Origin of the sequence: Litoribacterium kuwaitense, assembly GCF_011058155.1 — a bacterium.
GTDB classification, from domain to species: Bacteria; Bacillota; Bacilli; order Bacillales; family DSM-28697; genus Litoribacterium; species Litoribacterium kuwaitense.
Genome location: NZ_JAALFC010000010.1, coordinates 1 through 57,671 on the forward strand (window position 1 = coordinate 1; position 57,671 = coordinate 57,671).

49 protein-coding genes and 4 pseudogenes are annotated in these 57,671 nt (G+C 44.1%); 9 read left to right on the forward strand and 44 right to left on the reverse strand.

The genetic code is table 11. From position 1 onward, the window contains the following. Positions 1–210 (forward strand): ATP-binding protein (locus G4V62_RS07690; RefSeq protein WP_165200904.1); only part of this gene is annotated, 210 nt, incomplete at its 5' end. A 237-nt stretch (positions 211–447) separates the two neighbouring features. Here the strand turns inward: G4V62_RS07690 and G4V62_RS07695 are convergent. Continuing rightward, positions 448–1,085: pseudogene (locus G4V62_RS07695) on the reverse strand (zinc dependent phospholipase C family protein). 946 nt (positions 1,086–2,031) lie between these two features. Between G4V62_RS07695 and G4V62_RS07700 the strand changes: the two are divergent. Next, on the forward strand, positions 2,032–2,193 hold the full coding sequence (locus G4V62_RS07700) for a hypothetical protein (RefSeq protein WP_165200906.1): 162 nt from the start codon (positions 2,032–2,034) through the stop codon (positions 2,191–2,193). A 25-nt stretch (positions 2,194–2,218) separates the two neighbouring features. Here the strand turns inward: G4V62_RS07700 and G4V62_RS07705 are convergent, their stop codons facing one another. The 15 genes and pseudogenes from G4V62_RS07705 to G4V62_RS07775 all read right to left on the reverse strand — a co-directional run bounded on the left by G4V62_RS07705 (position 2,219) and on the right by G4V62_RS07775 (position 21,162). Then, positions 2,219–3,730: a recombinase family protein gene (locus G4V62_RS07705; protein ID WP_165200908.1), complete on the reverse strand. Its 1,512-nt coding sequence runs from the start codon at positions 3,728–3,730 to the stop codon at positions 2,219–2,221. Between the two features lie 862 nt (positions 3,731–4,592). Then, entirely contained in the window at positions 4,593–5,987 is a 1,395-nt protein-coding gene (allB, locus tag G4V62_RS07710) for an allantoinase AllB (protein ID WP_165200910.1), read from the reverse strand. After that, a complete protein-coding gene (locus tag G4V62_RS07715; protein ID WP_165200912.1) occupies positions 5,975–6,913 on the reverse strand; it encodes a dihydroorotate dehydrogenase in 939 nt (312 codons plus the stop codon). The genes allB and G4V62_RS07715 overlap by 13 nt, the downstream gene beginning before the upstream one ends. Then, the gene (locus G4V62_RS07720; protein ID WP_165200914.1) at positions 6,910–7,692 is read right to left on the reverse strand and encodes a dihydroorotate dehydrogenase electron transfer subunit; all 783 of its coding nucleotides are present in this window, start codon (positions 7,690–7,692) and stop codon (positions 6,910–6,912) included. The genes G4V62_RS07715 and G4V62_RS07720 overlap by 4 nt, the downstream gene beginning before the upstream one ends. A gap of 4 nt (positions 7,693–7,696) precedes the next feature. Further along, on the reverse strand, positions 7,697–8,944 hold the full coding sequence (locus G4V62_RS07725) for a M20 family metallo-hydrolase (protein ID WP_165200917.1): 1,248 nt from the start codon (positions 8,942–8,944) through the stop codon (positions 7,697–7,699). Between the two features lie 93 nt (positions 8,945–9,037). Further along, positions 9,038–10,627, reverse strand: coding sequence for a PucR family transcriptional regulator (locus G4V62_RS07730; protein ID WP_165200919.1), 1,590 nt, complete (start codon positions 10,625–10,627; stop codon positions 9,038–9,040). Positions 10,628–10,630: 3 nt separating this feature from the next. After that, positions 10,631–11,905 (reverse strand): TRAP transporter large permease, encoded by a 1,275-nt coding sequence (locus G4V62_RS07735; protein WP_165200921.1) that lies wholly within the window; start codon positions 11,903–11,905, stop codon positions 10,631–10,633. Next, on the reverse strand, positions 11,902–12,393 hold the full coding sequence (locus G4V62_RS07740) for a TRAP transporter small permease (RefSeq protein WP_312855454.1): 492 nt from the start codon (positions 12,391–12,393) through the stop codon (positions 11,902–11,904). Before G4V62_RS07740 ends, G4V62_RS07735 begins: the two co-directional genes overlap by 4 nt. Before the next feature lie 118 nt (positions 12,394–12,511). Next, complete coding sequence (locus G4V62_RS07745; protein WP_165200923.1) at positions 12,512–13,591, reverse strand: TRAP transporter substrate-binding protein; 1,080 nt, start codon at positions 13,589–13,591, stop codon at positions 12,512–12,514. A gap of 532 nt (positions 13,592–14,123) precedes the next feature. Further along, positions 14,124–15,008, reverse strand: coding sequence for an S-layer homology domain-containing protein (locus tag G4V62_RS07750; RefSeq protein WP_165200925.1), 885 nt, complete (start codon positions 15,006–15,008; stop codon positions 14,124–14,126). Positions 15,009–15,248: 240 nt separating this feature from the next. Next, complete coding sequence (locus G4V62_RS07755) at positions 15,249–16,283, reverse strand: ABC transporter ATP-binding protein (protein ID WP_165200927.1); 1,035 nt, start codon at positions 16,281–16,283, stop codon at positions 15,249–15,251. Beyond that, positions 16,280–17,311: an ABC transporter ATP-binding protein gene (locus G4V62_RS07760; protein WP_165200929.1), complete on the reverse strand. Its 1,032-nt coding sequence runs from the start codon at positions 17,309–17,311 to the stop codon at positions 16,280–16,282. The genes G4V62_RS07755 and G4V62_RS07760 overlap by 4 nt, the downstream gene beginning before the upstream one ends. Positions 17,312–17,337: 26 nt before the next feature. Beyond that, positions 17,338–18,354: an oligopeptide ABC transporter permease gene (gene opp3C, locus G4V62_RS07765; protein WP_165200931.1), complete on the reverse strand. Its 1,017-nt coding sequence runs from the start codon at positions 18,352–18,354 to the stop codon at positions 17,338–17,340. After that, positions 18,354–19,288, reverse strand: a pseudogene (locus tag G4V62_RS07770) (ABC transporter permease). The gene opp3C and the pseudogene G4V62_RS07770 overlap by 1 nt, the downstream one beginning before the upstream one ends. A 158-nt stretch (positions 19,289–19,446) precedes the next feature. Continuing rightward, positions 19,447–21,162: a peptide ABC transporter substrate-binding protein gene (locus tag G4V62_RS07775; protein WP_312855455.1), complete on the reverse strand. Its 1,716-nt coding sequence runs from the start codon at positions 21,160–21,162 to the stop codon at positions 19,447–19,449. Positions 21,163–21,521: 359 nt separating this feature from the next. Here G4V62_RS07775 and G4V62_RS07780 point away from each other — a divergent pair, with 359 nt between their 5' ends. Then, positions 21,522–21,887, forward strand: coding sequence for a DUF3899 domain-containing protein (locus G4V62_RS07780; protein WP_165200935.1), 366 nt, complete (start codon positions 21,522–21,524; stop codon positions 21,885–21,887). A gap of 161 nt (positions 21,888–22,048) precedes the next feature. Continuing rightward, a pseudogene (gene ade / locus G4V62_RS07785) lies at positions 22,049–23,874 on the forward strand (adenine deaminase). Between the two features lie 48 nt (positions 23,875–23,922). Here the strand turns inward: ade and G4V62_RS20540 are convergent. From G4V62_RS20540 to G4V62_RS07810, 6 genes and pseudogenes are all read right to left on the reverse strand, one after another. Beyond that, positions 23,923–24,066, reverse strand: a complete 144-nt coding sequence (locus G4V62_RS20540; protein WP_312855456.1) for a hypothetical protein — start codon at positions 24,064–24,066, stop codon at positions 23,923–23,925. A gap of 16 nt (positions 24,067–24,082) precedes the next feature. Beyond that, positions 24,083–24,445, reverse strand: coding sequence for a P-loop NTPase family protein (locus tag G4V62_RS07790; RefSeq protein WP_312855457.1), 363 nt, complete (start codon positions 24,443–24,445; stop codon positions 24,083–24,085). A 96-nt stretch (positions 24,446–24,541) separates the two neighbouring features. After that, the gene (locus tag G4V62_RS07795) at positions 24,542–24,724 is read right to left on the reverse strand and encodes a hypothetical protein (protein ID WP_165200937.1); all 183 of its coding nucleotides are present in this window, start codon (positions 24,722–24,724) and stop codon (positions 24,542–24,544) included. Positions 24,725–25,028: 304 nt separating this feature from the next. Continuing rightward, positions 25,029–26,418 (reverse strand): annotated as a pseudogene (locus G4V62_RS20805) (hypothetical protein). Between the two features lie 101 nt (positions 26,419–26,519). Further along, positions 26,520–27,437: a phosphotransferase family protein gene (locus G4V62_RS07805; RefSeq protein WP_165200939.1), complete on the reverse strand. Its 918-nt coding sequence runs from the start codon at positions 27,435–27,437 to the stop codon at positions 26,520–26,522. A gap of 68 nt (positions 27,438–27,505) precedes the next feature. Continuing rightward, positions 27,506–29,011, reverse strand: a complete 1,506-nt coding sequence (locus tag G4V62_RS07810) for a carboxypeptidase M32 (protein WP_376768298.1) — start codon at positions 29,009–29,011, stop codon at positions 27,506–27,508. A gap of 224 nt (positions 29,012–29,235) precedes the next feature. Here G4V62_RS07810 and G4V62_RS07815 point away from each other — a divergent pair, with 224 nt between their 5' ends. Both G4V62_RS07815 and G4V62_RS07820 read left to right on the forward strand, forming a co-directional pair. After that, positions 29,236–30,459, forward strand: coding sequence for an MFS transporter (locus G4V62_RS07815; RefSeq protein ID WP_246218323.1), 1,224 nt, complete (start codon positions 29,236–29,238; stop codon positions 30,457–30,459). A 378-nt stretch (positions 30,460–30,837) separates the two neighbouring features. Beyond that, positions 30,838–31,281, forward strand: a complete 444-nt coding sequence (locus tag G4V62_RS07820; RefSeq protein ID WP_165200943.1) for a GNAT family N-acetyltransferase — start codon at positions 30,838–30,840, stop codon at positions 31,279–31,281. A 176-nt stretch (positions 31,282–31,457) separates the two neighbouring features. On the opposite strand, the gene G4V62_RS07825 is transcribed toward G4V62_RS07820, so the two are convergent. After that, positions 31,458–31,871 carry a hypothetical protein gene (locus G4V62_RS07825; protein ID WP_165200945.1) on the reverse strand — a complete coding sequence of 138 codons (414 nt, stop codon included), beginning with the start codon at positions 31,869–31,871 and terminating at the stop codon, positions 31,458–31,460. A gap of 130 nt (positions 31,872–32,001) precedes the next feature. Next, on the reverse strand, positions 32,002–32,454 hold the full coding sequence (locus G4V62_RS07830) for an OsmC family protein (protein ID WP_165200947.1): 453 nt from the start codon (positions 32,452–32,454) through the stop codon (positions 32,002–32,004). Between the two features lie 177 nt (positions 32,455–32,631). Here G4V62_RS07830 and G4V62_RS07835 point away from each other — a divergent pair, with 177 nt between their 5' ends. Both G4V62_RS07835 and G4V62_RS07840 read left to right on the forward strand, forming a co-directional pair. Then, a complete protein-coding gene (locus G4V62_RS07835; RefSeq protein ID WP_246218324.1) occupies positions 32,632–33,096 on the forward strand; it encodes a flavodoxin in 465 nt (154 codons plus the stop codon). 116 nt (positions 33,097–33,212) lie between these two features. Continuing rightward, positions 33,213–33,734 (forward strand): type 1 glutamine amidotransferase domain-containing protein, encoded by a 522-nt coding sequence (locus G4V62_RS07840; RefSeq protein ID WP_165200951.1) that lies wholly within the window; start codon positions 33,213–33,215, stop codon positions 33,732–33,734. 119 nt (positions 33,735–33,853) lie between these two features. Here the strand turns inward: G4V62_RS07840 and G4V62_RS07845 are convergent, their stop codons facing one another. The 12 genes from G4V62_RS07845 to G4V62_RS07900 form a co-directional block, all read right to left on the reverse strand. Beyond that, positions 33,854–35,578: an adenine deaminase gene (locus G4V62_RS07845; protein ID WP_165200953.1), complete on the reverse strand. Its 1,725-nt coding sequence runs from the start codon at positions 35,576–35,578 to the stop codon at positions 33,854–33,856. A gap of 3 nt (positions 35,579–35,581) precedes the next feature. Continuing rightward, a complete protein-coding gene (locus G4V62_RS07850; RefSeq protein WP_165200955.1) occupies positions 35,582–36,667 on the reverse strand; it encodes an ABC transporter ATP-binding protein in 1,086 nt (361 codons plus the stop codon). A 13-nt stretch (positions 36,668–36,680) separates the two neighbouring features. Continuing rightward, positions 36,681–37,469, reverse strand: a complete 789-nt coding sequence (locus G4V62_RS07855) for an ABC transporter permease (protein ID WP_165200957.1) — start codon at positions 37,467–37,469, stop codon at positions 36,681–36,683. Then, a complete protein-coding gene (locus G4V62_RS07860) occupies positions 37,466–38,296 on the reverse strand; it encodes an ABC transporter permease (protein WP_165200959.1) in 831 nt (276 codons plus the stop codon). The genes G4V62_RS07855 and G4V62_RS07860 overlap by 4 nt, the downstream gene beginning before the upstream one ends. Continuing rightward, positions 38,293–39,234, reverse strand: coding sequence for a nucleoside hydrolase (locus tag G4V62_RS07865; RefSeq protein ID WP_165200961.1), 942 nt, complete (start codon positions 39,232–39,234; stop codon positions 38,293–38,295). Before G4V62_RS07865 ends, G4V62_RS07860 begins: the two co-directional genes overlap by 4 nt. Before the next feature lie 68 nt (positions 39,235–39,302). After that, on the reverse strand, positions 39,303–40,346 hold the full coding sequence (locus G4V62_RS07870) for an ABC transporter substrate-binding protein (protein ID WP_165200963.1): 1,044 nt from the start codon (positions 40,344–40,346) through the stop codon (positions 39,303–39,305). A gap of 776 nt (positions 40,347–41,122) precedes the next feature. Next, a complete protein-coding gene (locus G4V62_RS07875) occupies positions 41,123–41,950 on the reverse strand; it encodes a carbohydrate ABC transporter permease (protein ID WP_165200965.1) in 828 nt (275 codons plus the stop codon). A 13-nt stretch (positions 41,951–41,963) separates the two neighbouring features. After that, a complete protein-coding gene (locus G4V62_RS07880; RefSeq protein ID WP_165200967.1) occupies positions 41,964–42,830 on the reverse strand; it encodes a carbohydrate ABC transporter permease in 867 nt (288 codons plus the stop codon). Between the two features lie 4 nt (positions 42,831–42,834). After that, positions 42,835–43,923 carry an ABC transporter ATP-binding protein gene (locus G4V62_RS07885; protein WP_165200969.1) on the reverse strand — a complete coding sequence of 363 codons (1,089 nt, stop codon included), beginning with the start codon at positions 43,921–43,923 and terminating at the stop codon, positions 42,835–42,837. A gap of 30 nt (positions 43,924–43,953) precedes the next feature. Next, on the reverse strand, positions 43,954–45,279 hold the full coding sequence (locus G4V62_RS07890; protein ID WP_165200971.1) for an ABC transporter substrate-binding protein: 1,326 nt from the start codon (positions 45,277–45,279) through the stop codon (positions 43,954–43,956). A gap of 175 nt (positions 45,280–45,454) precedes the next feature. Continuing rightward, on the reverse strand, positions 45,455–46,771 hold the full coding sequence (locus tag G4V62_RS07895; RefSeq protein ID WP_165200973.1) for an ABC transporter substrate-binding protein: 1,317 nt from the start codon (positions 46,769–46,771) through the stop codon (positions 45,455–45,457). Positions 46,772–47,340: 569 nt separating this feature from the next. After that, positions 47,341–47,931: a DUF2087 domain-containing protein gene (locus tag G4V62_RS07900; protein ID WP_165200975.1), complete on the reverse strand. Its 591-nt coding sequence runs from the start codon at positions 47,929–47,931 to the stop codon at positions 47,341–47,343. A 185-nt stretch (positions 47,932–48,116) separates the two neighbouring features. Here G4V62_RS07900 and G4V62_RS07905 point away from each other — a divergent pair, with 185 nt between their 5' ends. Continuing rightward, on the forward strand, positions 48,117–49,004 hold the full coding sequence (locus G4V62_RS07905; protein ID WP_165200977.1) for a cupin domain-containing protein: 888 nt from the start codon (positions 48,117–48,119) through the stop codon (positions 49,002–49,004). Positions 49,005–49,175: 171 nt separating this feature from the next. Here the strand turns inward: G4V62_RS07905 and G4V62_RS07910 are convergent, their stop codons facing one another. The 8 genes from G4V62_RS07910 to G4V62_RS07945 form a co-directional block, all read right to left on the reverse strand. Then, positions 49,176–50,021, reverse strand: coding sequence for an alpha/beta fold hydrolase (locus G4V62_RS07910; RefSeq protein ID WP_165200979.1), 846 nt, complete (start codon positions 50,019–50,021; stop codon positions 49,176–49,178). Between the two features lie 58 nt (positions 50,022–50,079). Further along, positions 50,080–50,970, reverse strand: a complete 891-nt coding sequence (locus G4V62_RS07915; protein WP_165200981.1) for an ABC transporter permease — start codon at positions 50,968–50,970, stop codon at positions 50,080–50,082. Between the two features lie 16 nt (positions 50,971–50,986). Further along, positions 50,987–51,928: an ABC transporter permease gene (locus G4V62_RS07920; RefSeq protein WP_165200983.1), complete on the reverse strand. Its 942-nt coding sequence runs from the start codon at positions 51,926–51,928 to the stop codon at positions 50,987–50,989. Positions 51,929–52,000: 72 nt separating this feature from the next. Next, on the reverse strand, positions 52,001–53,644 hold the full coding sequence (locus tag G4V62_RS07925; RefSeq protein ID WP_165200985.1) for an ABC transporter substrate-binding protein: 1,644 nt from the start codon (positions 53,642–53,644) through the stop codon (positions 52,001–52,003). Positions 53,645–53,673: 29 nt separating this feature from the next. Next, positions 53,674–54,876: a dipeptidase gene (locus G4V62_RS07930; protein WP_165200987.1), complete on the reverse strand. Its 1,203-nt coding sequence runs from the start codon at positions 54,874–54,876 to the stop codon at positions 53,674–53,676. Beyond that, complete coding sequence (locus G4V62_RS07935) at positions 54,857–55,894, reverse strand: ABC transporter ATP-binding protein (protein ID WP_165200989.1); 1,038 nt, start codon at positions 55,892–55,894, stop codon at positions 54,857–54,859. Before G4V62_RS07935 ends, G4V62_RS07930 begins: the two co-directional genes overlap by 20 nt. After that, positions 55,891–56,904, reverse strand: a complete 1,014-nt coding sequence (locus tag G4V62_RS07940; RefSeq protein ID WP_165200991.1) for an ABC transporter ATP-binding protein — start codon at positions 56,902–56,904, stop codon at positions 55,891–55,893. Before G4V62_RS07940 ends, G4V62_RS07935 begins: the two co-directional genes overlap by 4 nt. A 71-nt stretch (positions 56,905–56,975) precedes the next feature. After that, positions 56,976–57,518 (reverse strand): helix-turn-helix domain-containing protein, encoded by a 543-nt coding sequence (locus tag G4V62_RS07945; protein WP_165200993.1) that lies wholly within the window; start codon positions 57,516–57,518, stop codon positions 56,976–56,978. Positions 57,519–57,671: the final 153 nt, after the last annotated feature.

Sequence of the window (57,671 nt, forward strand, 5' to 3'; positions counted from 1 at the left end):
TATGAAAAAGGCGCTATGATCATTACTTCAAATAAATCGTATCTAGAATGGGGGAAAACGTTTGGAGACGACGTGTTAGCAACCGCGATATTGGATCGCCTCCTGCATCACTCGGTTACGTTTAGCATCAAAGGTGATTCCTATCGCATGGAAGAGAAGAAAAAGGCCGGGGTATTTCCTCTGCCTTCAGCTCCAGAAACAGCAAAGTGAGGAATTTTAGTCCGGCGTTTTTGGGGATTTTTAACCCGATATTGACACTTGCCTCTTTTTTAATCAGGCTAATAGTTGAATACAGACTAAATCATTCTCCTTTAAGCAGGACTGTTCCTATTAGTATAACTGTATCTTTTTTTGTTTTGCTGTTATAATCTCTGCTCATTTATCACTCCTCCCCCCCTGCTTATTGGACAGGGAGGATAGAGTCTTTCTTATTCCATTAAAGCACCTTTAGTTTGATTTTATTTTTGTAAGAATTGGTTTTGTTTTTAGTAACCCCAAATCAACTGATGTTTCTATGTAACCAATTATTTGATTAAATGTAAATACATTAAGTTGTTCATTTATAACTTCCTTATCATACTCCATATCTCCAAGTGCATAAGGAACAAAATTTTCAACATCTTTAGAATTAACTTCTTCTAAATCTAGAATTGTAGGAAAATGACTAAGTTGTTTTTTTAGTTCTTCTGTAAATCCATAGTGTTCTAATAATTTTCCATTAAGTAATCTGAAATCATTATGGTATAACTTATATAAGCCTTCATCAGCATCCATTCTGTTTCTTAACCAAGAAAGGTTAAAACCCCTTAGAAATATATCATCAGCAATTAAATGTGTATAGTATCCTAATATATATGGATTAGTATTTTCCACTATGGAACTATATTTAGTTAAAAACCCACTATAATCAACTCTTCTTGAATAATCTTGGACTTCACCTACAAAGAAATGTGATAAATTCTTTTCATCAAATGAAAAACAGCATCTGGAGCAATACTACCAAGCAAAAATGATGTTTTATCCTCAATAGATAAAGAATCTGCAATTTTATTACCAATAATTAGGTGCATTATTCTTGAACCCAAAATACTCATCTCCCTTTTTTTATGGATATTATAACATTATTTTCTAGCTAATTGTTGAACTATTCTGCCATTAACTTGATTAAATATAGGAACTGTTAATTTAATTATGGCATAGGAGGTTACTTGTTTTGCATCATCTCCTTTACCATTGAGAAAAAGCTCATGCAGAACAAACAACAGAAGGAAATTCAGGAATACAATCTGCTAAATTCTCAAGAAACACACCATACAGACTGCCCTTCCTATGCAGACAAAAAAGCAGGGATATATGAGGATAAGGCAGTCCATATTGTAGGTGTAGCAAGGGATGAGGTAGTCTCCTGCGCTGTAAAATGAGCAGGACATTCCTTACCTATCACCTGCTGTAAAAGGACACAGGGGGGCTATTCTGAGGGCTACTGAAATGCTGAGGTGTTGGAGCTGTTAGAAGGGCTGAGAAAGACTGTCAGAGCCTCTGAGATAGTAGCAGACATGAGCTATTTGACAAGGTAGTAAAAGTATGCTCAGGGATTGTCTGACTGTACTGTAGTTAGTTTTGATGAGTCAATACTCATAAAGTCCAACTTGCATCTATATACAGCATATTGTATGACTTGGCAAAGCCTTGATACTACTGCATTTGCAGCTCTATTGACAATGTGGGGGTATTATGCTTGTACCTTTAGCTGTCTCTACCTGCATCATACAGATAATTACATTCATTGAGCTTTAAGACAGTATGAGCAGGATGAGGAATAAGACTGAGAATGATGAGTATTTATTGTCTGTTATCAGGTAGGGGGTAGCACAGGGGGTCAGGCATGGCATAGCTAGGCAGGTAGGGCTGTAAAATTACATATTCCATTTTCAGCAATCTGAGGACATTGGCTGTTAAGGTGTCACAGTTTTAAAAAGCTCTCTAATTATAGTAGTGGAACACATCATACTACTAAGGAGAGGATACACCATGAAACAGCACCATATTACAGCTAATAGAAAGCCTGACAAGGTTATAAATACAGGTAAAGCTATTGTAAGGACTTATGGAGAACTGAATACAGAGGCTTTTGCTAGATGCCTATTAGGGATGAAACAAAAGGTAAATAAAACAGAGAAAAAGACAGCTTAGGACTTTGCCTAGACTGTCTCTTTTTTTACTCATATCCATTTAGAACTACATCCAACTCAGGAGGCTCATCTTTATCAAATCTGCTATACCATATCTCCTTAAAAGTCATCTGTAGAGTCTGTCTCTTTTGCTCATCAGACAGGTCATCCCATTTCTCTAAGGAGTTTACAATGTTAGACTGATGCTTTATCTCCTGCTCAATATCTACAGCAGAGTATTGCTCCTCAGCTTGTCTAAGCTGTTCCATCAGCTCAGCCTTTTCATCCTTAATCTTTGCAACCTGTTTAAAGATAACATCTTGAGATACAGGAGCATCATCATCCCCTATCATATCTAACCATGGCTCCTCTTTACTCTCTAGCTTAGTGATGGCTCTTTTAAGAGCATCTACATCAGACTTTTTACTATTCTTTATCTCTTTTGCATCAGTTTCTAGTAGCTCCTTTATTGTCTGCTCTACCTGATGCTTATAGCTCTTAACTAGCTCTCTAATAGCATCCTCAATTACTACAGCCTGACATCCATTATTCCCACACTTTTCTTTTTGTTTAACATAAGGTCTACAGGCTCTGATGTAATATACATAATCTCCTGACCTTTCTAGAGTACCATCAGGGAGCTTACTCCTCTTAGGTTTGCTACCTGCTATAGTCATTACTCTTTTACAGTTTGGGCATCTGAGCAATCCCTGCAAGTAATGCTTAGGAGCTTTAGAAAGGCTCTTATAGTTTTTAGCTCTATCATCAAGTATCTGCTTTATCTTTGCATACTCAGCATCTGTAATTAAAGCCTCATGGCTATTCTTAACCTCAATCTGCTCATCTTTCCATTGTTGGATAACATGACCTCTAATAATAGGACTATGAGCTATACTTTTTATATTGTGTATATCCCACAGATTACCTTTTCTAGTCCTATATCCTAAAGTATTGAGCTTGTCACAAATGCCCTTATATGACTCTCCCTCTAGGAGCATATCAGTTATCTTTCTAACTAATTTGGACTCCTCAGGATGAGGCTTAATCTTTCTAGTTTCTTTGTCATATTCATAACCATAAATAATTTTACCTGTAATGACTCCCTGCTTAACAGATGCCTTTCTGCCCTCATTCAATCTATTTACAATAAAGCTATACTCAGCCTGAGACATTGTTGCCTGTATCTGTAGCATTGTTACTGTAGTAGTGTCTGTAAGGTCATACTCAGTATCTTTTACATAGAGGGTAGTCATTCCCTGCTCTACAAAATAATCCTCCATTATCTCTAGGAAATGTCTTTGTTTTCTACTGAGCCTGTCCACAGCATGAACCATAACAGCATCAATCTTATCTAATCCTATATCCTGTCTTAACCTTTGTAGCTCAGGTCTAACTAAAGCCTGAGAGCTTTCTATCTCCTCATATAGCTCATAGCTCCATCCATTCCTCTCAGCTACCTCAATCAAATACTTTTTATGCTTGGCTAAGTCCTGAGTACCATCCTCAGCCCTTGACTTTCTTAAATAAATGCCTACTTTCACAATAGGTCTCCCTTTCATTGTATCAGTCTCCTTTAGTATAATTGATAATAAAGCTAATTAAAAGGTGACTGTACTTTGTGATAATTGACAATTCATCTATTCACTGCAATTAAGCTTCCACTTTATAGGGATTTAGATCATCATAATCCTTTCATTCATTTGAGACAAGTCAGCAATTTAACATTTTAACCTATATTAATCTCATTTGTTTAATGTACATGTGTGCATCTTTCTCTCCTCAAATCAAATCTAGCTTCTCACGCTTACCTCATGACGTTGACTCTATCATCGTTTCCGTTGTTCTCAAAAGAAAGGTAGACCGTTCTAATCTCACTTCTCAAATTTAACCATTTTATTTTTTCTACCTTAATGTGTAAATTCGCAATTTAGCAAAATACAGTGCAATGACAGCTATTTATGGCATACGGGTCTTTGAGGATTAACGAATTGCGTAGAAAATAATGAAGTAAACCCCGAAGTCGAAATGAAGGTGTGACGAATAATGCTGGAAATACCGATATAGTGATGCCAAATCGTGAACGAGCATTCTCCGCCATTCCTTTTTCACCGCTTGACACCCCTTCTGCTCATTCTCCATCCGTCATATCATAAAAAACCGCAGACGGATCGACTGCGGCTTTCTTTCATCGCTATTCTTTCCAATGAAGCATGCCAATGCCACTTTCAATTTTTTGCAAAAGTCCGCTGGCTACTCAGATGTATATCAATTTAAATAGAAAGTGATCGAGACTGTAAAAAACGGCTTCGCTTTGTCATATTTGCTGATTGAGATAACGAGCGTGCGGAGTTTAGCCGCGGAGCACGAGTGTGATAAAGCTGTCTCCGCTAACTGTACTACGCCTGATGAAGCGCTGCTTTCTCAGGATAAATCATCTGGCAAAATGAGCTGACCGCACTCTTTCTCCGCCAACTGGCCTTCAGCCATTTGCACGTGACCGCGGACAATCGTCATCACAGGCCATCCTTTCACTGGAAAGCCGTCATACGCCGTTACTTTACTTTTACTGTGCAGCTCTGCTTCAACGATCGGTTTGTGTACATTCATATCGACAATCGTGACATCAGCGTCGCTTCCAATAGCAAGCGTCCCTTTTTGCTTGTCGACACCGAAAAGCTTGGCGGGTCCTTCGGCGAGCAGTCGGGATACATCAGTCAGCTCAAGGCGACCCTCGCTTACAGCGTTCAGCATCAATGGTGCGAGCGATTCTACTCCACACATGCCTGCCGGAATTGACCAAAGATCGCCGTCTTTCTCTTCTGCTGTATGCGGCGCATGGTCGGAGCACACGTGGGAGAGCGTACCGTCAGCAAGACCTTCCCAAAGGGCATCCTGATCTTCCTTAAATTTTACCGGTGGATATACTTTCATTTTCGGACCGACTTTCTCGTAATCTCCTTCATGGAGGAAAAGATAATGCGGGCATGTCTCGCCTGTGATCGGCAAGCCTTCTTGCTGTGCTTTGCGAACGAGCTCGACACCTTCCTTCGTACTTATATGAAGAATGTGAAGCCGTGCACCAGTCGCTCGGGCCATTGAAATGCCGGTTTCAATCGTCAATGATTCTGCTAAACTTGGGCGTCCTTCGAGTAAATCCCGATACGTTTTGCCACCTCTTGCTTCTACGCGAGCTGTCAGTTGTTGAATCAGTGCGCTGTTTTCCGCATGTATTGCAAACACTTTGTCTGTTTTGGCGGCGTGCTCAAACATTTCGTACACTTCTCCGTCCGTAAATGGCGGAATAACGTCTTCCATACCAGGCTTGTAATTGTACATGAGCTCAAACGTTTTCTGATGGACCGCATAGCCCCAGAAAAATTTCAACCCAATCACGCCTTTTTTCGCAAGCGGGAGCTGCTGATCGTTATTTAAATGGCCGAGACAAATGCCCCACAGCCCAAAATCGACAAAGGCTTTTTCGGAAAGGTTTGCTTTTTGTGCATCAAAGTTCGCCGGATTGTCGACCGGAGGCTTCGTGTTCGGCATTTCAAAGATAGACGTAATGCCCCCAGCTGCGGCAGCCCTTGTGGAATGGGCAAAATCTTCTTTATGCGTTCCGCCTGGATCACGACTGTGGACGTGGGTGTCAATAAAGCCAGGAAAGACGTATTGACCAGAAGCATCAATCGTTTTTTCCGCTCCGGGAAGCTCCGTTGCTGACACTGCGGCAATCTTGCCGTCTTTTATATAAACGTTCGCCTTCTCTAATCGGTCTGCATGAACCAACGTGCCGTTTTTAATTTCTACATCCCACATTCAGGCTTCACCTCTTCTGCTTTTTTAGGCAATGCTGCACCAATAACTGTATGAATGTCATCGATACCCCGTTCACTCATATACAACTTCACTTCTTCTAAAATACGAATCATTGCGTCTGGCTGGATAAAGCTCGCCGTGCCGACTTGCACAGCACTGGCACCGGCAAGCATCATTTCGATCACATCTTCACCGTTCATAATGCCGCCACAGCCGATAATTGGAATATTGACCGCTTGTGCTGTTTGATAGATGAGGCGAACGATCACCGGCTTCGTCGCTGGTCCTGAAAAACCGCCCATTCCTTGACCGATTTTTGGCTTCCACGTATCGACATCAATCGCCATCGCAAGCATCGTATTGGCGACATTTAAGGCGTCGGCGCCAGCTTCTTCTGCCGCCTTAGCAATCGTTTGAATGCTCGTGACGTTCGGTGTAAGCTTCGGGATAACCGGTTTGTCAGTGACATGACGAACAGCTTTCATAAGCGTGTATGTCGTATCTGCTTCCATTCCGAAAGCAAGTCCATTCCCTTTTAAATTTGGGCAGGATATATTAAGTTCAAGTGCAGCAACATCAGGGTGAGCGCCAAGGCGAGCTGACATTTCCGCAAATTCTTCGATCGAATCAGCGGAGATACTCGGAATCAATGGTGGTGAATATTTTGCATATTGTGGAATCAATTCTTTTTCGTAGTATTCGATTCCTTTTGATTGAATGCCGATCGAATTAATCATGCCTGCGCTCGTCTCACAAACGCGCGGTGTCGGATTGCCTGGGCGAGGGTACTTTGTGATGCTTTTTGGAACGAGGGCACCGATTTGGTTAAAATCAAGCGAATCCGCCATTTCCGGACCAAATGTCCCCGATGCCGGCATAATTGGATTTTGCAGGACAAGTCTGCCAATATCAACCGCAAGCTTCATCGCAACACCACCTCCTCCAGTCCGAACACCGGTCCTTCTCTACAGACACGGACGCTTTGCAGCGCGCCATCTTCTTTTTTTATATCGCAGACACAGGCAAAGCAGACACCCATCGCACAGCCCATGTGCTCCTCTAACGCAATTTCCCCGGGGACGCCATGCGTACTTGACAACTCCTGAGCCAGTCTTGCGAGCCGGTTTGAACCGCACGTAAACATTTGATCAATATGATGTGTCGTCAACAGCTCTTCAAGGAGGCGTTTCACATTTGGCACATCACTCGTCCCTTCTTCATCAGTGACCAGATGCACTTCAGCACCAGAGACACGCAGTTCATCGGCAGCTAAGAGATCATTCGGCGATCGTGCGCTTAGAACGGCTAAAGAAGTAACATTCTTTTCAGCGGCTTCTTGGGCGATCGCGGCAAGCGTCGCAATACCAACCCCGCGTGCTAAATGTAAAATTTTTGTAGCATTTGGCTCGAGAGTAAAACCTTCGCCTAATGGCCCCATAACATCGATCCGGTCCCCTGGTCGAAAGGCGGTCATTTTTTTCGTGCCCGCTCCTTTCACTAAATACAAAAACTCAATGCGGTCAGAGAATATTCGGTAAATGCTCAAAGGTCTTCTTAAAAAGGGTGTCCAGCCATCGTGACATAAAATATGAAAGAATTGTCCAGCGTGGATTGGTTCGTTCACTGCTGAGGTGTCAACGACCATATGCCAATACCGCTGACTGACTTGTTTGTTTGCTAACACTGGCAATGCATAGGTTTTCATAGACTTATCCCTCACTTCCTTCGGCTACTTTTGCTACCGAAACAATCGCGTCGTACATCACTTGCGCGCCTAGCGCCACATCTTCAATGCGACTAAATTCATCAGGGTGGTGACTGATGCCTTTTTCAGACGGAATAAACAGCAGGGCTGCCGGACAAAGCGAAGCCACATTCATGACATCGTGCCCCGCGCCGCTCGGCATTTCTATAAATGAAATGCTTCGCCGTTTGGCTGCGTCTGCAAGGATATCGAGCAAATCATCAGACATTTTAATGGGTGGATCGTCACACAGCATCTCGATCGAAACAGATAAGCCGCGCTGTGTTTCCAAGTAAGCAGCAGCTTGTTTTATATGCTGGACTACCTTTTGCTTGGAAGCTGCGTCGGTTCCACGAATATCAATTGTGAGTTCTGCTTTTCCTGGAATGACATTCATTGCTCCCGGTGAGGCTTGCAGCGTGCCGACGGTTGCCACTGTCCCTGCCGGTGCCTCCATTCGGCCTGCTGTCTCAACAGCTAGCACAAGCTCAGCCGCCCCTGCAAGTGCATCTTTGCGATCGCCCATTTTTGTGCTTCCTGAGTGACTCGCTTGCCCATGAACCGTGACCGCCATCCGTGTTGGTGCAGCAATCCCTGTCACAAGCCCAATAGATCTTCCGCTCGCTTCTAATACAAGCCCTTGTTCGATATGCAACTCAAAAAAAGCGAGAAATTCGTCATTGGATCGTTTCGGGTCAAGAGACGGGTCAATCATTTCTGCTTTTTCTAAAGCTTGTCCGAGTGTAATGCCTTCTTTATCCGTCAAGGAGGTTATTTTTTCAATGCTCGTCTTGCCACACATGACTTGGCTGCCTACCGTCGCTTTATTAAATCGGGCCGATTCCTCGCAAGCAAAAACGATCAGCTCTAAAGGATGTTTCGTACGCACTTCGTTGTCATCAAGGTTGTGCAGAATTTCCAAGCCGGCGACAACACCGGCAACCCCGTCGTATCCGCCAGCCTCATACACCGTGTCAATATGTGAACCAAACGCAACAGCTGGGAGACCTTTTTCTCCTACACCTTCTCTGCGAATGATCAGGTTTCCAATGGCATCAACGCGAACGTTCCATCCATTTTCTTGAGCTAGTTCATAGAGCGCTTGAATGGCGCTGCGCTCTTCTTTTGAATAAGCGAGACGATTTAAGCCAATGCCTTGCGCGCCAAATTGGTTGATGATATTAAACAAATGCTGTATGCGCATGTGATCCATAGCTATAACCCCTTATCTTTAACTTCTATATTTACTTATTTCGCTCGCTCCCTTCGCTTCACCTATGTCTAAACCGACAATAAAACATTAAATTCATTGTCTTAATCGATAATCTCTTTGTAAATGATTTCTCATTTTTAACCCTAAATACAATTTCGTTTTATCATCTGTGATCTTCACATCTAACCCGGTCAGCTGTTGCACCTTTCGCAGACGATACTTCAACGTATTTACGTGAACAAACAGTGCTTCACTCGTCCACTTTAATTGTTCGTTACACGAAAAATATGTTTCAAGCGTCGTGACGAGCTGAATATCGTTCTCTTCGTCAAAAGTATCGAGTGGCCCAATCGTCTCTTCATACATTTGCTGCAATGTTTCCGCATCTTGAACGACAGCAAATAAACGATGTAAGCCGAGTGAAGAAAAATGGACGAGCTCACCAATCCTCCCAGTATCTTTCGCAATCGATACGGTTTGTTCTGCTTCCCTGAAGCTTTTTCGCGCGCCTTCCACACCAATACCTGGACGACTTGCCCCTAGAACACAAGACTTCCCAAACTCCCGTAACGCTTGTTCATGAATTAAATCTTTCGCTTCAGCAAAATGTTCTTCAGGACAAAGCACATACACATTGCTACGAAATGAACCAATCACAGTATCGGGAAATGAAGCCAGCACTTGTTTTTCAAAAAGGTGGTAAGGCTGGGGAACCTTCTCCAGCTTTTCTTCTGAAAGCTCGTGTACGATCGTAATACAAACATAAGGTTTTTTAGGATCGTAGCGAAACATTTTAGATTTCTCTTCTAGATCACTGACAGTAAGCCAATCACTTAAAAACAGATCGCGCAAAAAATCGTTTTTATATTGCTGTTGGACTTCCACTTTAGCGAGCTGCCTCATAAACTCTAATGAAAAAAGCAATGACGCTCGTTCTAAAACCATCATGTCGATCGCCCGGTGACCGCCCCCCCAGCACGTCACCAAACCGACGACGTCATTGTCAACCATGACAGGAGCAACGAGACAGTCCCCGAGCTCGGCTGACTCAGCTTCTCTCATGAATTGAACAGGGCGCTCCAGCTCCGCAATTTCTTCAAGCTGGTCAGGCGTCAACGGCTTTATTTTGAATGGAGGCGAAGGCACATCGACCATCGGGCTTAAGCTTTCAAGCGTGACGACATTTTTTGTCAAATCAACAAGAACGAGTAACAGAGAAGCGAAATCGCGAGAGTGATGCGCCGATTCGGTCATCACTTTATGCGCCTGCTCCACCTCTTCCTGCAAAACCATCTGCTCGTCAAAGATGACCCCCATCGCAGGGGAAAGAATATCTAAATAGCTCACCTGCTTCGGAATCTCAATGAGCGGGAAATCCAAACGCTCCGCTTCGTCAACCATGCTTTGAGGGATCTCTTTAATAAAACGGTGCGGCTTAATCGCTAAAGCCGCCGTCCCCGCTTCCTTTAAATCGTGAATCAACTGAACTTGAGCTTCTGCATCATCTCGTATTGGATATAAGCTTGTCAGTAAAAGCTCTCCACCCTTTAGCCACTGAACGATGTCAGGAACCTCCATGACTGTGACAGATGACACGTGCTGGCTGCTTCCCTTTTCACCAGCAATGATTTTACATGCCGCCAATCCACCTGTATTCATAAGGCTCTTTACCGTAACAGCCATAGCTTACTCCACCAACCGCAAGACAAAGAGTGCTGCATCCGGCACATACGTTATGATGATGAGCGCAACGATATTCGCGGCTAAGAAACGTACAAGACCTGGCATCATCTGAATCATGTTTTGCTTCGTAATGTTTTGCGTCACAAAAATATTAATGCCAAACGGCGGCGTATACATGCCGATCGCGAGGTTTGCGATCATAATGACACCGAGGTGAACCGGGTCAACACCAAGCGCTGTCGCCGCTGGAAAAATAAGCGGAGCAACGATGATAATGGCCGCAACACCTTCCATAAACATACCGAGAACTAAAAGAACAACATTGAGCACGAGCAAAAATAAAATGACTGATGTAATGTTTTCACTAATTAATGAAGCGATTAATTGTGGTACCTGTCCTCGTGTGAGCATCCAGCCGAGCACTTGCGCCGCTGCCACTAGAACAAGCACTTGCGCACTCGTTACGGCTGAATCGACACAGACGCGATACAGTTTTTTCAAATCCATCTCTTTATAAATAAAAACACTAATTAAGAGTGCATAAACTGCTGACACACCAGCTGCCTCAGTCGGCGTGAAAGTACCGGTGTAAATGCCCCCCATGATAATGACAGGAATGAGCAAAGCCCAGCCGGCTTTTCGCGTCGCTACCAAAAATTCACGAGCCGTCGCTTTTTTATCACGGTGTAAATCGTGCTTACGTGCATAAATGGCAATATAAACAATGGATGAAATGCCTAAAATGATTCCCGCACCAATTCCTGCGAGAAAGAGTTGCCCGACGGAAACACCCGTCACTGACCCGTAAATAATGAGGGTAATACTAGGAGGAATGACAAGGGACACGGCGCCCGCTGAGGCAAGCAATCCCCCCGAAAAGGATGGTTGATAATTTTTACGCAGCATTTCCGGATAAATAATTTTACCGATGGCCATGACCGTCGCAGGGCTTGACCCACTCAAAGCCCCAAAAAACATGCTCGACAGCTGTGCAGTATACGCAACGCCACCAGCTAAATGACCGACAATTGCGCGTGCCCAGCGTAATATCCGTTCAGATAATCCGCCACGCTCCATGATATTGGCGGCAAAGATAAAAAAAGGAAGTGCCATAAGAGCGAATTGATCGATTCCGCCAAATAAGCGCTGAATTAAAATCATTGGCTGAATATCACTAAAAAACAGCACAGCTAGAAACGCACTTAACGTCATCGCTACGAAGATCGGCATGCTCGTAAACAAAAAGACAATTAATGCAATCAGCATAAACGTGATCATACAGATTCCTCCCCAGCTTCGGACGTCGGTTCATGACCGCGCAATAAGCCTACCATCCGTTCAATGACATGGATGATCGAAAGAATCGCTCCGATCGGGATGGCTAAATACACCCAAAACATCTCAATGCGGAGTGACGGTGTTATTTGCCCGGTTCTCTGACTAAATTGAACGAGATCATAGCCATACTTCGCCATAAAAACAAGCATGACGAGAGAACATACATAGACAAGCAGTCGAACGATCTTTTGACCGGGCTTCGATAAAAACTCCACAAAAAGGTCAATTCCGACATGGAGCCCACGTCTAAAGCAAAGAGCAGACCCTATGAAAGTGATCCAAATCATACAGTAGCGGATAAATTCCTCAGCCCACGTCGTATTTGCTGAAAAACCTGCCCGAAGTACAATATTGATAAACAAAACAAGCGTTGCCGCCATCAGCGTAATTGCGATAAACGCTTCTTCTATTTTCGCCAAATATTTCACCCGTTCTTCCCTCCTCGTTGTCACCTCGAATCAACATATTCACATCATAGAGAAGCTTTCAATGGTTACCGTCTCGTAAATTAAAGGGCATGGCATCGGTGCCATGCCCTTTTTTACATTATTCAGCTGTAGCAGCCTCAATCGCTTCATATAATTTCTCTAAACGCTCTTGTTGTTCAGGCGTGCTGTACAGCTCCTTGTGCATCGGTTGAGATGCTTTACGGAAGGCCTCGATTTCTTCTGCCGTAAGTTCGTAATAATTCACGCCTGCATCTTTAATCTGCTGACGATACTCATCCTCAGTCTCTGTCAACGCTTCCCGTGCCGCCTCTTTCCCGGCAGCTTCCGCTTCTGTGATGACGTTTTGCGCATCCTCAGATAACCCGTCATACCACATTTGGTTTGCCATAAACACATAAGTCATCGTTCCGTGATAGCTTTCAATAATATTGCTTTGCACTTCATGATAATTATTTAAAAAGATTGTTTGTAATGGGTTTTCCTGACCGTCAACAACACCTTGCTGCAAAGAATTATACAACTCTGCATATGGCACAGGAATCGCATTACCGCCCCACCCTTTATATTGCTCAATAAGTAACGGGGATTCCATTGTTCTCATCGTAATCCCTTCAAAGTCAGATGGCTGTCGGATTTCTTTTTCTCCGGTTGTAAATAGCTTATATCCGCCAGGCCAGAAACCAAGACCTTTAAAGCCACCCTGCTCTAAAGTGCCTAGTAATTCTTGTCCAGCTTCTCCATCTAGCACTTCATACATTGCTTTTGCGTCAGCGGGCCATAAGTAAGGCAGGTCAACGACTTTTATATCATCTACAAAAGGAGAGACAACTGCTGACGGCTGCAATGTAATATCTATTTCGCCAATTTGTGTGGCTTCGACTTGCTCCCGTAAGCCGCCCAATTGCAGCGCTGGATAGATATCTACAGTAATCGCACCATCTGTCTCTGTCTCAATATGTTCTTTGAATGATTCAGCACCAATATGCTCCGGGCTGGAAACGGGCTGGTTGTGGCTTAACGTAATCGTCAGCTCTTCATAAGCCGCTTCTCCTTGCGTGCCATTATTCTCTGCCGGCTCTTGGGCTTGATCACTACTAGAGCCTCCTCCTGAGGAGCCACAAGCCGCGAGCATAGCGGCTAACGTAATTCCTGATGCTGCTTTTAACAATTGTTTCATACCGAATACCCCTTTTCGAATTTTCTGATCATATTTATATCGGTTGTCGCATTAAGTTGTTTAATGCTATACCTTCAAACAAAAAGTACACCACTGCTTTGCGAAACGAGACAGACACCGCCTTCACATCATTTTTTAAATAGCGCTCACCCTTATGATGAGTATACGGGTTTCGTGTACGTTTACAAAAGGACTATGTCAGAAAGTATACCACAGTTTTTTGTCGAATCCACACACGATTCGCTATTTTATATAGCTATATAGACAATTACCAATTATTCTAAAAATGGCTAATTTGTTAGCTAGTGAGCCGGAAAACGACACCCTTTTCTTTGCTCATTTTTTCACATACTAATCCGTGCTTCCTTAAAAAACCTCTGCATATCAGATGATGAATATGCAGAGGTGAAAAGGAGACCAGGCTACAAAGTTTGCTTAATATCTTTAAAGGCTTGCTCTTGCAGCTGATAATACTCAGTAAGGTTCTTCTCGTTTTTATGAGAAACAAAACGATCATACGATCTCACTGCCGTTAATGCACTTTGATACATCGTCTTTGCCGTTTGATTTTTGTCAAAGCTGATGTGTCCTTTAGATCATCAAGAGATTGCAAGATGACCTTCATTCGATTGACTTCTGTCGTTAATGAAGCAGTCGTGTTTGAATTCATTTGCTGTTTCATTTGCTCAAAAGTTTCTATCATTCTTGTTTGAATCCCTTTTACACGATCGGATTCTGGAAATACAGTTTTGAGCTTTTGAAAATGCTTAGGAAAAGTAATGGTGTAAACAGCATCATTTGACTGAAATTGAGAAGCATCAACATCTGGACGTTTATTTCGATCCATTTGATAGAGAAGCTGGATTCCTTCAGCACGAGTCATTGACTGAAAGGGCTCATAGGCTTCAAACGTATTCTCACCTTTTTTCCCTTTAGCCAGCCCTTCATCGTACATCCACCGGACAGTTTCTGTCTCATACCAAAATGTCTCCCCTTTAAACGTATAAACGATCGTATCTGCCGCTTCTACCCGATTAATTGGTGCATCCATCACACGATATTGGATGCGTCCGTCTTCATGAGCTACGATCGGATAGCCATAATAAACTGCCGTTTCTAAAACAGTGGATGACCATGATTGTGGTTGGATGGGCGACTGCAATTGTATATCTTCTAGATAGCGGAACAACATAGCGAACCATTGCGCCCTCGTCAATGGCGCGTTTGGCTTAAAAAGGGTATTCTCTTTATTGACCCCTTTAACATAGCCGTTGTCAAACCCCCAATCAATCGCTTCATCTGCCCAATGATGTGAAGGAACATCACGAAATACAGCTTCTGCTGGAGACGGCGAAGGCAAAAGGTTTGCCAATAAAAGCACACAGGCCGCCAACAGCCAGCGTGGCAATAATTTCATTCTCTCTCCCCCTAAAATGGCAAAAACCCTCTCATAATTTAATTCGAAATGTCACTTCTTTTTATGGGTGTGATTTCATCAACCTAATTTTTCCAATAACCTTTATATAACCTTTCCTACCTTTCTCTTTTTATAGAGCTTTCCCTTTATTTTTTAAACGTTTGTTGCTTTACATACGATACACACTACCGAAACAAAAGACACAACGCTTTGCCGCAGCGTGTGCCTTTTTAATAAAAATTACGGAGTCGATGGTGTTGTTGCGTCAAAAGCAACATCGCGAAAATGACTCGCATATTCAGGGTCATGAATGTGACAGGCAACATAATGCTCCGTACGCGCCTCTTGCCACTTCGGAACAACTTCAGCACACACTTCCTTTGCAAACGGGCAGCGTGTTCTAAATGGGCAGCCACTTGGCGGGTCTACCGGACTAGGTACATCCCCTTCAATGACAATCCGCTCACGTGTCCGCTCTTTCGCCGGATCAGCCAATGGAATGGCCGACAGCAACGCACGTGTATACGGGTGTAATGGCTCATCATAAATGGCGTGGCTTGAACCAAGCTCAGCAAAATGACCTAGATACATTACACCGACACGATCACTAATGTATTTAACCATAGACAGATCATGGGCGATAAATAAATACGTCAAATTTCGCTCACGTTGAAGATCTTGCAACAAGTTTACAACCTGTGCCTGAATGGAAACGTCCAACGCAGAAATCGGTTCGTCAGCAATGATGAAATCTGGGTCCACAGCAAGTGCACGGGCAATGCCAATCCGCTGGCGCTGACCTCCGGAAAACTCATGCGCATAACGTGTCGCATGCTCACTGTTTAAACCGACCGTCTCAAGCAATTCATTCACGCGCTCTTTTCGCTCGCCACTGTTCGAGGCAAGGCCATGAATGTCAATGCCCTCAGCGATAATGTCACGAACCGTTAAACGCGGATTCAAGCTGGCATATGGATCCTGGAAAATCATCTGCATTTTACGGTCAAGCGCCCGGCGTTCTTGCTTCGTTTTTTTCCCATAAATCGTTTGTCCCTCGTAACGAACATCGCCCTCAGTCGCATTATACAAACGAATCATCGTCCGACCTACAGTTGACTTTCCGCAACCAGATTCTCCAACGAGTCCAAGTGTTTCTCCTTTATAAATTTCAAAGGAGATTCCGTCGACCGCTTTTAGAATTTGCTTCCGACCTACATTGAAATGCTTTTTCAGTCCGTCAACTTCGATCAATACCTTTTTATCTGATGCTGTCATGACGTCCTCCCTCCTGCAACACGTTCAGGCAACTCTACTTTAGGCGCACGGTCGTCATTTAACCAGCAAGCTGCTTTTTGACTATCTGTGATAGGCTCTAAGGCAGGATTGTGATCAATACAAACTTTCATCGCATACGGACAACGGGCCGCAAATGGACAGCCGACAGGTGGGTCAGACAAGTCCGGCGGAGAACCAGGAATCGCTTGAAGCGTTGATTCTTCAATGCTTAAATCAGGCATTGAAGATAACAGTCCCCACGTGTACGGATGTTTCGGCTGATAGAAAATCTCATCAACTGTACCAGTTTCCGCCACTTGTCCCCCGTACATGACAACGACTCGATCAGCCATACTTGCAACAACACCGAGATCGTGTGTAATGAGGATAATGGCCATACCTAGCTTTTCCTTCAGCTCGTTCATTAACTCTAAAATCTGTGCCTGAATGGTCACATCGAGTGCCGTTGTCGGTTCATCGGCGATCAGCACTTTTGGATCACAAGCCAATGCGATAGCAATGACGACACGCTGTCTCATTCCTCCGGAAAACTGGTGAGGATACTGGTCAACACGCTTTTCCGGGTAAGGAATTCCAACGAGCTTGAGCAACTCTATTGCCCGTTTTTTCGCCTCATGTCCTGTGACATTTTGATGCTTTTTTAATCCTTCTGTAATCTGCTTCCCAACTTTCATCGTTGGGTTTAATGCAGTCATCGGATCTTGGAAAATCATCGAGATGTCTTTTCCGCGAAGCTTTTGCATATCTTTTTCCTTGAGCTTTAACAGATCTCTATCTTCGTAAAGGATTTCGCCCCCTTTAATCTCTCCAGGAGGCTGAGGGATTAATCCCATCACCGCGCGCGTTGTGACCGATTTTCCTGAGCCAGACTCACCAACAATGGCTAGCGTTTCACCCTTCTTTAACTCAAAATCCACACCACGAACGGCTTGAACTTCTCCTGCATATGTGTGAAACGACACTTGCAAATCTTTCACAGACAAAATAGGTTTTTGTTCGTTTTGCACCTCATCCACACCTCCTTCGCTCAAAATTAATCTCTCATTTTTGGATCGATGGCATCACGAAGTCCATCGCCGAGAAGATTAAAACAAATGAGTAAAATACTAATAACAACCGCTGGGAACACAGTCATGTACGGCGATATTTGCAAGCTGTCAAAGCCGCTATCCACAAGCGAACCTAACGAGGCATTTGGAGCCGGTACACCGAGACCGATAAAGCTCAAAAATGCTTCAAAAAAGATGGCGTTGGGAATGGTAAACATCGTCGTAATAATGATTTGTCCAAGCGTGTTCGGAAACAAATGCTTGCTGACTAAGCGTCCGTCGCTTGCACCTAATGTTCGGGAAGCCAAAATGTATTCCTGTTGCTTCAATTTTAGGATTTGCCCACGAACAACCCGGGCCATACTCACCCATCCAGTGATGACCATCGCAAGAATGATCGCCGGTATCCCGGGTTCTAAAAAGAGTAAAAGCAAAATAATAACAATGAGATTAGGAATCCCAATGAGGACTTCAATAATCCGTTGCATAATGTTGTCGACGCGCCCGCCATAATATGCGGAGATAGCACCATACAACACACCAATAATTAAGTCGAGAATCGCTGCAGCTACACCGATCAGCAAGGAAATTTGTGTACCAACCCAGACCCTTGTCCACAAGTCGCGGCCAAGCGTATCGGTACCGAACCAGTAATATACATCGTCTAAATTCCGTTCTGCATAAACGTCGACACCGTTTTTCACTCCATCGAAAGGAAGCCAAGATACGCTCTCGAGCACTGGCACCTTTGGAGGCAGACTGGCGTGAAGCGTTTCTTGAGACCTAAATGTATGCTCTGTCATTCCAGGTCCCACAAATGACATAATCGTAATGAGTAAAATTAAAATGAGACCTATAAGCGCAGCTTTATTTTTACGAAGCTGACGAAAGGCGTCTTGCCAAAAACTGACCGATTCACCACTGATGCGTTCTTGGTCAGGCTGCTTTTCGACCGGAGTGAACAGATCTTTGGTCAGTCGGTCATTCTGTTGTTCAGCCATTATTTGTCCCCTCCTGCCAGGCGAATTCGCGGATCAATGACGCCATACAGAATGTCGATGACAAAGATGACGACAATAAACAGCGCACTATAAAATAGCGTTGTACCCATAATTACTGGATAATCATTCGTAAATATCGAGTTAACGAACTGTTCACCGATACCTGGAATCGTAAAAATTTGCTCGATGACGAGTGACCCTGTCACGATACTTACAGTGAGCGGTCCGAGAATCGTCACAACCGGAATTAATGCGTTCCGAATGGAGTGTTTGATAATGACGCTCCACGTGAAATCCCTTTCGAACGAGCAGTTGTAATATAGTCTTGTCCAAGGACTTCGATCATTTCCGTTCGCATAAACCGAGCACACGTTGCAATAACAATGACCGCAAGGGAAATAGCTGGCATGACATGTGTCTCCAACTCCCAATCGCCCCAACCGGCAACAGGAAGAATTCTCCATTTAACACCAAACCAATATTGCATCATCCCAGCAAAGACGAAGGATGGAATAGACAACCCTAAAACTGCAATAATTAAAGCTGTATAATCAACCACTGTGTTTTGTTTAAGTGCAGAAATAATTCCGAGTGCTAAACCTACAATCGTCCCAATGATGATGGCTTCAACCCCAAGAATGACTGAAGGCTCAAGGCGATTCAAAATCATCTCAAGAACATCTCTACCTGTATATTGAAACGATACACCGAGATCTCCTTGAAACAAACCTTTCCAAAAATCCCCGTATTGTACAATCAATGGATCATTCAGACCGAAGCGCTCATTAAGCATCTCAATCTGCGCTTGTGATAAACGATCTTGGTTTTTATATGGTGAACCTGGCAAGCCTTGCATGAGTAAAAAAGTCGCGGTTGCAATGACAAAAAAGGTTGCCGTCATATACCCAAATCGTGAAAGAATATACCTACCCATCATCTCACCTCCAATTAAAGCATACACTGTTGATTCAAAAACAGATGAATCATGATTGCAATAGAAATCTTTACGAGTAAAAGACATGTCATCCAACACAGAAGAAAGCGGCAGTCCAAGGGGGCTGCCGCTCTATATCTTCTATGAGTTGAGCGCAGTTACTGCTTGCTTCCTTCAATGGACGCCCACTTGTAGCTGAATTCAGCACCAAAGCTGTGGACGAGAAGGTCTTTGACGTATGGCTTACGTAGATAAGCAATTCCGCGTTGGTAAATAGGAGAAATTGCTACATCTTCTTCAAGAAGAATTTGCTCAGCTTCAGCGAACAGTTCAAAACGCTTTTGTAAATCTTCCGTTTCGGCATTCGCTTCGGCCACTTTCGCATCATATGCTTCGTTACAGTAGTTCCCGTGGTTGTTTCCACCACCGCATAGGAACATATCTAAGAATGTGTTTGGATCTTGATAATCTGGTCCCCAACCACTTATCACCATTTCAAAGTCACCGCTCTTGGTGAGGGCAAGACGCTGGTTAAACGGCTGTTGGTTAATCGTCACTTCAAGTCCTTCTAAGTTGGACATGAGCTGCTCTTGAATATACTCCGCAGAACGAACTGCTCCGTCTGTATCATCGACCAACAAGTCTACAGCGATACTGTCTTTACCAAGCTCTTCAAGACCTTGTTGGAAGTATTCGTTTGCTTCTTCTGGACTTTCTTCAGTATTGAACTCGCCCGCAATTTCACGATAATCTGTACTATCATCTGTTCTTGCCAGACCTTGAGGCATGAAATAGTCTGCACCAACGGATCCGTTGTTAAGAATCACTTGGGCATGAGCCTCTTTGTCATAAGCTAATTCAATTGCACGGCGAATGTTTTCATTCGCAAAATGCTCGATATCGAAGTTGAACTGGAGATAGAATAAACTCGATTCATTAAATGTGTAGTATTCTTCGCTGTCTTTATACTGAGGAACAAATTCGCCTTTAAGTCCCCATTTTTGATCAATTTCGCCTGTTTCGTACAAGTTAATACCTGTTTGCTGCTGTTTTACAACACGGACATTGACTTCGTCCAACTGAACTGTGTCAGCATCCCAATAGTCTGCATTTTTCTGGAACTGCCAATCAGCCCCAGGGTTCCATTCTGTCATTGTGAATGGACCGTTAAAAACAATTGTTTCAGCGGATGTCCCGTAATCAGAACCTTGCTCTTCAGCAAATTTTTCTGGTTGCGGGTAATACGGACCGAACGCCAACAGACCGTCAAAATATGGTACTGCTTGCTCTAAAGTAATTTTGAGCGTTTTTTCATCAACCGCTTCAACACCTAATTGGTCTACTTGTCCAAAAATTTCTGACCCTTCTGTCGTAATCGCAGTTGCGTTTTTAACCGGTGCAAATGCATAGGCATACGGAGATAATGTGTCAGGGTGTAAAGCCTTCTGCCAAGCGTACACAAAATCATTTGCCGTTACTGGATCACCGTTTGACCAAGTTGCGTCACGCAATGTAAACGTGTAAGTAAGCCCATCTTCAGAAACCTCTGGCTCTTCAGCAGCCATTCCTAGGACAACTTGATCATTCTCATCCAAACGATACAAACCTTCAAAAGCATTGTTCATCGCTGTAAAAGAAATCGTATCCGTTGCTTGCGTCGTGTCCATCGTACTAATCTCGTCGGACTCAGCAAGATTCAACACTTGTTCTGCAGCGGCAGCATCACCTTCTGTCGCTTGCTCTTCCGTTCCTTCTTCACCTTCTGTGCCAGTGTTATCATCTGACTCAGCGCCTTCATTGCCGCAAGCTGCAATGACGAGCATGAGCGCTGCCATTAAAGCAAACAGCCAAAGTTTTGTACTTTTCTTAAGCACGTGTGAATACCCCCATTTCATATCATTCGTAAGGATTGGCGAGAAACTTTACATGTTTCTTAAAAAACCCTTGTTGATCATTATACAAAGTTCACTTGAATTTTGCACGCTTTTATTATTTTAAAATCGATTTTTCTTAAGATTTTTTAAGATAATGTAAACATCACTTTCTTTAGTTGTCGCATTATAACTGTAATGTTTTAAAGTATAGCCGTGTTAACTCATTGAATCAACTTGAAATATTTTTATACTAAAATAATTTGATGATGAGAAATTTTCAGTCACACTTCAATCATTTGCTTCCAGCTAGAAATTCGGCTTGTTTTTATGTATCCTTTAAGGGAATGGAGGCTTTTGTCATGAAGAGAAGATTGTTAATCACTTGCATCATTACATTATTAGGTACAGGCTTACTGCTCTTTCTATACGGTGAAATATCTAGCATCATGCTTAGCAACGCTTTATTTATCGTAACGCTCGTTTACTTATCAGCTGCGATCATTTTACATGTCATCGGCTCTGGGTTTTTTGACGGCTTCACTTACGGATATAAAAAACTTCGTAAGCATACATCAAAAACGGAGCAATTGATTGAAAATGATGATACGCGCACGCCTGATTTCACAGGTACGAAGCCTACGCGAGCAAAAAAAGAATGGATGTACAGCTTATACATATTTGCGGCAAGCTGTTTTTTCCTCAGCCTTTTGCTCATTGTCCTTTAAAGGTTTGCCTGCAAATAAGGACATGTCTTAGATTGCTCTTCTTTTCCCACAATAATCATTAACGAAACTTTTTGACTGCAAAAGATTAACAGTTTCTTCATAAAAGCCACCCAGTCGTTGAGCCAGATCAACTATGAATGATAAAGGAGAGAAAACAGCACATGTCATCTTTTCAACGCCCTGAGAGATTTAAGAGCGTACGAGCGCTTGCAGCTACAGCACGAGGAGACAATCCTGCCACTTTAGTCGTTAAAAATGCCACACTCGTCAATGTGATCACCGCTGAAGTTTTAAAAAATCAAACAATTGCCGCAGTTAACGAGCGCATTGCCTATGTCGGTCCTGACATGCCTTCTCTATATAATGAGGAGACAACAGTCGTCGATGCTGAAGGTCGCTACGTCATTCCTGGGCTTTTAGATGCCCATTGTCACATTGAAAGCAGCCAGATTACGCCAACAGAATTCGCGAAAGCAGTGCTTGTCAAAGGAACGACTGGCGGCTTTTTTGATGCCCACGAAATTACGAACGTACTCGGTATCGATGGCCTTCGTTGGATGACAGAGGATGCGCGCCAAACACCTCTCGCCGCTTACATGCAAGCGCCGTCCTGCGTCCCTTCCACCGGGCCTGAATTAGAAACGAACGGCGCAGACTTTGGGCCAAATGAAGTTGAAGAAGCTTTGAGTTGGGGGAATGATATGATTGCCCTTGGTGAAGTGATGAACTTCCCAGGCGCTGTCTTTGGAGACGAAAAAATGATGGGGGAAATTGAAGCGACCTTAAAAATGGGGCGTGTCGTTGATGGACACTACACGTGGTCTCCTGAAGGGGTTGACCGCCTGTCTGCCTATGCAGCAGCCGGTGTCAGTGGCGATCACGAATCGACAAGTACTGAGGATGTGCTGGCTAGATTGCGCCTTGGTATTTATGCTAAGATGCGCCGCGGTTCAGCTTGGCATGACGTTGAAGAAACGATCAAAGCTTACACTGAACGTGGCGTTGATACACGCAGAATGGTCCTGGTCACTGATGACCGTAGTCCGGAATCACTTGTCGATGAAGGCCACATGGATTTTGTCGTACGCCATGCCATCCAGCAAGGCGTACCACCTGTGAAAGCAATCCAAATGGCAACGATCAATGCGGCGGAGCGCTTTGGTGTAGCTCGTGACGTTGGAGCGATTATCCCTGGTGCGTTCGCTGATATCGTCATTTTAGAAGGTCACTTGGCCGAAATGAAAACCGATACGACCATCGCTGTCGGACAAGTCGTCGCCAAAGGCGGTCAATGGTGATTGATCTTCCGACTTACACATATCCAGAGAGAGCCGTCAATTCGGTCCGTTTAAAAGAGGATATTCAACCGGGCGATTTCCAAATTCAGGCGCCAAACTCAGATAGCTCAACCGCCATTGCTCGAGTGATCCAAGTGCGTGAAAACCATGTCGACACGAAAGAAATTCACCGGTCCGTGTCGTTCGCTGACGGTGTAATGCAGCTGCCAGAAGACCTTTGCAAAATTGCCGTCATTGAAAGACATCACGGTACGAACGAAACGATGGTCGCTCTAGTTGGCGCCGTTGGTTTTCATAAGCCAGCTGCGATCGCAACGACGGTGTCTCATGATAGCCACAACTTAATGGTGATCGGAAATGATGATGAGCTTATGGCCAAAGCAGCCAATGAAGTCGCCCGCATTCAAGGCGGAGTCGTCGTCGCTACCGAGGACGACACAACGGTATTGCCTCTGCCTGTTGCCGGCCTAATGTCCGATGCCCCTTATGAGCAAGTCGCCGAACAATCGCGCTTGATCAGTAAAGCGTTGTATGACGCAGGCTGCACGATGAACTATGCGTTTATGACCCTCTCGTTGCTAGCGCTCGTCGTTATCCCAGACTTGCACATTTCCAATAAAGGGCTCGTGCGCATTACAGCAGATGGATTTGAAAAAGTAGGGCTTTTTGTTAAACCAGATAGCGAATAAACAAAGAAACCGCCTTCTGTCCCCACCCAAGGACTTAAGGCGCTTTCTTTATTTTAGTGACGTGACTGTGTTCGCTTGTCCAAGAAATTGCTCTACCTCTTTACGCGTCTTTAAGTGAATGACCCGTTTTTGCGTTTTAATTCTGCTAATTTCCTTAAGATGTCCGGCCGCTTTTGCTTCCGATAGTTCCATACCCAAGAAACAAACCTTAGATCAAGCTTCTCATCGCAGCCCTCTCCCATATCAGGTCGAGACTTTCGGTGATATGTGATACGTCGTTTAACAATCCGATATAAGCAAAGCCAGCGAGGAAGGTCGAGAAAAATGATCGTATCACAGGGCTGCATCCGCATGTCCATTGTACTTGCAAAATTCCCGTCCATAATCCAACGCTCTTTTTCAGCTTCAAGCCGAATCCTCTCTTTAAATACCTCTCGCTCTTTCGGCGTCCAGCCCGGTTCCCAAAAATTGCGTCGAGATGAATCACCGGTAAGCTCATCTTATTCCCAAACGCTCTTGAAAATGTTGATTTCCCAGCACCTTCAGAGCCAATAATGATGACTTTTTGCACACTCACGCTTCCTTTCATTAGTTAATTAAAGTGAAAGAATCATCACTACAAAGGACAGCAGGCATGACATTGATTGGTGGAGAGAATACCAGTCGTTTATTCACACGGTCTAACACCTTCCACAGCGTTTAAAACCATCGTCATCGACCGCGCCTCATCAGTGACCCAAGCCTGATACTCTTTTTCTGCTTGTGCCCGTATGTCTTCTGTAAGAAATCCATCTAAAACCATCTGTTTTCCTCGGGTCGCGGCAACGCTTGTCCAAATATTCATGCGCACTGCAAACCCAGCTTCACACCTTCGAACGTCTTTGTTGTCATTGCCCCAGTTTCACAACCTGCATCCAAGACGTGCATATCGGGAAGCAACCATTCTGCTAGTCGGCGATGGGAAGTTGACAGTGTACGGTAAAAATTTGTTTCAAACCTTCAGGCATCTGTGCCCGGCGAACCGCTTTCGTTTCTTTCATTAAACCTCTCCTCCAGCAATCACGGTTTATCATTGTCACCTTCGTCGCGTTTTCAATATTTTCCTTTAATATAAGAAACCTGACGTTCGTTGTCTACGCCAGGTTTCTTATATTTTAAAAGATAAGCAAGGCGACGATCGTTGAAATAACAAGTCCAGTGATCACGGGAATAAAGCTTTTTCGCACAAGCTCCATGACATGTACTTGCGCAAACCCTGCCACCGCTACGAGCGATGACCAAGCAATTAATGTGCCTCCTCCGACCCAAATCGAGCCCATTTGACCAATCGCACCAAGTGTTTCGGCATCGACCCCTACATTCGACCCAAGTGCGCCCGATAAAGCACCGACAAGAGGTAATCCTGAGAATCCCGAGCCATCGAGCCCAGTCACCATTCCAATGATGAGAATGCCAAACCCAGCTAAAAATGCATTTCGGGGATATATTGCTGCCCGGCTTGCACGAGGTCAAATAGAAAGGTAGGAGCCGCTCGCTCAGCGCCAATGGCTAGAATGGTGCCTGCCTGTTCGCCGCCGATAAAGAAAAATCCAGCAATCGGAATGACTGGCCCCATCGCTTTAAAGGCAAACACAAACCCTTTAACGAGATGCTCACTTACTTGCTTGAGCGTCGTTTTCCATTCGTGGCTGGCCGTCCCTCCAATGAGCAGCAAGATTGCCGCACCGCCGATCAACGCCGCGCCATCGCCCCCTTCAATCGATACACCCCAATTTGAGAATTTCGCGACCGACATGTAGGCGACAATAATGATAAACGTTAGCGGAACGAGGACAGCAAAAACGCCACCTGCTGTACTCACATTTTTTTCACGTGCTGTTACTGCTTTACTTCCCTCTTCTCGCGACGGTGATTTAATCGAACCCCTGAGCATCATGTAGACAAGAACGAGTGCTATTCCTCCTGTAATTACAGAAAGCACCATCGCTCTTTCCGTCAGCAGTGTGATGTTCGCGTCTGCCGCCGTTGCGGTCAATGTAGGCGCAATTTGAATAATATAATCTGAAGAAAGCGCCATGCCCTGACCCGCAAGCGCAATCGCGACCCCTGTACCTACTGGTGGCAGCCCAGCGCGGACAGCGACAGGAATTAACAGTGCCCCAACGAGTGGAACTGCTGGCGTTGGCCAAAAAACAGGGAAATGGCGTACGTCACGAAAACTAAAATCCAAAAAGACCAGTGTCCGTTAATCATCACTTTTTGAAAAGGGACAATCATTCGTTCATCAGAGCCCATTGCTTTCAATGCCTGTAACAAAGCGGTCATAATCGCAATAATTAAAAAGATATTAAAGAGCTCTCCAGCCGCAATTAAACTCGCATTGAAAATGGTTTGCAGCCCATCCACGAATGAGCCCATATATGACCAACCTACAAAAAAGGTCATCAGAACCGCCGGAACTACAACATTCTGACGGCAGAACATCGTCATTATGATGACGAACGTACCAAGCAAATACATCCAATGGGACAGTGTCAGCTCCATATCGCTTGCCCCTTCCATATAAAATAGCACAGCTCGCTATTACTATATGTCGAGTGGCAGGCGGGTGTGTAACGGAGCTAACCTGATCTTACACACCTTCTTTATGCTTCTTCAGCAAAAGCCCAGCCCAATTGTGTCTCAAGCAAATGCAACGGTGCATCAGACTCGCCTTCAAGACGTTCGCCAAGATGAATTAACGATTGAGAGCGTGCATAAAACAAGGCTCGATCTACCAGCCCCGAATCAACGGGTTGGCGATAATGTAAAAGAACCTTTTCGACAAACGAACGCCCAAGCCAAATCGCTAACCCGCTAAAATCACGAGCTGGATCACTTAAGCAAATGTCGGCCCAATCGATGAGCGCAAGAAGCTTAGTGCGCGTTTGATTCAATAGCAAATGCTCCCCCTTGATATCACCGTGCACAACAACAGGAGTAAGAGGAGATTTGACAGGAATGTTAATATTTCCTTCCAGAAACGGTCGCCACGCCTCAGAAAATTGCGGATGATCGTACAGAATTGAGCGATATTGAGCAAGTCGGCTGAGCTGCTTTTCTGCGCCCGGCAACGGTTCAAAAGGCAGATTGCCATTCAACACATTAGTGCAATGAACATAAGAGAGAAGCTCACCAAGCTGCGCGGCAATCTCGTCCCATGCTTCTTCAGGCGGACGACACCTTTCGCCCGACAATCCCTTTACAAAAAGCTGACAGCTCCAGCTCCCCTCAGAAAGCCTTTCTACATTTGCCGTGAGTAACCGCGGCACCAGTGTATGCACTGCTGAGGACAAGAAGTCTGTTTCATTGGCGAGCCGCTGGGCGGTCATTCGATCTTTTGCCACCTTGATGATGCGGTCTTCATTCACAAGAAAGGTTGAAGAATCGCCACCTTCTTCTACAGGAATCATCGAGTGAACATGCTCAGTGAAGGTCCCTTCAATTTCTCTAAACGCCTCTTCTTTTCTATGAAAGCCCTCCCTTAAACGCCATCTTTGCCAGTAAATATCTACGACTCCCAATCATTCCCACGCTAGCTCACGTAAATAAGCAGAAGAAATGCACAAAGGCACATCTCTTCTGCTTCACGTCAAAGCTGATAAATATCGGTATATTTTTTCGTTAAATAGTTAATAATCGGCGCAGCGTCAAGGGAACCACCTGTAATGTCGTAGACTAGCTCCCGCGGTGTTTTCATTTTCCCATATTGATGGACGTTTGTCGTCAACCACTTGCGAATGCGGGAAAAATCCCCGTTTTTAATGACGTCGGTCAAGTCAAAATCACGAGACATCGCTTCAGCAAACTGGGCTGCGTAAATGTAACCTAAGGCGTACGAAGGAAAATATCCGAAGTCCCCTCCCGACCAGTGCACGTCCTGCAGGACACCTTGCGCATCATCCGGCGGTCGAATACCAAGATATTCTTCCATTTTATCGTTCCAGATTGTAGGCAAATCCTTTACTTCGTACGTGCCGTCGAAAATCCCTTTTTCAATTTCGTAACGCACCATAATATGGAGGCAATACGTCAATTCATCAGCCTCAATCCGGATCAGAGAAGGCTTGACTTCATTGATAGCTCGATAAAATTCCTCTTCTGACACATTGTCAAATTGTTCAACAGCATGCGCCTTCAGCTTTTCATAGTGCTCACGCCAAAAAGCCCGATTGCGGCCTACAAAATTTTCCCAGAACAATGACTGTGACTCGTGTATACCGTAAGAAGCACCTGTCGCAAGTGGCGTGCCGACGAGGTCTTCGCTAATGTTTTGTTCGTAAAGGGCATGTCCTCCTTCATGAATCGTACCGAAAACAGCGACACGGAAGTCATTCTCATCATATTTCGTCGTTACGCGGACATCATTTGGATTTAAGCCGATCGCAAAAGGATGAACGGTCGTGTCCAAACGACCAGCAGAAAAGTTGTAGCCCATTCGTTCTAACACGTTTAAACTGAAAGCTTTTTGTTCTTCTTCGGGAAAGGAATGGAACAAGAAATCCGTCTTTGGTGTGTTTGAAGAATGTTGTATGCTTTTTAGCAGCGGCACAATCGCCTCTCGAACTTGTTTGAACACGCGGTCAACGACGTCAACCGTCACTCCTGGCTCAAATTGATCCATTAATCGGTTATAAGGATGCCCTTCATACCCCCATAACTCCAAAAATTCCTTCGTATTGGCAACAAGCTTTTCTAAGTACGGCTGGAATACGGAAAAATCAGCAGATTCCTTCGCGCTTTCCCAAGCACTTTCAGCCTCTGCTCTTAACACAACGTGAGCCCGATACTTTTCCGGAGGAATTTTAGTGGACAGGTCGTACGTTTTCCGGCTTTCATGGACAGCTCTTTTCATTTTTTCAGAGAGGGCAGCTTCGTTTTCAAGGAGCTGATCAGTCAGCTGCTTCATTTCTGCTGACGTTTGTAAACGGAAGGCTTCTTCAGAAAGGCCACCTAGCACTTCAGCCCGTCGCTGCACCCCTTTTTTCGGTGCGCCTGTTCGTAAATCCCAGGCAATTAATCCGATCGCTTCATGATACTGACTTATTTTGTCTACCAGTTCTAAATAGGATTGTTCGACATTCTTTTTTTCTGTCAAACCATGCACCTCCATCCAGTTATTTCTATTATATTATCACTTAGACAAACAGCTTTTTCAAAAATAAAGCGCTTTATTTTACTTCGATTGTTAAATCATCCGTTATACGAAGTTTTTCAGTTGAGTTTCTCGTCAATCCAATGTACGATGAACAGTAGAGTGTTTTGATGAAAAAGTGTGCCCTAACCAACCACTGAACTTATGAAAGGAAAGAAGGGCTTGTTTTGAGCAAAGGATTATATAAAAAGGAACCGTTATGGACGCCCGCATTTACAATGCTCGTGTTGTCCAATTTATTTGTCTTTATGAGCTTTCAAATGCTCATTCCGATTATGCCTCCATATATCGAATCGCTAGGCGCTAGCGGGACAGAAATCGGACTGGTGACGGCCTTGTTTTCCATTGGCGCGATTGTCATCCGGCCATTTATCGGATATCTACTAAGCTTTCAAGGGAGAAAGCATCTTGTTTTAATTGGTTCTTTATCACTATTAGTCATGACGGTCATTTATCCCTTAACAAACATCGTCGTGTTTTTTTTAATCGCACGTTTATTACATGGGCTGGCTTGGGGTTGGTCTACAACGGCAAATGGAACGGCGGCCGTTGATATTACCCCAAATTCACGTCTCGGTGAAGGTATGGGGTATTTTGGGTTATCGGTCACCATAGGGATGATTGTTGCTCCTGGACTAGGCATATTGCTGTATCAAATGTACGACTTTAATGTCAATATCATTGTGTCGCTCGTTCTCGGTGCTTTAGCTTTTATCATGCTTTCCACGATTAAATATCAAACGCCAACAGCCGTTAAAAATACAACGAAGGCAGATGTGCCGTTTAGCTTCACTGGGTCTCTCGTTGAAAAAGCGAGCTGGTATCCGGCGATGATTACATTGTCAGCGACCTTTGCATACGGCACGATCGCTACCTTTATTATGATTTTTGCCGAAGAAAGAGCAATAGAATCGATGTTTCTTTTTTATATGGTGAATGCCGTGATTGCTACTTGTGTTCGTCCGATTACCGGGCGTTGGTTTGACAAGCACGGGCCAAAGGGACTTGTCATTTTTTGTGCAAGTTTTTCTTTTGTCGCCATGTGGGTGCTTTCTATCACAACGTCGTGGGTCGGTGTCGTCATCGTCGGTTTACTTTTCGGTCTAGGCTTTGGTTCATTGTTACCCGCATTGCAAGCTTGGGTGCTCTCAAAATCAACGCCAGAAAGACGCGGTGTCGCGAATGGCATGCATATGTCGTGTATCGACCTTGGCATAGGTGCTAGCAGCCTCGTCTTTGGCATGATCGCCAAGTATGTTCCTACAGGGTCTCTTTTCCAAATGTCCAGCGTGTTCTTCCTTGTCGTCATCTTTTTGACGTGGCGAGCGGACAAGAAGGACCTGCCTGCGCAAATTTCACCAGTCCAAGGAAGAGTGAGTCAATCGGGATAGTTTGCAAATATTTAATAGAAACTAAACGAGAAAGAGGATATGATGTTCAGTTATGAACAGCTATCCTCTTTTCCTTATGTCGCCAATCCTCAGGATCGGTTCAGCTCATTGTCATTTCAGGGCATGTCTAACTAAAACTTAATGAAAGACTGTTTATCGATGTGCATAATACGTTTTTATGAGCGACGGGAGCGAGCATCACACAACATCGTTCAATCAAGTGATACATAGGATGTTCTTGAGCTTCGACTGAGTGTGTAGTTTTACCTTTAGAGGCCAAGTTAGGTAGAATCATAGGTACAAAAGCTTCCTTACTCAAAAACAAAAACCTCAATCATGTTACACTTAATATAAATTACATGAGGAGGCAAAAAAGCGTTGGGTATAAAGACAGCAACTATCCACGAACTCGAATGGGTCAATCAACAATATGAGCAAATAGGTTTTGTACCAAGTCATTTAGAAAATGAAACAATTGCAATAGTTACATTTAAAGGTGCATTTGCAGGCGTAGGCAGAATTGTTTATCTTAACGATAATGAAGCTGAAATTGGCGGTATCTACATACTGAATGAATTTAGAGGACAATCTCTTGCCTCTGAATTAGTTGATCACTTAGTCAAAGAAGCTAAAAGAAGACATTTCAAAGAAGTATATTGTTTACCTTTTGAAGAATTGAAGCCATTTTATATGAAATTTGGTTTTAAAGAAATCGACGATAATAGCAAGCAAATCAACCATGACATGTTAAAGAAGCTTCAATGGTGTTCAGAGAATTACGAAAAAAATGTTTTGTTACTTAAATTTAAATCGTCACAATAAATAAAGTCATTATTGTGCTTACTATAAATGTTGTGCAAGCAAGATCCTTGAAGCTGATTTACCCATTTTATCGCCACAGTAACTTTAAATATTTTATCCTTTGATTATCGTCCTGTTTTACAGTAATTTACCCCTCAACTGCTAAACCTGCCCTCTAATTTAATAGCCTTGTGCCATTAAATGGGCCAATTGCTAAAGATTCTATTAAGGTCTTTCTTTATAACTGCAGAGCCATGGTAACTGTCCGAACTTCCGTTATATATAAGTGGTTGAACTAGTTGTTCGATTTTTTCATCGGTCGGTTTAACTTCGCCCAATGTACCATCAAAAACTGCTTTAGGGGAAAGTGCTAAAATCTTATTAAGTTCCAAATCAGTCGGTTTTCGAATATCCATTAATTGAATCAGTCTCCTTTCAACACCCTTTACCGAAACATCATAATCTATTTTACTAAAGTAGTAGGTTGATACTTTATTAAATACAAGGGCGCGATTCCGAAGTAAGCTACTGGACCAATTTCTTAATTTTAATGTTGAGAAATTGGACTTTTTATATTTATTCTTAGTGCAAAATAACTCCCAAATTGACACCAAGGCGCTCCTTTTTCGCTTTATTATGTTTTTAGAAGATAACAGATCAGTTGTATAACTTACTTAAATGGTTATTCTAGTCGCTTCTTTAATAGTTTAGCTTCATATTCACGAGAATATGATCATTTTGTTACGAAGACATCCACTCAATGACAGGAATCGCCTTCACTTCGACGTTTCCTTCAAGCGCTCGAGTGATCATACAAGATGCCTCCGCTTTGTGCGCAAGACGTTCGATTTTTTGCTCAGCATCACCATCACGCTCTCCCTCCAATTGTATGAGGGGCCGATGTACGATCGCTTTGTATGTAAACACATTGTTTGTGACATCGACAGTCCCGTCGGATTCGAGCGATAGGGAATGGACATGGACATCAGCACGTTCGAGCATGGCAGCAAGTGTAATCATATAGCACGTTGCTGCTGCCCCTAACAGCATTTCATCAGGGTTGGTCCCTGCACCAGGTCCGCCCATACTTTTTGGAATGGATACAGTTGAGTCAAGCTGCCCACAAGAAATCTTTCCCTTACTATTCCTTCCACCTTCCCAATCCGCTTTTAAATGAAAATAATGAATTGCCATCGTTAAGCTTTTCTCCTTTCAGTGTGAAATGAATGATTACAATCACTTCATCTATTAAAGTATATGTTATCATGTCGGTTCCCTAGATTCATAAATTCTATTCCGCTTGAAATGAGAACTATTATCATTTAAAATATGATTGATAATGATTCTCAACAAATTAAAGGACTGATTCATTTGGCTACAATCTTAGTTGCTTACGTCAGCATGTCTGGCAATACAGAAGAAATCGGCGATTTAATTGCTGAAGGCATTCGCCGAACAGATGCTACAGTCGAACAAATACACATTGAAGAAGAGGAATTATCGGCCGATGCCCTTATTAAATACGACGGAATTCTTCTCGGCTCTTACACGTGGGGGCACGGTGATTTACCGTATGAAATGGAGCCATTTTATGATGATATGGTCGAGCTTGACTTATCAAAGACACGGTTTGGCGTATTTGGCTCTTGTGATTCTGCCTACGAAATTTATGGTGGTGCCGTTGACCTCCTTCATGAAAAATTTCTCAAATGCGGAAGCACACCTCTTCTCACACCACTTAAAATTGAACTCGCACCTATGGGAGAAGATATGGAGCTATGCAAGGCCTATGGTGAACGATTTGCGACGCGACTGCTAGCGTCGGTTGTAAAATAAACCGTTCTTTGTTGCCAGAGTTTAAATCGCTTGAAAAATGCTTTCGTTTTACAGTTCACAAGGGCTCTGCTACGATTAGGATATAGAAGTGACTATTTGAGCGAAAGGAGCGAAATATGAGATTAGCTAACAAAAAAGTGATTGCGTTTGTCGATGAAGAGTTTGAAGACTTAGAATTGCATTATCCTGTCTTGCGTCTTCAGGAGGAAGGGGCCACCGTTCATCTCGTCGGACAGGAAGCAGGCAAAACGTACATAGGAAAGTACGGTGTCCCAGCGACCGCAGATTTGGCTTTGGCTGATATTGACGCAGCTGATTACGACGGTGTCCTCGTCCCTGGCGGCTGGGCTCCAGACAAATTAAGACGTTATCCTGAAGTCATTTCTATCGTGCAATCGATGGATGCTGCTGAAAAGCCGATCGGCCACATTTGCCATGCGGGCTGGGTGCTTTCTTCTGCCAATATTTTAAAAGGGCGTAAAGTCACGAGCACCCCTGGTATTAAAGATGACATGACCCACGCTGGTGCGGAGTGGTTTGACGAAGCGGTCGTTGTCGATGGACATATCGTTTCAAGCCGTCGTCCGCCTGATTTGCCGCCTTACGTAAAGGCATTCGCTGATTTGCTCGCCCAGTAATGATCATAAAATAGCAACATAAACAACCGCTCCTCTAAAGTAGCGGTTGTTTTCGTTAGATTTATTGCCTAACGTCTTGTACGCGTTTCTAGCCTCAGTCGTTAGTTCGTAAGGTCGAATCACATTGATCCATTGGCTTCATTGATGACTAACGGCACAAGCTTGCCTTCATTCACATCCACCAATCCGAGGTCGGTGATTTTCAAAGCTGGGCTTACAGGAAGCGAATGGGTACTGATCGACATAATCGGATTGTAATGCTTGTAACCGAGCGCTTCCATCGCTTCGCGTAACTGCGCAACGCTGCCAGCGACTTCGTGAAAAGGTGCTTCAGATAAGATACCGCCGACGGGTAAAGGAAGGAAATGTGAGACTTCGCCATCGACTGCGACACAAAAACCTCCTTGAGCGTCAATGACTGTATTGGCGGCTAGCATCATATCCGCCTTATTTTGTCCGACGACAAGCAGGTTGTGGTTGTCGTGTGAATACGTCGTCGCAATCGCGCCGCGTTTGATCGTGTCGCCGGTGATTAAACCGTGCGCCCGATGTCCATTTTTGCCATAGCGTTCAAACACAGCGACACAGCCATAAGGACTGTCCTCCCATTGCAATTCGCCATGGGCTGCCTCTACGAGAGCGTGCGTTTCCTTCGTAAAAGTCGAGCCATCTTGAACTGTCATGACACGGCAGTTGACGTCGCCTTCCTGTTCAGATTGAATAACAAAGTCATTCTTTGTTAGAGTGTCTAACGTCACTGAATGATAAAATGATTCCGGAAAGGAGCCCGATGTTCCTTGGTGCTCTCGAACGTTTGCATCATCGTACACTTTTTGCCCGTCTTTAAAAGCGTGTCGAATCGAAAATTGGCGCACGTCATCTAATAGCAAGAAGTCTGCTTTCTTCCCAGGAGCAATGCTGCCGCGGTCATTCAAGCGCATGCGGCGCGCAGGCGTATACGTTGCCGCATAAATCGCGTCTTCAGGTGTCATCCCCATCGCCATCGCTTTTTTGACAATATGATTGAGGTGACCTGTTTGTAAAAAGGCATCGGCCATCACGTCGTCTGTCACAAAGCAAAAGTGCTCATTCACTGGCGTATTGATGATATAATCCATCACTTCTTCAGTCATCGACTTCTCTTGAATTTCAATAAACATACCTGCCTTTAGCCGTGCTTCCATACCTTCAGGTGTCTGGTGGGTATGATCCGAATTCGCCCCAGCAAAAATGAACTTCGCTAAATCAACATCCATTAATCGCGGACAATGACCTTCAATGATCAACTGCGGGTGGTTTTCTCTCATATAATCGAGAATTTGATTCGTTTTGCATGCAGGGTCACGAACCACGTCGACATAGTTCATAATTTCTCCAAGACAAATGACGTGTCCACCTTGAATTAAGGCTTCCATATCCTCAATTTCAATAGTCCCGCCAGTCGTCTCCAAAGGGGTCGCCGGCACGGAGCTTGGAATCGCCGTAAAGATATCGGCAACCACATTTTTTTGCGCTTCGACCATCGCGAGAATGCCGTCAAGCCCAAACACGTTCGCCATTTCGTGCGGTTCAGCAACAACGGTCGTCACACCATTTTGAATCAAGCCGTAAGAGAATGTCTCCGGTGTCATCATTGAACTTTCGATATGCAGATGAATATCAACAAGGCCTGGAACGAGCCATTGCCCTTGACCATCAATGATGTCTTGCGCTTCCAGGTCGGCTGGCTCACTTGGGCCGATATACAGAAAACGCCCGTCCCGAATCGCCACATTTGCCGTCTCAAAACGTTTGAAGACGCTGTTATAGACTTGTGCCTGCTTGATAAACAGATCGACTTTCATGTTTTACGCGCCCCTTTCACCTGCAACGAGCACGAGTCGCTCAGGTGCAAGATATAGATCAACGTCATCGCCGGCTTGTAACGGCTCAACCATCTCCTGATTGACCGTAAAGCTGCCAAAAGCCGTATCGACTTCATACTGATAACTACGTCCAAGAAAGGTGCGTACACGAATTGTTCCGGCAATCCGATTTCGATGCGGCGATGATACGTCTGCACCACGCGCAACGAGGGTAATATCATCTGGACGAATGGCTGCGGTTAAGGCTTCTTCGTTCGCTGTCCCTTGATGATCTTCCGCAAAAAAGACTTGGTCTCCAAGCAGAAGCTCATGCCCCCCAGCCGTTTTAGAACGACTGTCAAACGTAAGAAAGTTGCTAAACCCGATAAAACGGGCGACAAATTCAGTCGTTGGATAACGAAAAATCGTTGCCGGGTCAGCCAATTGCTCAATCTCACCCTTGTTCATAATGGCGACTTTATCTGAAATCGAGAAGCATTCTTCCTGATCATGTGACACATAGACGGACGTAATGCCAAGCTCTTGCTGGATGCGCCGAATTTCAACCCGCATATTGACGCGCAAATTGGCATCTAAGTTACTTAAAGGCTCATCAAACAACAGCAAATCAGGCTGAATGACAAGGGCACGAGCAATCGCCACACGCTGACGCTGCCCCCCCGATAGCTCAGAAGGGAAACGGTTGCCAAAATCAGCGAGATTCACGACGTCAAGCATATCTCCAACACGCTTCTTCGCTTCTTGACCGCTCACCTTTCTCAATTTCAGCCCAAATGCCACATTGTCATAAACGGTCATATGCGGAAACAACGCATAGCTTTGAAAAACAAAGCCAAAGTTCCTTTTATTAACAGGTACCCTCGTGTAATCTTGACCGTCAAATAGAAATTGACCATGCTTCGCTTGTAGAAACCCCGCAATCAAACGTAATGTCGTCGTTTTCCCGCAGCCACTCGGCCCAAGTAGGGAGATCAGCTCTCCTTTTTTGACATCTAAATTAAACCGATCCAGGATCGTCGTTTTATCATTGTAAGCAACAGTGACATCGTTCAATGAGAGCAGTGCCAACGAAATCCCTCCATTATTGTTTAGTAAAATAAGCGAGCCCTAATAGTCGTTCGATGACAAACATCAGCACAGCTGTTAACCCCATGAGCAACACAGACACAGCTGCAATGGTCGGATCAAAATAGTTTTCAACATACGTCAGCATCTGGATAGGAAGCGTGCTGACACCGGGTCCGGTGAGAAAGACGGATACATCGACGTTATTAAATGACTCAAGAAACGCAATGACGACCCCTGCAATCACACCTGAACGAATGTTTGGCAAGACGATCTTAAAAAAGGTTTCAAATCGACTCGCCCCTAAGCTTACAGCGGCTTCTTCGATCGCAAAATCAAAATTTGCCAATGATGAAGCAATGACCCGAACGATGAAAGGTAGCATAAGGACGGTATGCCCGATGAACAGCGCCGCATAAACCGGCAGCTGGAAAGTAACGATAATGTATTTCAGCAAAGTAAACCCGAGGACAACCCCCGGAATTAAAACTGGCGAAATAAATAAAGCATTTAGCAGCGCCTTACCTTTAAAATCGTAACGGCTAAGCGCATATGCGGCAGGAATACCGAGCAGCAAAGCAAAAATATTCCCTGCAAATGACACAATCATTGACGTCACAAACGTGGATACAAACATATCGACTTCAAAAATGTTTTGGTACCAGCGGAGTGAAAAACCGTCTGGCGGAAATTTCAAGACTTCATCGGGCCCAAAAGAAGTGATCGAGATAATGACGAGTGGCCCCAGCAAGAAACAAAAGACGAGAAATGTGTACACTCCAAGCCACGGATTTCTTTTTTTCATGAGGCATACCCCTTTGGATTTAATTTAGAGGCGAGTGCATTCATTAAACCAATGACAATAAACGTAATGACGATCATAATCGTCGCAACGATCGAAGCTAAGTACCAGTCATTTAACGTCATCGCATTTTGATATAAGAACGTGGCGATGACTTGCTGCTTCCCGCCCAATAAGGCAGGCGTCGTATAGGCGGTCAGGCTGCCGACAAATACGAGAATACTCCCGATAATAATCCCCGGCACACAGAGGGGAACGATAATTTTCCAAAACGACTTTATTTTTGAAGCCCCGAGACTCTCCGCAGCTTCTAATAGGTCATCTGGGATATTTTCCATAACACCAACGAGAGAGATAATAATTAATGGAAGGAACAAATGAATTAAACCGATCATCATCGCAGCAGGCGTATATAAAATTTCCAATGGCTCTTCAAGAAGTCCTAAACTAATCAATCCATCATTGAACAGTCCGTTCCGCCCAAGAATAATCATCCATGAAAACGACCGAACGACAGCACTCGTCAACAATGGAAAAATAGCAAGCGCAAGTAACACCGCTTTTTTTCGAACACCAAGCTTAGAAATATAGTAAGCGACCGGAAAGCCAATGACATTACAGACAATTGTCGTCACAAGACTCACCTGTAAGGTCGTCCAAAGGATGTCTAAAAAGTACGGATCACTGAAAAAGTATATATAACCTTCAAGGGTAAAGGTGCGGTCTTGGATAAAGGTCGTTCCGATGGTTAAGGCAATAGGGACAATCATAAAGACTGTTAGAAAAAAGAAGCCTGGCAGGAGTAACCCGTACATATATCTTTTTTTCAAGATTTGCTCTCCTCCTTATTTGCAAGCTGAGCTAGCATTGCGCTCATAAAACGTTCTGCATCGACAGCTGTAGCAACGTCAACGTTTGGCGCTTTTTTCCACCGTTCTTGGATGTCGCATACGGTTTGGCCGTCGCACAGCTCACTGTTCGTTTCTACGTCCACATAATATGGCGTTGTCTTAAGGACATCTGGCCATAACACTGCTCCGGCGGCAAGTGGATCGTGCATCGCACACGCTTGAATACCGTTCCGTTCTTCATATCGTTTCATATAATGCGCAGTCATGCTTTTTAACAGCTGACTCGTTTTATTTTCGGGCAATGTATCAAGCTGGGCAGGGGTCAACAACGTTTGCCGCGTCACATCAAGACCGACCATCGTCAATGAACGAAAACCTGCATGCACTACATTTTTTGCCGCTTCAGGGTCGACATAGATGTTAAATTCAGCCAGAGGGGTAATATTGCCGTACGTTTGAGCAGCTCCACCCATAAAAACAACTTGATGAACTTTGCTAGGCAGATCGGGGTCAATGGCTAAAGCGAGCGCCAAATTTGTGAGCGGACCAGTCATTAACAGTGTGACTTCATGAGGGTGTTTCGTTACTGTTTCACACATCCACTGAGCCGCCGAAATGCTTTGATGCACGTGCTCGTTCCCGCCGTCTGGAAGGTCAACACCACCGAGCCCATTCCCCCCATGCACATGATGTTCATGGATGGCTTGTCTACAAAGTGGCTTGCTCGCTCCGATGTAGATAGGGATTGAGGCATCTAAATATGTACAAAGGCGACGCGTATTTTGGACTACCTGCTCCAATGGTACATTCCCGCTAACTGTTGTCAATCCGAGCATTTCTACAGATGGATGGCCCAGCATCAGGGAAATCGCAATGGCATCATCAATGCCCGTATCAACATCCATAATGACCTTCATGAGAAGACCCCTTTCTAAAAATGGCAAACGACTTTTGCTCGTCCGCAAAAGCCGTTCTCATTGCTCATTTATCTTGCAACTTCCCGATTCCAGCGTTCGATCCATGTTTTTAAGTTCTCGTTGACATTTTCCATATCAAGGCTGCGGAGACTTTCGACAACTTCTTTTCCATAGGTCAAACCTTGAGCTTCTTCTTCAGTGAGCTCAACCTCTGTGTTCACAGGGGAATCAATCCCATTTTTCGCCGAAGCGGTTTGCACCTCGTTACTTAACATCCAATTGATAAATTCATGCGCCAATTCTTGCTGCTCACTCGTTTTTACAACATTGACAGTGTTCATGACTGCGTAAGAGCCTTCTTCTGGATTGACGAACTCTACTGAAGGAACGGCTTCTTGCAGATCAGACATATACATTTCCATGACAGGCCCGACAGCCACTTCCCCTTGACCAAACATATTGACAAGCTCGGACGTTTTTCCATAATATTTTACAACATTTTCATTTAGCTCTTGAGATTTCTCAATCGCTGTATCTTCATTAAAAGTTTCTGATCCTCCAACGAGAGAAGCGACATCGAGCATCATTGGTCCAGTGGTTGTCGTAATGCCGGGAACCGTAAGATTTCCTTGAAGCTCAGCCTCCCATAAATCACTCCAAGACGTAATCTCCATATCAATGGCTTCTGGGTTATAAGCAATTCCAAAGCGTGCAATGGTATACGCTGGTCCATACGCTTCGCCAAGAGGTGCTTTTGCTACATCATAGATCTTGTCTACATTTGTAAGCTTTTCTTGATCGACTTCGGCAAACAAACCTTCTGAAATTCCTTGGTTTGCGTAATAATCAGACAAGAAAATGACATCTACAGCAGACGTTCCTTGACGGACTTTATTTAAACGGTCAGCATTATTGCCAATATCAACAACGATATCAACGTCGTGCTTTTCCTCAAAAGGCTTGTACACTTCTTCTTCAAAAAACTCGCTTGCAAAACCCCATGTCGAAACGACAAGCTCTTGTTTCTCAGCGCCTGCATCTTCAGATGGCGAATTACACCCAGCCAATACAGCCATCATGAATGCAGCAATGACCAGCCACAGATTTTTCATTTCGGTTGCCCTCCTTGTTGTAAATACGAATGATAATTCCAGATATGTATTATAACATTCGCATTTAATAAGTAAATAGCTTTTTGTAAATCTTTATTATTTTAAAAGCTATCACATACACGTACATTGACATTTTCCAGCTACGTAAAGAAATGTTATTTATAGTATCCCAAAAAAAAGACTTGAGATTCTTAGCTTCAAAGCGAAGACACAGTCTATTCTTGGTTCTTTCTCCACTTTTTAGCGTCCGTAGTCCTTTATTTTTCAGCTAGCCTAGATTGAAAACGTATGAGAGCCCGAGCACGCAGGCGAGCAATGCCCCGAATATAACCTTAGTGCATGAGCGGGCGACATATGCAAGCGTTTGTCAACAGGCTGAGCCTTGAGATTCTCCAGTTTTATCTTGTATGTCGAGCGAGACATAGACTTGATTTTCTTTTCCTTTAGCAACTCCCTTTACGTTTAAACATCAACCTTTTTCAATCTAGCTCATTCCTATTTTTCATTTTTGGTTAATTCGATTAAATATAAGAACGCTTGCAATCGATCTTTTTCCAAAAAAAGTGCAGACACATTCACATGTCTGCACTTGTTAGAAAGCTTATTCAATTGACTCCGTTGTTTAACCCTTTGCTTGAAACGACTTATCCTCTAGGCGTAAGCGAAGAGAGACGTCAGTTCACGAGGAACGAGCGAGGGTGAAGAATGACAAACGCAAACACTTATCAACAGTTGCAGTGTAGACACCTTGTTTACACTAGAAAACATATTGATCTTTATTTTACACCTGTATAGACAAATGCTTTAATGATATGCCGTTGGGCAAAGAAGAAGATGACGAGGATTGGTGCAACGAGCATGACATTTCCCGCCATTAAGACATTCCACGCAACGCCGCCTTCAACTTCACGTAGCTTCGCAATGCCTAGAGGGAGTGTACGAGCATTTTCTGTCGTCGTCATGACGAGCGGCCAAAAATAATCGTTCCAATGCGTAATAAAGCTAAATAACGCAAAGGTAATTAATACAGGTTTTGCCATTGGGAGCATAATTCGCCAAATGATCTTCCATTCACTCGCCTGATCCAACCGAGCCGCTTCCAAAAGCTCTTCAGGGACTTGTTTAAACGACTGACGGAGTAAAAAGATTCCAAAAGCGCTCGAACCGAATGGAAGAATCAACGCCCAGACGGTGTCTAATATGCCAAAAGCGCTCATCTGTAAATAAACAGGTAAAAAGATCAGCTGCGTCGGAATCATGAGCGTCACCATCGTTAAACCGAAAAAGAAAGCATTTCCTCTAAATTTGTAGCGAGCAAATGCATATGCTGCTGGGACAATCGTTAAAAATTGCAAGATTAAAATGCCAACAGCGACAATCGTACTGTTGATGATGTACTGTAAAAACGGACCCGAATTCCACGCTTGACCAAAATTTTCCCACATCCACGTCTCGGGAAGAATGGTTGGCGGAAAGGTAATCGTTTCGCCAAGCGATTTAACGGAGGTCGAGAGCATCCAGAAAAAGGGCAAGGCAAAGATCGCAACGACGATCATTAAGGCCACCACATTGGCTGATTTCCCAAACCAGCGGAGTGCTTTCATCCATTCTTCCTCCTTATCGATAATGGACTTTTCGTTCCATCAGTTTAAAGTAAGCAATCGTTAAAATGGCTAACATCACGAGAAGTATGACTCCTGCCGCAGATGCATACCCAATCTTGAAGAAGCGGAACCCATACTCGTAAATGTAGTAAACGAGTGTGTTTGTCGAATTGATCGGACCCCCTTGTGTCATAATGGAAATCGACTCAAACACTTGGAACGAGCCGATCATATTAATCACCGTTAAAAAGAACAAGGTTGGAGATAGCATCGGCAGCGTAATCTTAAAGAATGTTCGGACAGGACCCGACTCATCAAGCGCCGCTGCCTCATACATATCTGGCGGAATACTTTGCAGACCGGCAATGAATACGAGTGCATTAAAGCCTAGACCTTTCCAAACAGCAACTAAAATGAGTGACCATAGAGCCATATCCGGACTTGTCAGCCAGTCTACCTTAGGCAATCCAAAGAGACCTAGAACCCAATTGAGAAGCCCGTGATCCGTATCCATCAGCCACATCCAGAGCAAAGCGACCGAGACAAGAGAGATAATGTGCGGACTAAATACCGCGCCTTGCACAAACCCGTAGATACGCGCTTTTTGGTTCAACCATAAAGCAAGGAGCAACGATAAGGAAATCGTCAACGCAACGACGGCAGCCATATAGATCAAGGAATTTCGAAACACCTGACGGAATTCTTCATCACCAGCTAAAGTAGTAAAATTACTTACGCCAACAAAATCCTTGTCTGGGCTGACAAAGTTCCAGTCAAAAAAGCTTAAATACATCATGTAAAAGATCGGATAAATAAAGAATAGGAGAAAAATACATACAGCCGGAGCAATCATGACATAAGGTCTTAGCCGTTGCCACATAACATTACGCCCTTTCCGCCAGCAAAGGTTCTGCTTCAGACGTATCCATACTCTGAACCGGCTTATTCATAACACGACCCCCTTCGCGGTCAAAGAAATACAAACGCTCTTCTGGGACATAGACTTGCACATGCGATTCCATATGCATGGGCGCTAAAAATGCTTTCACAAAGAAGACCGACTGACCACATTTCAACTGATAGATGGTTTCACTTCCGAGTGGCTCAACAGTGATCACTTCACAGTTTAAAGTGATCGTGTTCGTCGCATGCTCATCCTGTTCAAGTGATGCATGCTCTGGACGAAAGCCAACAAAAGATGTTTTTTTAGGAACATCAGACATCCCAAACACCATTTCCTCTAATGGAAAAATGTTCATTGCTGGTGTACCGATAAACTGTGCTGTAAACATGTTTCGCGGCTGATGATACACTTTCATCGGCGTATCCGCTTGTTGAATTTCACCTTGATCTAAAATGACGATCTCGTCGCCCATTGACATTGCTTCGACTTGGTCATGAGTGACATACACAAACGTCGTGCCGAGACGTTTGTGTAATTGAATGAGCTCCGTGCGCATCTGTGAACGAAGTTTTGCGTCCAAGTTTGATAAAGGTTCATCTAAAATAAACACAGACGGCTTTTTCACCATTGCCCGTGCGAGCGCGACACGTTGACGCTGTCCGCCCGATAAATATTGTGGCTTTTTGTCGAGATAAGGTGTCAAACCGACAATATCACATATATCTGCAATTAAACGCTCACGCTCTTGCTTGGGCACTTTTTTATTCTTTAAGCCAAATTCGATGTTCCCGCGAACCGTCATCGTCGGATACAATGCGTAATTTTGAAACACCATGGCAATATCCCTTTTTCCAGGCACCTTATCGTTAACACACGTTCCTCCAATAAAGATATTTCCTGATGTTTGCTTTTCTAAGCCAGCAATCATTCTGAGCGTTGTTGATTTTCCACATCCAGATGGGCCGACCAGAACGGTAAAAGAACCGTCCTTGATCGTGACATTAATATTGTTGACGACATTTGCATCTCCAAAGGTCTTCGTGACGTTTTCTAAAATAATCTCAGCCATAGAGCAGCCTCCTTATTGCTGATCGTTGTCTTACTTCAGTAAGCTCGCCGCTGATTCTGCAGCAGCGTTTAATGCTTCTTCCGGAGAAAGATCTTCCAGTACGGTCCGCATCATTTGATCCGCCAGCTCTTTTGAGATTTCTGGATAAGCCTCGTGCATTGGGCGAGGGCGTGCAAATTCTAACTGGTCAACAGCCACACGGTATTGGGGAATTTCTTCATAGAAAGACTTCATTTCTTCAGAGTCAACTGCAGACGTACGACTTGGCAAATATCCCGTGTACTGGCTGGCGTAAATCGTTTGCTCCTCCGCCGTCATCCACTTAATGAATTCCCACGCTGCCTTTTGTTTTTCTTCATCTAAACCTGCTGTCATGACAAGGTTTGCTCCACCAGTAGGCACACCGTAATCGTCGTTCGCTGGCATAAAGGTCGTGTTCAACTCAAAGCCTTGCTCATCTGCAATATCGATCAGCTTGGAAAGGTCAGCTGTAGATGAGAAATACATACCCGAGCGGCCATTCGCAAAATCTTGCAGTGCCTGATCTCCAGATTCATCACCTGTCGGAATTTTCATGTATCCTGCATCGTTCATTTGATTCCAAAATGCTAATGCTTCAACGCCCGGCTCTTCATGGAACGTCACTTCAGTTGCGTCTTCATTCATCATTTGTCCGCCGGATTGGGCAATAAATGCTTCATAGAACCAAATGCTAATCGGCATCGTAATCCCGACACGCTCGTCTTTGACAGTCAGTGCTTTCGCATACGCTTCAAATTCTTCCCACGTTTTCGGACCTGTTGGATCAAGACCATTCTCTTCAAGCAATGTGGCATTTAAATATAAAATTGGCGTACTGCGTAAGTATGGTAAGGCGTAGAGGTCGCCATTCACGTAAGAGTTTCCCATCAACCCTTCAATAAAATCATCCATATTGATGTCTTCGTCGTTTTCTGCAAATGGCGTTAACTTTTCCGTCATGCCGTTTTTAGCAAAGACACCGACAGAAGCGATTTCGTTTTGGGTTACTTCAGGTGCATTTCCCGCTGCAAATGCTGCTTGTGTTTTCGCATGCAAGTCAGCATAAGAGCCTTGGTATTCGGCGTTGACGTGAATGCGGTCTTGAGATTCATTAAATTGTTTTACGAGATTCTGGTTGTTTTCTTGAATTTTGTCTCCCCACGCGTACCAGTAGGTGATTTCGACTTTTTCGTCTGAAGCTTCACCTGAACCTTCATTAGTGCTTCCCTCTGATGAGGATGATTGAGATTCACTCCCTGCAGATGATCCACATGCGGCTAGAACAAGCACTAATGTCACCATAAGAAAAAGCAAAATGCCTTGTTGTTTTTTCATTCAAATGTCCTCCAATCCGTTTTCAAAAAACTGATATAACATAGCATAAGAGGTTAATGTAAACTGGAGGTTAACATAAAATGAAGAATATGTATAAATGGTAAATTATTTATAATATACCTTAATATCTATATAAATGAAGAGCGGCCTTTTGCCGCCCTTGCCAACTAATCGTCTACTTCAATAACTTACTAGCCTTATCAGCAGCCGTGTTGAGCGCATCTTCTGGAGACACATCTTCAATGATCGTGCGCAAAATTTCATCCCGAAGAACCTTTGTAATTTCAGGATACGCTTCTGCCATCGGACGTGGGCGTGCATATTCTAGCTGGTCAACGGCGACACGGTACTGTGGCGTTTTTTCATATAATGCCTTCATTTTTTCTGACTCGACTGCCGATGTACGGCTCGGTAAATAGCCTGTGTATTCACTCGCATAAGCCGTTTGCTCTGTTGAAGTCATCCATTTAATAAATTCCCAAGCCGCCTCTTGCTTTTCTGCATCTAAGCCTGCTGTCATGACAAGGTTGGCTCCCCCTGTCGGCACACCATAATCATCATTGGCTGGCATAAATGTCGTATTTACTTCAAAGCCTTTTTCATCCGCAATCGAAAGGACATTTGACAAGCCAGCCGTCGATGTTAAATACATGCCAGAGCGACCGTTTACAAAGTCTTGCATCGCTTGATCCCCTGCTTCATCACCTGTTGGAACCTTCATATAACCAGCTTGCTCAAGTTCTTTCCAAAAGGTAACTGCCTCTACGCCTGGTTCTTCTTGGAACGTCACTTCCGTTCCTTCATCATTCATCGTCTGTCCACCTGATTGCGCGACAAACGCTTCGAAGAACCAAATGTCAATTGGCATCGTGATTCCGACGCGTTCTTCCTCGACAGTTAATGCTTGCGCATATTCTTCAAATTCTGCCCACGTTTTCGGTCCGGCTGGATCGAGACCATTTTCTTCGAGCATTGACGCATTTAAATAAAGGATTGGTGTGCTTCGTAAATATGGCAGGGCGTATAGATCGCCATTGACGTAAGAGTTCCCCATCAGCCCTTCAATAAAGTCGTCCATATCGATGTCATCTTGTTCAACAAAAGGTGTTAAGCTTTCCGTCATCCCATTATTAGCAAATACACCGACAGAAGCGATCTCGTTTTGCGTCACTTCAGGCGCATTGCCAGCAGCAAAGGCGGCTTGTGTTTTGGCGTGCAAATCATCATACGTACCTTGATATTCTGCCGTAACGTGAATACGATCTTGAGATTCGTTGAACATTTTTACAAGGTTTTCATTGTTTTCTTGAATCTTGTCGCCCCACGCGTACCAGTATGTAATGTTGATCTTGTCTGTGCTGCCTTCTTCATTAACGTTCTCATCGGCCGAGCCTGATTCACTTCCCGATGCCTGCTGCGCTGATCCACATGCGCTTAACACCATTAAAACTGTCATCATAAGGAAAGTAAGTGCTGTGAGCTTTTGTCTCATGTGATTTCCCCCTTGTTGAATAAGATGGATTAAAAACCAACTAATTCCACAATACACACTGATTGTTAATGTTTGGTAAACCACACGTATACGTTTGATACAGATTTTGTAAATCTCTTAAACACAAGAATCTTCACTTCAAAATGTCTTTAAAAAAGCCTGTGCACAAAGGCACAAGCTAAAGTTTACGTAAGAGGCAAAGGGAAAATTGTCAAATAATCAAAAATGATCAGGGAGGTGTGTCGATTGACCATTGAACGGAAAGGAAAGCGAGGGTGACTGGCGAGCAATCTGGCGAAGATATCTTGCTTTCGTCACCTGACGATGACACAGCCTGTTGACAATAGCTTTGACCCGTTGTTGCTTAGCTTGCCCGCCCTGAAGTTCCATTCGAGTCTTCGCTCGCCTCTTAAGCTGACAATGATTGAGGTGACGAAACGGACAAAAAGTGAAAAAATGAGCCACGTTGTCTGCCCTCTGTTACGTTCGTCACCTGCAGATGACAATCATTTGGGAGATCTCATTTTTCACGACCAATGTTGGTTTCCTAATGAAAGCCAACAACACATTTAGCTTAAGTGCTGCCAAGATTCCCACATTTCTTTTGGGTTCATTTCATACACGCCCGCTGCGCGATACATAAATCCGTGCATGATAAATTCACGACGAACGGTGGCTACGTCTTCATAATATTGACGAATAAATCCATTCAGCTCTACTTCTGTATATTTCTTGTCTTTCTCTAGCTTTGCAACAAGCGCCTCCAAGACGATCAGCTTTTTCTTTAACTGTGCCGGTAGGCGTGTTAAAGCGCCATCCTGAAAAAAAGCATCGAGGACGCGTTGTCGGAAAAGATTCTCTGAATCTGTCATTTTTTCTTCGACTCCTTTTTCCAGCATTGTTAGTAACGCCTTAGATGATCGTTCAAGCACAGTAGCATTTACGTAGTAAAAAGCCGTATTCTTCTCTCTTCTTTCATAGATTAAGCTAGCTTGTTTTAACTTTCCGATGTGATGCGTAATCGTCGCAGGCGTCACCGCTAACGTTTGCGCCAACGCTTGACCACTCATCGGCTGGCGTGAAGACAACAGCATAAGAATTCGTATGCGATTATGGTCAGCAAGCGCTTTATGAAAAGACACCAATTTTTCAAGCTGCATAGACAACCCTCCAACTAATTTAACGATCATCTAATTAGATAGTTATTAAATTAAATGACAATCTATAAATTGTCAACCCTCTTAAAAAAGAGCATCGGTTTGAAGCTACGCTGTATATGGTGCAGTAGCAACATCGCCCAACGTGCATACGCTATATAGATATTTTAATGAAGGGAGCGAGTTTCATGTATCAACATCCTTACACCTATGCGTATCCGTACTCCTTGACTTCACCTACCTATCAAGTGAGGGATTTGTCTTCCGAAGCAGATGCCATCCTTGAAGGAATAAAAGAAAAAGCACAAATCATTGATTTACACGAGCGGCTGGCTGAATGTGCACCAACAGAGCAACTAAAAAAAGATATGCTGACTGCAGCAGAAGTTGAAAAAGAGCAGCTTACACAGTTAAAGCACTTCTACACGTCCCAAACGAGAACACAGCCTTCCTATGAGGTTGAACCAATCAATTTTTCAGACTATCGGGAGGGATTGGAAAAAGGATATGAAGCCGCCATAAATGGGTACAACACTTTTTTTGATCGATCGCTTACGCATCAGCATTCACCGATTCGTAATGTCCTTGCGAGAGCCTGTCATGACGAAATGGCACACGCTCAGCGATTTTTCTATTTATCATCTCAAGAAAAGAACAACATGCAACGCAAAGATTACGGAGGTAAGCCTTACGTTGTAGATATTGAAGAGGCGACAAAACAAAACAAAACGTTTCGGACCGCGTTATGGACAGGTGACCATTTACAAGTAACGTTAATGAGTATTCCTGTCGGAGAAGACATTGGCCTTGAAATCCATCCAAATGTAGATCAATTTTTGCGGATTGGACAAGGGCAAGGGCTTGTGCAGATGGGGGATCTCAAAGAGCAGCTCACGTTCGAGAGAAAGGTTTATGATGATTATGCCATTATGATTCCGGCGGGAAAGTGGCATAACTTGACCAATACGGGGAGAAAGCCCTTAAAACTGTACTCGATCTATGCTCCGCCTGAACATCCTTTTGGAACAGTCCACCGAACAAAAGCTGATGCCATTGCCGCGGAAGCGAATGAATAAGACGGCAACGACGAAATAAAGACAGGATGCATATCGATTTATTTGTATCCTTTTTTAATGCCTGCCTAAAGAACTCCCTCCGCATCATTTTGGAGGGAGCTAAATGAGACAAAGGTCACTCACTCGCCGTTCTATTTGAATATTCAGGTGATCATTTACGCCTAAAGCCGCTTACGTTTCTGTCGTAGACACGTCGGATAAAAATGCGCGTACTGTTTTTAAGTAGGATTCTTTTTCTTCAACTTGAGGGGAATGTCCGCTATTTTCAAAGATGACAAGCTTTCCATTTGGAACATGCTTCGCAATATCTTCAGAGCAAACAACGGGCGTAATCCAATCATGCCGTCCAACTGTAATTAACATCGGCTGACGAATCTCGGACAGCTGATCAATGACATTATAGCTTTTTTTATTGACATGAAACGCATAATTGTGGGTTTCATAATGATAATAAATGTCATTGACTTTAGCTTCGGCCTGCTCTTCATCAAAATCAACTGTATATAATGGAAGAATCGCGCGATACATCTCCTTGAATTCCTCATTTGACTTAACTTGACCACCAAACAACCGATCTAACATTTCTTGCGTAATCCCAGGAAGTTGACTATCCATCGCCTTTTGCATGCTTAAATCATTGTAATCATTGCTAGGCGCTGTATCTCGCAACATGACAGACCGTACACGCTGTGGATAACGGGTCACATATTCCAATGTTAAAAAGCCACCGTAAGAACCACCAAGCATATGAACTGTTTCATAACCTAAGAACGCACGTAAGGCATCGATATCCGCAGTCCATTGTTCATGTGTATATGGAGGAACATCAGCCGATCTGCCTGAGCCGCGCATATCCAGAAAAATGAGGCGATACTCGTCACCTAACGCAGAAAAGCTATGAACGTCTCCCCGACAGTCGCTCATTCCTGGGCCACCATGAATAAAAAAGATCGGTTCTCCTTCTTCTTTCCCATGTAATTCATAATATATGCTGCATCCATTCAATGTTGTAAACATCTTGTATATCCTCCATTCTCTTTAAACACCTGGTAAAGCTTCTTGATGACCGCCTTTTCTATTTCTGAATGTGCCGCGGATCAAGCGCATCCCTCATGCCATCCCCTAAGAAGTTGTAAGCGAGCACGACAAGTGTGATCGCAATACCCGGCAATACGCCAAGAATAGGAGCTGTCCAAATATACGCTTGTGCATCCTGTAGCATATTCCCCCACGTCGCGGTTGGCGGCTGGATTCCAAGACCTAAGTAGCTGATCGCACTCTCTGTCAAAATCGCCCAAGCGATACCGAGTGTACTTGCGACGATGATCGAGGGGATCACTTGTGGAACAACGTGCTTCGTCAACGTCCATAACGGCTTTGCCCCTAAAGCAACGGATGCCTCAACAAATTCCTGCTGCTTCCACTTCAATGTTTCGCCATAGACGACGCGAGCAATTTCCATCCATGAGGAAAGCGCAATGACAAGCACAACCATGAAAGGTGTTTTCCCTAGAACTGTCAAAGCAACGAGGGCAAAGAAAAAGTTTGGGATCGACATCATCGCTTCAGTAAAGCGCATCAGAATGGCTTCAATCCATTTTCCAAAGAACCCGGCAACCGCGCCAATGACACCACCAAGAATGACTGTAAAGACCATCGCTCCAACACCGACAAGAAGGGTAATTCTTCCCCCGTGCAGCATCCGGCTAAAAACATCCCGCCCAAGATCGTCCGTACCCATCGGATGAGTTGCTGACCAAGCAGCCAACGTGTTCGTCGGGTCTGTCGCTTCAGGGTCTATCGTCCAGACAAGCGGTCCTAAAAATACGACAAGGTGGATCATGACGAGAAACCATAAGGAAACGAGGGCAGCTTTATTTTTTTTCAGACGAGCCCAGGCACGCCGATCTTTCGTTTTTTTAGAAGCTGAAGCGACCAAGACTTCACCATTTGCCGCTTTTGCCATACGACGCCCTCCTTTCTTAATAGTTTTTCACCCGTGGATCAATTTTTGAATAAATGATATCAACGAGGAAGTTCGTTAACACGACGACGAGCGTGACGACAATCGTTACACCCATAACGAGTGTGTAATCCCTCGCATTCGCCGCCTCAACAATTAAACGCCCCATTCCCGGCCAACCAAAAACAGATTCGACAATGACTGCCCCGCCAAGTAATCGAGGAATAAGGACACCGATGATGGACACAACTGGAATTAAAGCGTTCCGCATCGCATGCCAATAAATGACAACCATTTCCTTAACACCCTTCGCACGAGCCGTTCGTACGTAGTTTTGCGAAATCACTTCCAGCATAGAAGAACGCATAAAACGAACGATTGTCGGGAGTGTCGATGTTGATAAAATAAGGACAGGCATCAACAGAAAGGTCACCTGTTCCCAAATCCCGCTCCCTTCTGGAGCAACACCTGATGAAGGAAGCCACTGTAAGGTCACTGAAAAAAGAAGCAAGAGCATGATCGCTAGCCAAAACGAAGGAACAGACAAACCAATAACCGCCAGAAAGTTAATCGCATAGTCACTGATTCGATTTCTGCGCATAGCGGCAATAATACCTAAGACGAGCCCAACGAAGACGGAAACGATCAATGTTAAAATTGTCAGCTGCAAAGTATGGGGAAAGCGTTCAGCAATTCGTTCGATGACAGGCTGTCCTGTTGATAAAGAAGTGCCTAAATCCCCTTGAACGGCACTCGCAAGCCACTCTCCATAACGGACAATGACTGGTTCATCTAGCCCTAGCTGCTCAGCAATCGCCGCCCGTTCTTCAGCGGTTGCATCCATTCTCATCATTGAAGAAGGACCGCCGGGCGCAAGGTTAATCAAGAAAAAAGTAATGATAGACACGATAAAGACAAGGATAATACTTTGCCAGAGACGCTGAGCGATAAATGACGCCATCTAAGCTTTCCTCCTTCCAAAACTTCATTCAGTTGAGGAGGAAGAGGCCGTATTGGCCTCTCCTCACTCATCTTATTGGTCGAGTGTCCATTCATTGACATAATGCAAGGATGCGCCATAGTTCAAATCAGGAACATTGTTCAGCTTCGCATTCATAACAATTGTTTCCTGTGGATACCATAAATATTGGTAAGGAAGCTCTTCAGACATGTAAGCCTGAAGCTCTTTGTAAACTTCCGCACGCTCATCTGGATCTGTCGTTTGTCGGCCTAGCTCAAGAAGGCGATCCATTTCCTCATCCTTATAGTTCGGAATGTTATTTCCCGTGTCGGCATTACTTGAATGATACTGGGCATATACATCAGGATCGTCAGGATATGTCCACCAGTTCATCATCATGTCATAGTTCCGTTCAACGACATCCTTTTGAATCATCGAATTCCAATCCATCGTGACAAGCTCAACATCCATACCAACTGCTTTTAAATCCTGCTGAATCAACTGGGCAATGGTCACCAAGTCTCCCTGGATAGCAACATCAAATTCAAAGCTTAACGTCTCGCCATCCTTCTCCATAACACCCTCACTATTCATCGTGTAGCCAATCTCTTCAAGCAGTGCTTTTGCTTGCTCTGGATCATAGTCATACTGCGTAACGTCGTTCGTATAATATTTTTCAAGGTTAGGTGAAATCGCCGCATCCGCTACTGTCGCATACCCTTTAAGGATATTGTCGATAATCGCTGGACGATTGATCGCGTGCATAATCGCCTGACGGAATTTGGCGTCTTGAAAACGCTCATCGTTTTGATTCACACCAAGCCAGTAATATCTTGTTACATCGCGTGGCTCAATCTTAAGTGTGTTAACACTTTCAAGACGTTCGAGAGAAGACGTATCTTCTAAAGAGAAAATGTCAAGCTCACCAGTCATTGCCTGGGCAATATGTGTATTCACATCGGCAAGAATTTTATAAGTGACTTTATCCAAGTTTGGACGACCAAGGAAGAATTCTTCGTTGGCTTCAAGCTCAACGCTTTGTCCTGGTGTATTATTCACTACTTTAAATGGACCAGTTCCAATAGGTGTTTCTTTGTTAAATTCAGTGTTATTCCAAACATCTGTGCCTTCAAGGATATGCTGAGGAACGATTTCTGCGTTAAAACCTAAGTATGCCGGCAACGCAGACCAAGGACGATTCATATGAAACTCAACGGTGTAATCATCGACCTTTTTCACTTCTTTTACTGCCTGAAAATTGGCCGCACTATTGGCACCTTTACTTTCATCAAGGACAAGACCATTGAACGTAAATGCGACATCATCTGCTGTAAAATCTTCACCATCATGCCACTTAACATCATCACGTAGCTTGAACGTCCAGACGAGTCCATCCTCAGAAGCACTCCACTCCGTTGCTAGGCTTGGAGATGGAACCGTATCTTTTCCTGGCTTCGTCAATCCAGAAAAAATGATCCTGTTGACGATATTTGATTCTACATACGCATTTGGGTGCCAAGGATTAAAAATTGGATCAGCGACGATCGGAATGGAAATCTCCCCACCCTGTGCAGGTGCCGCCTCTTCTCCTCCATTGTTAGACTCACTTTCCTCAGGAGTGGACTCAGGCGTACTGCTGCTTCCACCACCACAGGCAGCTAACGTAAACAACATGAGCGTAAACAACATGACTAACCAACTTGATTTGAACTTCATTGATCATTCCCCCTTCTAAAAATGTTTATTTATTTCACCCAGGTTTCTTTAAGAACCCGAAGGATGTTTTGCCCCATCACCTTGCGAATATCTTCACGGCTATAACCATGCTTTACTAACCAACGAACAACATTCGGATAAGCCTCAGACGGGTTTTCTAACCCTTTTACATAATCGACTTCATCAAATGCCTGACCTTTATGCGAGTCGCCGATAGACAACTGATTTGCAAAAACGTGATGCAAACCGACGTGATCGCCGTAAAGCGTATCTAAGCCGAAGGATACATGGTCAATTCCACACAACTCAACACAATGTTCAAAATGTTCCATGATCGACTCGATATTATGCTCTTTATGCTTCTCTGTCAGCGTCGTATGTGGCGCAGCTTCGATACCGATGACTCCACCTTTTTCAGCACATGCTTTTAGAATATGATCTGGCTTCATTCGATTCGTATCCCATAGAGCTCTTGCTCCGACGTGCGTAATAAAAATCGGTTTACTGCTCGCTTCAATCGTATCCATCGCTGTACGGTCATTACAGTGAGAAACGTCAATTGTCATACCGAGCTTGTTCATTCGTTCAACGACTTGATGACCAAACTTCGTCAGGCCAAACGTTGGGTCTTCCTTTAATCCCCCGCCAAGTGAGTTTCCTTCAGAATAAGCGATTCCCATCACTCGGACGCCTAGACCGTAAAGGACGTCGACACGATCGATTTCATTTTCAATTTGTGTTGCCGATTCTAAGGACGTGACAAAAGCAATTTTTCCGTCTGTTTTCGCACGCTCAATATCAGCGAGCGTTTCTGCCCGAATCACAAGGTCTTGATGAGCAAAATCACTATAGCGAATACCAAGGTCGTGAATCACATCGTTCCATTTCCAGCCTGCCTGAGACGTAATGAGTGCTGTACCGTCCATGTAGTTTTCAAAGACAACGTCTAATCCAGACACACTCAGCCCTTCATATCCAGTCCAATCACGTCCTTGGCGTCTGAATTCAAAAATCTGGCTGACATCCTCAGGACAAACAAACGTATGCTCATGCAGGGAAATGATGTACTCCTCTTCCATAATCGTCTGTACTTCTTTTTCTTGTTCTTCTGTCACTTCGTACGTGAAAGGTTCGACACGGTCAATTTCTTTTGCAAGCGGATAAGGCTTGTAGTCTTTTCCTGGCTCGAGGTACTGGAAGGATTTGTAACCATCATACGGTTTCTTTTTCATTAGTTTTGTCTCCTTTTTGTTGATGTATTGGATAATGGCAAGCGACCCACCGGTCATCAGCAACATTTTCTAACACCGGCGCCTCTTTTTTACAAAACTCGGTTGCCATTGGACAACGTGTATGGAAACGGCAGCCCGACGGAGGGTTTGCCGGAGATGGGATTTCCCCTTCTAACAAGACACGCTTTTTACGTTTATACGGGTTTGGATTTGGGTTTGTCTCAATCAACGCTTTCGTATACGGATGGGCTGGGTTGTCATATAAGTCATCCGTTGGCCCAACTTCGACAAGCTGACCAAGGTACATAACACCGACCCGATCAGAAATATGTCTAACGACGTTTAAGCCGTGAGCAATAAACAAATAAGTTAAGCCGAGATCGTCTTGAAGTTCTTTTAATAAGTTAATGACCTGCGCCTGCACCGACACGTCCAACGCCGATACCGCTTCATCAGCAACAATAAAATCTGGATTTAACGCAATTGCCCGGGCGATGCCTACCCTTTGCCTTTGTCCACCGGAAAATTCATGGGGATAAGCATGCTTACGGGCAGGGTCTAGTCCGACACGTTCCAGCAGCTCATCAATCCGATTTTCCAACGCCTGACCTGAAAGTGAGCGATGAATTTGAAACGGTTCTGCGATAATATCCCGAATGGTAAAACGCGGGTCCAATGATGCAAAAGGATCTTGGAAAATAATTTGCATTTCCTTTCGAATATTGCGAAGAGACTGTCCCTTAAATTCCTGAATGGCTACACCTTTAAAAGTGACCTTCCCACCTGTCGGTTCATGTAGCTTTAATAACACACGTCCAAGCGTCGATTTTCCTGATCCTGATTCGCCGACTAAACCAAACGTTTCTCCCTTTTTAATCGCCAGTGTAACATCGTCGACAGCCCGAACATGACCGACCGTCTTTTTAAATAAACCTTTTTTGATCGGAAAATACTTTTTTAACTGAGAAGCTTCCAGCAATATCGTCTCTTTGTCTTCAGGGCGTGTCACTTCGTTCATACTCCCCCCTCCTCAAACTGTACACCGCTGGCGGCTGCAATGTCCTCGTGATGGAAGCAGGCTACCTTTCGTTTCCCTACACTTTCAAGCTCCGGATCTTTTTCTCGACAAAGATCGGTCGCGTATGGACAGCGAGGGTGAAAGCGGCATCCTTCGGGCAGATTTGAAAGCGTCGGAATGTTCCCAGGGATCGATGGGAGTGTCGCCTTTCGCTTACCTTCCGCCGAAGGAACGGATTTGAAAAGGCCGAGCGTATACGGGTGGCGCGGATTCTCAAATAATTCGAACACATCACCCTCTTCAACGACTTTGCCGGCGTACATGACAACAATTCGGTCTGAAACTTCGGCAGCAACCCCGATGTCATGCGTAATTAAAATCATTGACATGCCTGTTTTTTCTTTCAATTCACTAAGCAAATGGAGAATTTGTGACTGAATGGTTACATCGAGCGCGGTTGTAGGCTCATCGGCAATGAGGAGCTGGGGATCCGATGCTAAGGCAATGGCAATCATGACGCGTTGCCTCATTCCGCCAGATAACTCATGCGGAAACTGCTTCATGCGAATCGCTGGTTCTGAAATACCGACAAGTCCTAACAACTCTTCAGCGCGTGCCCAAGCGTCTTTTTTATCAATAGACTTATCCTTAAGACGAATCGACTCGACGATTTGCCTCCCGATGGAAAAAACAGGATTTAATGCCGTCATCGGCTCCTGAAAGATCATCGCCATCTGATTTCCACGAATTTTTCGCATTTTCTCCTGGCTTTTTGCAGCGATTGATTCACCATTAAAAGTCATATCTCCAGATAGCAGAACACCATTTTCATACTCAATTAAACGCATGATCGCCATTGACGTAACACTCTTGCCGCTCCCTGATTCGCCCACAATACAAAGCGTTTCTCCTTTATTCACATGAAACGACACATCATCGATGGCCTTAACAACGCCTTGATCGGTTTGAAATCCAACCGACAGATGCTCAACCTGCAATAGCTTGTCCATGAACGGAACATACCTCCTCGCAACAGAATATTGTGACATTTCAGCCAAACAACCATTTCCCCGTTTACAATTTAAAAAATGACGGGGGTAATGACGCAAAGCAAGCGGCTTTCCTCGCTGAGAGGATTTTCACCAAAATGCGGAATTGTCGATGGAAAATGGATCGATTCGCCTTCTCGCAAATAAAACTCTTCTTGATCCAAGGTGAAAATCATCGCACCTTTCAGCACGTAATAAAATTCTTCGCCAGGATGAGTGAACGTCTTCGTCCGCTTCTGATAAGGCTTGATAACCACCTCAAATGGTGCAAGTGACCGATTCGCAAACTCACCATTCAGACGAATGTATTCCGATTCAAACCCTTTAATTTGAAACGGCTTCTTTTGCGCACGTCTCACGAGATAGCTCTGCCGATCCTGCTCTTCAAAGAAATAACCAATATTGACATCAAACGCATCAGCAATTTTTTGCAACGAATGAATCGCCAACGAAGAGGCACCACGTTCAATTTGCGATAAAAAACTCACCGATAGCTCTGTACGCTCACTCAGATCCTTTAACGTCATGTTATTTCTTTGTCTGAGATCACGTATTTTTCTGTATATTTGTTCCATACAACACCTCACCTAGACCACCGTCTACATTTTTCAGTAATACTGTAATTTTTTAAATATTACTAGATTATCGTGTATAATAGCATAAAAATTCTTCTTTGAACATAAATATGTAATAATTTTTATTGATTTTTTATTAAAACGTTTACATTA

Bases quoted from the DNA above. Each gene is read 5' to 3' on its own strand.
- G4V62_RS07700 (WP_165200906.1), top strand. From the start codon at position 2,032: ATGAAACAGCACCATATTACAGCTAATAGAAAGCCTGACAAGGTTATA.
- G4V62_RS07705 (WP_165200908.1), bottom strand. From the start codon at position 3,730: ATGAAAGGGAGACCTATTGTGAAAGTAGGCATTTATTTAAGAAAGTCA.
- allB (WP_165200910.1), bottom strand. From the start codon at position 5,987: ATGTGGGATGTAGAAATTAAAAACGGCACGTTGGTTCATGCAGACCGA.
- G4V62_RS07715 (WP_165200912.1), bottom strand. From the start codon at position 6,913: ATGAAGCTTGCGGTTGATATTGGCAGACTTGTCCTGCAAAATCCAATT.
- G4V62_RS07720 (WP_165200914.1), bottom strand. From the start codon at position 7,692: ATGAAAACCTATGCATTGCCAGTGTTAGCAAACAAACAAGTCAGTCAG.
- G4V62_RS07725 (WP_165200917.1), bottom strand. From the start codon at position 8,944: ATGGATCACATGCGCATACAGCATTTGTTTAATATCATCAACCAATTT.
- G4V62_RS07730 (WP_165200919.1), bottom strand. From the start codon at position 10,627: ATGGCTGTTACGGTAAAGAGCCTTATGAATACAGGTGGATTGGCGGCA.
- G4V62_RS07735 (WP_165200921.1), bottom strand. From the start codon at position 11,905: ATGATCACGTTTATGCTGATTGCATTAATTGTCTTTTTGTTTACGAGC.
- G4V62_RS07745 (WP_165200923.1), bottom strand. From the start codon at position 13,591: ATGAAACAATTGTTAAAAGCAGCATCAGGAATTACGTTAGCCGCTATG.
- G4V62_RS07750 (WP_165200925.1), bottom strand. From the start codon at position 15,008: ATGAAATTATTGCCACGCTGGCTGTTGGCGGCCTGTGTGCTTTTATTG.
- G4V62_RS07755 (WP_165200927.1), bottom strand. From the start codon at position 16,283: ATGACAGCATCAGATAAAAAGGTATTGATCGAAGTTGACGGACTGAAA.
- opp3C (WP_165200931.1), bottom strand. From the start codon at position 18,354: ATGGCTGAACAACAGAATGACCGACTGACCAAAGATCTGTTCACTCCG.
- G4V62_RS07780 (WP_165200935.1), top strand. From the start codon at position 21,522: ATGAAGAGAAGATTGTTAATCACTTGCATCATTACATTATTAGGTACA.
- G4V62_RS20540 (WP_312855456.1), bottom strand. From the start codon at position 24,066: ATGGAACTATCGGAAGCAAAAGCGGCCGGACATCTTAAGGAAATTAGC.
- G4V62_RS07830 (WP_165200947.1), bottom strand. From the start codon at position 32,454: ATGGCAATTCATTATTTTCATTTAAAAGCGGATTGGGAAGGTGGAAGG.
- G4V62_RS07840 (WP_165200951.1), top strand. From the start codon at position 33,213: ATGAGATTAGCTAACAAAAAAGTGATTGCGTTTGTCGATGAAGAGTTT.
- G4V62_RS07845 (WP_165200953.1), bottom strand. From the start codon at position 35,578: ATGAAAGTCGATCTGTTTATCAAGCAGGCACAAGTCTATAACAGCGTC.
- G4V62_RS07855 (WP_165200957.1), bottom strand. From the start codon at position 37,469: ATGAAAAAAAGAAATCCGTGGCTTGGAGTGTACACATTTCTCGTCTTT.
- G4V62_RS07865 (WP_165200961.1), bottom strand. From the start codon at position 39,234: ATGAAGGTCATTATGGATGTTGATACGGGCATTGATGATGCCATTGCG.
- G4V62_RS07870 (WP_165200963.1), bottom strand. From the start codon at position 40,346: ATGAAAAATCTGTGGCTGGTCATTGCTGCATTCATGATGGCTGTATTG.
- G4V62_RS07875 (WP_165200965.1), bottom strand. From the start codon at position 41,950: ATGAAAGCACTCCGCTGGTTTGGGAAATCAGCCAATGTGGTGGCCTTA.
- G4V62_RS07880 (WP_165200967.1), bottom strand. From the start codon at position 42,830: ATGTGGCAACGGCTAAGACCTTATGTCATGATTGCTCCGGCTGTATGT.
- G4V62_RS07885 (WP_165200969.1), bottom strand. From the start codon at position 43,923: ATGGCTGAGATTATTTTAGAAAACGTCACGAAGACCTTTGGAGATGCA.
- G4V62_RS07890 (WP_165200971.1), bottom strand. From the start codon at position 45,279: ATGAAAAAACAACAAGGCATTTTGCTTTTTCTTATGGTGACATTAGTG.
- G4V62_RS07895 (WP_165200973.1), bottom strand. From the start codon at position 46,771: ATGAGACAAAAGCTCACAGCACTTACTTTCCTTATGATGACAGTTTTA.
- G4V62_RS07900 (WP_165200975.1), bottom strand. From the start codon at position 47,931: ATGCAGCTTGAAAAATTGGTGTCTTTTCATAAAGCGCTTGCTGACCAT.
- G4V62_RS07905 (WP_165200977.1), top strand. From the start codon at position 48,117: ATGTATCAACATCCTTACACCTATGCGTATCCGTACTCCTTGACTTCA.
- G4V62_RS07910 (WP_165200979.1), bottom strand. From the start codon at position 50,021: ATGTTTACAACATTGAATGGATGCAGCATATATTATGAATTACATGGG.
- G4V62_RS07915 (WP_165200981.1), bottom strand. From the start codon at position 50,970: ATGGCAAAAGCGGCAAATGGTGAAGTCTTGGTCGCTTCAGCTTCTAAA.
- G4V62_RS07920 (WP_165200983.1), bottom strand. From the start codon at position 51,928: ATGGCGTCATTTATCGCTCAGCGTCTCTGGCAAAGTATTATCCTTGTC.
- G4V62_RS07925 (WP_165200985.1), bottom strand. From the start codon at position 53,644: ATGAAGTTCAAATCAAGTTGGTTAGTCATGTTGTTTACGCTCATGTTG.
- G4V62_RS07930 (WP_165200987.1), bottom strand. From the start codon at position 54,876: ATGAAAAAGAAACCGTATGATGGTTACAAATCCTTCCAGTACCTCGAG.
- G4V62_RS07935 (WP_165200989.1), bottom strand. From the start codon at position 55,894: ATGAACGAAGTGACACGCCCTGAAGACAAAGAGACGATATTGCTGGAA.
- G4V62_RS07940 (WP_165200991.1), bottom strand. From the start codon at position 56,904: ATGGACAAGCTATTGCAGGTTGAGCATCTGTCGGTTGGATTTCAAACC.
- G4V62_RS07945 (WP_165200993.1), bottom strand. From the start codon at position 57,518: ATGGAACAAATATACAGAAAAATACGTGATCTCAGACAAAGAAATAAC.